Here is a 55,536-nt window from a genome sequence, read left to right on the forward strand (position 1 = left end):
GTCGTGCCACCGCCGGAGGAGAGCGTCATCGTGCGACGGCGCGTATCCCCGCCGTGAACGGCGAGGCTTTGCGCCTGCTCAACCTGTAACCTACTCAAACGCAAAAGCCAAAGAGCGTTAACCTCCACACCCAGAACAGCTACCAGAGACTCACTCATGGTCGAGGACAGGATCACCGACGGCACGCGAATCGCACAACTGCTCTCCTCCGAACTCGACGGTCGCGAAGACGGCGGACTCGAGTACCTCGCGGTCACAAATGCGGACAGAGATGTCGAGCCGACGGCGGATGGGGCGCGTGCGTACGATGTGACGATGACGAGGGCTGTGGATACCGACGCAGGCGAGAGCGATGATGACGACACCACACTACTCGCCCAGGTGTTCGTTCAGCCAGACCGTGCCCGTGTCGAGTTCACCGCTGGACAGGACGGTGCCGCTGAGGCGGCCGACGAGTCCGGTCTTCGCGCTCGGCCGAAGGCGACGAAACCGCCGCGAACGCTGGTATTTGTGGAGAGTGGAGCGGAGGTCAAGCGCGTGACGGATGTCGTACAGGTGGTTGTCCGTCACGAGCGGACAGGAGTGGAGTGACTGATTACGAAAGCGAAAGGTGAACGTACATCACAAATGGAACGGAGTACGGCCAACTACTGGCCGCGTGAGAGACGGATATTTTCGACACCGTTAATCCGCCAGGACCGAACCGTTCGTCTAGAATGGTTACCGAGGCAGCACTCTCTGTCGATTTTGCCGTTATTCTTCTGAGTGCGACGCTCGCCGGATTCGTCGCAAAGCAGACCGGGCAGCCGACGATTATCGCGTACATCCTCGCCGGCATCGTGATCGGACCGGCGGTCCCCGGTCTCTTCGAAATCGGCGAGCTGACCGAGTTACTCTCCGACCTCGGGCTGGCGTTCTTGCTGTTCTTGCTCGGGATCAAGATGCGCCTTGATGATATTCAGCACATCCTCTCGCCGATCGTTAAAATCGCGCTCCCACAGATGGCGGCGGTCTTTCTTGTCGGTATGGGTGTCGCATTAGCGCTGCCGCCGTTCGGTCTCCTTGAGGCGTTTCTAATTGGACTTGCGGTCATGTACAGTTCGACTGCAGTCGTCATCAAGATGCTCAACGACAAGGACGAGGCGACGTCTCTGCACGGCAAGATCGACGTCGGTGTGTTGCTTGTCCAGGACATCGTCGTCGTCATCATCCTCGCGGTGCTCGCGGCCGGGCGGCCGGACGACCTCGCTCAGGTCGCCACAACGCTCGTGGTCGTCCTCGTCCTCGTTGCCCTCATCACCGTCGCGGCAATCGTGGCCTCCCGGACCGCCCTGCCGGTCATTTTCCGCCGTATCGCGGACAACAAGGAGGTATTCTTCCTCGTCTCCATCTCGTGGGCGTTCCTCTTCGTGTTCGTCTCCGCCAATATCGACCTCTTTCTCGCACCGCTTGGGATCACGGCGTACCTCTCGATCGAGATGGGTGCGTTCTTGGCCGGGCTGGCTATCGCACAGCTCCCCTACAGCAAGGAGTTACAGGACCGCGTTAACCCGCTGACGGACCTGTTCATCATGGTGTTTTTCGTCTCGGTTGCACTCGATCTCGAGGCGTCACAGCTGTTTGCACACACTACAGAGGCAATCATCGCTGCGCTGGTGTTGATCCCAGCGAAGTTCCTGATCTTCTTCTACCTCCTCGATTGGCAGGGCTTTGGCTCCGAAACGACGTTCCTCGGCAGCATTACTATGATTCAAGTCAGCGAGTTCGGGATCATCGTCGCCGCCGCCGGGGTCCAGGGCGGATTCATCGAGCCGGAGGTGCTCGGCTTCATGACGCTGCTCGCGATCTTCACCATGGCTGTCTCGGTCTACTTCATCGAGTTCAGTCACCAACTGTTCGAGCGGTTCGAACCGACGATAACACGGGTGACCAGCAGTGGCACGTTCGAGGGTGGTAAACAGGAGTACCAGGATCATGCCGTCATTGTTGGCTACGACGATGTAACGAAAAACGCGCTTCCGCTCCTCGACGAACACTACGACGATGTCGTCGTTATCGATCGGACAGTCGATCACATCGAAGCCCTGGAAGAAGAAGGGTACGACGCCATCTACGGTGACTCGAGAAACACCACGATCAGAAAGAATGCGGCAATAAAGAAGGCAGCGTTCGTCCTCTCCTCGTCAGTTGAACCTGCGGTAAACAAGGCGTTGCTCAGAGACGCCGGCGAGAGCACGACCGTCTTCGCCGAAGCAGAACGGGTCGAGCACGCACGCGACCTCTACGACAGCGGTGCACACTGTGTGATTATGACGCCATACTTCGCAGCCGACAGATTTGCAGCGTACCTCCGGGCATACCTCGAGGAGGAACCGGTCCTCGAGGAGGCGATCGACGAGGACATCGAACTCCTCGAGAGTCCAGAGCCGTTCCCGAACACGTATGAACGGCTTGGAGGTGGTCTCGATGACTGACCTACTCACTGCGGTCTCGCTCATGTTCATCGTGATGGGGCCGCTCCTGTTGATCGCGAACCGGTTTGATCTCCCGACAGTACCGTTTTTCGTCCTCGCAGGGCTTCCGCTCGGGTTCGTCATCGACCTGGATCTCACGCTCGAACTCGCACAGTACGGGATCGCGTTGCTCGTGTTCTCCTTCGGGATCGGTATCGACGTCTCGGCCGTCCGGACGGTGATCGTTGACAGCGAAATCGCAGCGCTCGGTCAGATACTCGTCGTCGGCACGCTTGGAGCCTTGTTGGGAATCGCGTTCGGTGTCGCACCAACAGAAGCACTCTTCCTCGGCGTGGCGGCAGCGCTTTCGTCGACGATCGTTGGAACGGCGCTGTTGAACTCACGGCCCAACAACAACTTCGTTCGTGATCGTCTCTCCAGATCCATCCACTTCGTACAGGACTTGCTGGCTGTCCTGTTCTTGCTCCTGCTGGCTGCTGGCACGATTGCCCCTGGTCCCCTTGCAACAGTCGTCGGCTATGGCGTTGCCCTGCTCGTTGCTGCCATCCTTATCAACCAGTACCTGTTCGACCTCATCGGCCGACTCGCCGGGGACTCGAGTGAACTCATGATTCTTGGCGTGGTCTCGCTGCTCGTTCTGTTCGTCGGGGCGGCGGAACTCGCCGGCATCTCCATCGCGGTTGGGGCGTTTGCTGCCGGCCTCGCGGTCCGTCACGATCCCGTCGAGTATCTCGGACTGTTCAATGGACTCAAGTCGATTGAGGACTTCTTCGTCGCGATTTTCTTCGTGACCATCGGTGCGCTCGTCACCGTGCCGTTCATCGAGCTCGGCTGGATCCCGTCGGTCGAAAAGTTAGTTCTCGCGGGTGGTCTCGTCCTGTTGACGGCAGTTGTAAAACCCGCTGTGACGACGGCAATTCTCATCTATCAGGGGTACGAAGCCCGCTCGGCGACACTGACGAGTCTCAACACTGATCAGGTCAGCGAGTTCGCCCTGATTATCGCAATCGAGGCGCTGTTACTTGGGTACTTGACCCAGAACGTCTTCGATGTGATCATCTTTGCCGCGGCGGTGACGATGGTGACCTCGAGTCTGACCCAGCGTTACGACGAACAACTTTACAGAGCGCTGGCAGAGCGCGGACTCGTCGACAGCAGACATGGTAAGGTTGACGACTGGAGTACCGCTCCCGCGGAGATGTCGGGCCACGTCATCATCGTCGGCTACGGCCGACAGGGGCAGAGACTGGTCGAGACCTGCGAAGAACTCGGACAGCCATACGTCGTTATCGAGAACGATCCTGCTCGTAGAGAGACGGTCACGGATCAGTGTGCGGCTGTGGTCGTCGGTGATGCGATGGAACGGTACACCTGGGAGAAAGCGAACGTCGAGGAGGCACGAATCATCGTTTCGACTGCTGCCTCCGACGTAGTCTCACGACGGATTCTCTCGTTCGAGTTCGACACCGATGTGACGCTGCGGGCGAACAGTCGAACGACCGCGATGGAACTCCTCGATGCGGGTGCGCTGTACGTTACCCACCCAAAAATCCTCGCCGGGCAGCGACTCGTCCAGCAGATTCAGGCATTGATCGACGGCGACCTGACGCCGGCCGAACTGCGTGAGGAGCAGCAAAGCGAACTCGATACGCTGGCTGAACACTTGCCTCCGCATCTGCGCTGAGGGTGTTGTGTTGCGGATGGTGTGGCTGTGGTGCGATCGTAGACTGTAGAAGCGGTTGTCGGGTTCTGGTGCGATCGTAGACTGTAGAAGCGGTTGTCGGGTTCTGGTGCGATCGTAGACTGTAGAAGCGGTTGTGGGCCCCGGCATGGTTGTCGATTGTCGGAGCGGTCGTCCGACTCCGGAGTGGCCGTCAATTCCAAGAACGGTCGTGGGATTTGCGGACACAGTACCGAAGCCGTAACCGAAAGATCAGCACGCCTTTGTCCCTCCTCTGGCTAGGTGCGTCCGTGTTCGACTCTGCACAGGCGCTTCGGATCGGGCGCAACCTCGTCCTCTACGCCGGCGGGGTCGGCCTGCTCGTCGTCGGCGCTCTCGGGCTTGCTGCGGCGATCGACCTTACAGCCAGTATCGCGGCTGTGCTTTTCGTCGTCGGACTCGTGCTCGTGCTCATCGTTCACGAGTACTTTGGCGGTCCTGTTTGACTGAGAGCGAACCCGACTGTTGCCGTGATGGGGCCACAGCAAGCACGCCCACACGGGCACAAATACACACATACAGCCACAGCCATAGACACAGACACACTGTTCGCTGGCTAGACCCGCTCGTCTCGCGTTGCAAACCCGTACCGTTCGAGCGCCTGGAAGTACTCACGCTGTATCGACTCGAGCTCGGCCGCCGTCGTCTCCTCTGCAGCAAGGTCCTCGACGATCCCGACCAACTGGTCGCCCGCAAGGACGTTCGGAACGGCGACGTGTGTCGCACCGGACTCGAGTAGCTCCTGTGCATCGCGGGTCGATTCGGATCGCAGGATTGTGTCGGGGTCGGGGTCGGGGTCGGTGTGGGTGTGGGTGTCGAGACTGAGGTCAAGATTGAGAACCGTTTCGGACACCGGACGGTGGTCGACTGTCGAACAGATGAGGGTGGCGTCGGCTGCCTGTGCCTTCTCCCAGGTGTAGTCTGCGAGTGCGTCACCGAGAACGTAGTTTCGGCACTCCGTGTCGAGTTCGTCCCACAGGACAGGGTCGTTCTCGATGACAACGTATGGTGTTTCGGTCGTTTCGAGCACTTCGACGATCTGTCGACCGATGCGGCCGTAGCCGACGACGATGACGTGATCGTCGAGGTCGTCAACGCTGCTTTGTTCGTCGACCTTCCGGGTGCGCTGGCCCGCGAAGAGTCGGGCAACGACGGTGTTGTAGACGATGTCTTCGGTCCGTTGACCCAGGAACGATAACAGCATGGTCACTGCCGCAGCGAGGATGATGGCGTCGAACAAGGGATCGGTGATGGTCCCCATCTGCCACGCCTGAATCGCAATGATCAGGGCGAACTCACTGACCTGATTGAGACTCGAGCCTGCGAGGAACGCAGTCCGTGCGTCGTACCCCTCGTAGATGAACGAGAGAACGTGGACGATCGGGTTGACAAAGAGTACGAAGGCAGCGAGTGCAGTTCCGATGAGAAGGACGTCGAGTGACGGAATCGAGACCAGTGCGCCGACAGTGACGAAGAAGATCGCGACGAAGAAGTCCGTGATTGAACTGATGCCGTTTTGCACCTCGAGTGACTGCGTGCCGTCGCTTCGGATAGCGATCCCGGCAGCGAACGCGCCGACGACGATGGAGAGTCCGATGTACTCTGCGGCTGCGAGAAACGCAATCAGTATCGAGATGCTGCCGATAAGGATGAGTTCACCGTCGCCGGCTGCGAGCCGAACCAGCAATGGGAAGCCGTGCCGGTAGAGGAGCAGCCCGCCAACGACGAACAGCACGCCGTAGCCAATCTGTGCGGCAATTGCATCTGCCGTGACGACCTCGACGCTGAGTATCAACAGGAGGGTAATCGCGACCAGGTCGTCGACGAAGTGGATCGACGACGCCAGCCGGCCGTGGACGAGGTTCTGTCGGATCTCGGTCCCAAGCAGGACACCGCCCACCAGCGAGGAGCTGAGGACGACGGCCGACGCGAAGTAGACGGCGTTTCGAATCGGCTCTGTGAACTGAAAGAGATCGGCAAAGAGGTAGCCGATGCCGAACGCAATCGGGCCGACGACGAGTAGCTGTGTGGCAGCAGCCACCTCTGCATCCCGGAGCACGGTCTGGAAATCGCTGAAGTCGATTCGGATCGCGAACGCGAAGACGAGGAACGCGATACCCCACTGTGCGAGAACGATAATCTCCGCCTCCGTGACGAACCGCCCCGCAATCAGCCCCGCGATAATGTAGAACGGAATCGGCGAGAGATCGAACTGGTTCGCGATAAGGGCGAGTACGCCCGCCGTAACGAAGACGATCGCCAGCGCGATCATCAGTGTCTCAGTCATCGTGATCGCCCTCCGAGACTGGATCAACATCTCCATCTGTCTCGATGGAGACTTCGCCGCCAGGTCCTGTCTCGTGGTTCTCGAGACGCTTGCCTGCCTCCTCACGTTGGGTCATGACCCGGTCTTTATCCCGAGCGACCGCGTCGTCGAACGTATCGCGGTCAGTAACGTACAACCCGACGTACTCGCTCAGTTTTTCGGCTGCAAGGTGTGATGTCATGATGACGTAGGTTGCACCGCGATCGTAGAGTGCACGCGCGTCGCCGATTCGCTCGGCCTCGACGAAGACCGTCGCACCGTCGTCGGCCTCCTCGAGAAGGGCCTCATTAACCTCGCGCTCGACACTCGAGCTGAGCACGAACGCCGACCCCTTCAGGTTCGCCTCCTTGCGGACTTCCGTATGCCGGAAGTCACCGAAGACGTAGTCATACTGCCCCTCGTGCTCGAGTTCCTCGATATGGTCGGTCCGTCGATCGATGATGACGACATCGCCGTAGCGTTCCTCGAGAAGTGGTAACGCTCGCTCGGTAATCTCGTCGTAGCCGATCGCGATTGCGTGGTCGTCGTACGTCGTGAGTTCGGTCCCCGTCTTCTCGTCGGAGTCGAATCGGTCGAACCACGGTTCGAGACGCTCGTAGATCGCGTGGTTGTACGCGATCAGATACGTCGACACCCCCATCGTCAGCAGCGCCATCAGGCTCAGATAGCCCAGGATGTCGGGGCCGATGAGCTCCTGTTGAATCGCAAGTGCACCAACGATCAGCGAGAACTCACTGACCTGCACCATGTTGATCGAGCCGAGGAACGAGGTCTCGACATCGAACCCTTCCCGATCGATGAGGTAGAACATGATCCAGAAGTTGCCGACCATCAGGACGATCGAGGCGACGATTGCCTCCCACCAGTATGCAAGGAGACTCGAGAGGCCATCGATCTGCAGCCCGATCGTGGCGAAGAACACGAGGATAAAGAAGTCCGTAATCGGCGTGATGCGATCCTCGAGTTCCTTGCTGTAGGGCAGTTGCGCGATGCTGATGCCAGCGAGGAACGCGCCGACCTTCGGATCGAGGTTGGCTCCCTCGGCGATGGCGACGAACAGGAACGCCCAGGCGATGGCGACAATGAGGAATATGTCCTTGTTGTCCGCGATTCGTCTGAACAGTCCGGGAAGAATGTACCGCGAGGATGCAAGCGAGAAGACGCCGATGAACGACATCATCACGAGAATAACACCGAGCGTCTCTGCGATATCCGCTGCACCGCCGAGTTCGTCGGCGGTGAACAGTGCGAGGACGATGACGAGGTAGATGTCCTGCACGATGAGAACGCCGACGTCAATCTTGCCGGGCAGGCTCGTAATTTCGTCCTTATCAGAGAGAATTTTGACGATAATCGGCGTTGCACCGAACACCGTCGCGAGCGAGATGACGAGAATTTCGGTCGTTCCGAACCCAAGTGCCAGCGCCACCGCAAACGCAAGCGCCGTCTGGAGAACCGTCTGGCCGAACGCGACGTTCGTCACGGCTGGGAGGATTTCGCGAATATCCTCGAATCGCATCTTCAGTCCGAGCAGAAACAGCAGAAAGGCGAATCCGAGATTCCCCATCAGCTCGACCAGCCCCTCCTCGGTGACGACATCGAACACGACTGGCCCAAGAATAATGCCGGTGAGGATGTACGCGATAATCGTCGGCTGACCCAGCTGCCGTGCGATCAATCCGATGATCGTGGCAACGACAACGATGATCGCAAAGTCGGCCGCGAGGGCGATTTGACTCATCAGAGAAACAGCTCACGTTTGTGTTCTCGTGTCTGCCTCTTATGGGTTGGTTTCTCGGTCCATCTAGCGAGCTCTGAGTGTCGTCTCGGTCGCCGACTTCTCGTTGCACTCTCACTCTCTCGTCCGTTGACGAGCCCGCGCTTCGAACTCCTCGAGTGACAGCTCTTCTGCCAACAGCGCTGCGAGATCGTCTCCGACTCGTTCGGCCGCAATTGCATCCGGATAGATTACTCCCGTCGCACCCCGGTCGGCGAACTCGGCTGCGTCTTCGATGGCGTCGACGCGAACGAGTCGTGGGATGTCCGTCTCGAGTGCAACGACAGCGTCGGCCCGTGCGGGACGGGGGGTGAGCGCGACGACTAGCGCGGCGTCCGACAGTCGGGCTTGCTCCCAGACGTCGTCGTTCGATACGTCGCCATAGACGTAGTTGTCGCAGATCGACTCGAGTTCACCCAGCACGCTGGGGTCGTCCTCGATAACGAGGAAGGGATGGGCTTGTCCCCACTTGCTGTCAGCCGCGCGCTCGACGAGTTCTCGGCCACCGTACTCGAGATCGACGACGATGACGTGATCGGAGAGGTCGTCAGCGACGGACGAGTGGGACGTGACTGACTCGCCGAGCGCGCGAGCGAAGCCACGATCACGAAGCCACTGAGCGATCGATTCGGCGTGGCGGCCTGTGTACGTGGCGACGAGCATCGACACCACCGCAGCGAGGACGATGGCGTCGAAGACCGGCCGGGCGATCTGTTCTGCACCGAGTGCCTCAATCGCGATGAAGAGACTGAAGATGCTGACCTGATCGAGCGTGAGCGCAGTCAGCACGGCGGTCCGACCGTCGAAACCAGCGCGAACGAACAGCGCTGCGGCGAGTACTGGGTTGAGGACGAGAATCGCGACCAGTAACGTCAGCGTATAGCCCGCTGTCTCGAGTCCCGGTAGTGTCAACAACGCGCCGAGCGTGACGAAGAAGATCGGCGAGAAAAAGTCCTCGAGGTCGTCGACGGTGTCCACGAGTTCGAGCGAGTGTGGGTAGTCGTCGGCGACGGCGATGCCGGCGGCGAACGCGCCGACGACGATCGAGAGCGCTGCCGCCTCGGCGAGGGCGATGAAGCCGACAACGAAGGAGATGCCGACGAGCATCAGGATCTCGCTATCCCCCCGCAGGCGGGCGGTGAGGCGATGGAAGACGGTGTACCGGATGAGCAATGCGAGTGCGACGATGCCCGCAGCGACGGCGAACTGTTCCCAGGCCGGCGTCGCCGCGTAGACGACTGCACTGAGTGTGAGGACGGCGAGCACGCCAAGTACGTCCTCGGTGAAGTGCACCGACTCTGCCAGTCGCGCATAGGTCGGGCGCACTCCGGCTGTCGTATCGAGGTAGCTCGTCGCGACGAGTGACGAACTCAACGCTGCAGTGATGCCGAGGTAACTGGCGTTGATCGCATCGAGTCCGAGCGCGAGGCCGGCACCGAATCCCAGCCCGCCGACGACGGCCGCCTGAAGGACGCTGACGGCCACGCTGAGTCGCCCAGTCGACCGGACGAACTCGAGGTCGACGTGGACGCCGAACAGGAACACGAGGAAGGCGACGCCCCACTGTGCCAGATCGAGCAACTGCGTTTCGTCGATTACGACCCCGACGAAGATTCCGGCGAGCAGGTAGAACGGGATCACCGGGAGGTCCCACTGTGCGGCAAGCAGCAGGAAGACTGCTGCGACGCTGAAGATGAGCATCAGCGCGAAGAGTACCTCATACATCGGTCTCACCCTCGCCTCTTCTATCGCTATCTTCGCCACCAGCAGTCCTGTCGTCATCCGCACCGCCATCACCTGCCCTGCCACTGTTCACCTTCCCGTTGTCTTCGCCGCCATCCGCCCTGCCACTATCTCCCTCCCCATCGCACTCGCCACCATCCGCTCGAACCCCCTCACTCCGCGCTCGGGCCGTCACCGACGCCATTCGCTCTTCGAACGCCTCCCGGTCGTCGAGTAACTCGAGTAGCGTCGCGAGTTCGGTGCCGACGAGCTTGGTCTCGGCGACGACGTAGTCCGCACCGGCGTCACGCAGTGCCTGGGCATCCTCCTCGTCGGTCGCCAGTATGATCGAGAGCGTGTCAGTGTCGGCGGTTTCCTCAATCAGTCGGCGGTTGACGTCGGTTCGGTCTGCGACGCTCACGAGGACGGTGGCACCGCCGATGTTTGCTTCCTGTCGAATTTCGCCGTGTCTCGCGTTGCCGAAGATGAACGCGTACTCGGCCGCAGAGAGTTCGTCGACGTAGGCCGCGCCGTCTTCGATGACGACGACGTCGGTCACGTCGGCTGTGTCCGCGTCGGTGAGTACCTCGGCGAGTTCGGCGGTGAACCGACTGTACCCGACGAGCACCGCGTGATCATCGTGTTCGACGGGATCAACCGTGATCGTGTCCTCGCGCTCGAATCGCGAGAGGAATGGTTCGACTCGATCAAAGATTTCGCGGTTGTATCGCACGTAGTACGTCGAAATCGGCATCGTCACCAGCGCCATCAGGCTGAGAAAGCCGAGAATACCCTCCTCGACGAACCCCTCGTTGACTGCGAGCGCCCCAAGAACGACGGAGAACTCGCTCACCTGCAACATTGAGATCGTGCCCAGGAATGACGTTTCGATGTCGAAGCGCTGGCTGTAGAACAACCCGAAGACGATGCCGAAGTTGATCACGAGCAGCGCTGCACAGGCGAGTAATGCCTCTTGCCAGTAGGCGAGCAACTGACCGCGCTCCATCTGTAACGCGATGCTCGCGAAGAAGACGGCGATGAAGAAGTTCGTCGCCGGCCGCATTCGCTCTTTGAGCTCCGTGCTATAGGGAAGCTGTGCCAGCGAGAGGCCCGCGATGAACGCGCCCAACTCGACTGATAACTCGAGTGCCTCCGCGGCGAAGATGAAGACGAATGCCCAGGCGATGCCGACGGTGAACAGTGTGCTCTTGTTTGCGGCGCTCGCCCGCAACAGCGACGGGAGGACGTACTTGCTGGCCGCGTAGGCGACAAGGCCGATGGCGACCATCAGGATGAGCACCCGGCCGATGCTCGTGGCGATTTCGGCCGTGTCGTCGACGGTGCCGACGGCGAGAATCGCGAGCGCCAGCACGAGGTAGATGTCCTGGAAGATGAGGATGCCGACGTCTGCCTTACCGTACAGCGTCTTGAGGTCGCCCTTGTCGCCAAGTACCTTGACGATGATCGGCGTTGCGCCGAAGGTGGTGGCGAGTGCGAGCATTAGCGATTGAAAGAGTGTGAACCCGAGGGCGAGTGCGACTGCGGTCGAGGCGACCGCCTGCAACACCGCCTGGCCGACGGCGATCATGCCGACTGGGCGCATGATTTCTCGAATATCGTCGAATCGCATCTCGATGCCGAGCAGGAACAGCAGGAAGCCGAGGCCGAGTTCGGAGAGGATCTCGATGAGTTGGTCCTCGCCGACGATGCCGAGCCCGATTGGCCCGACGACGACACCGGTCAAAATGTACGCGACGATCGTCGGCTGGCCGGTCAGCCTGGCGACGTAGCTGAGAACGGCAGCAGCGACGATGAGCAATGCGAAGTCCGTCGCGAGTGCGATTCCACCGAGCGACATAATCAAGAGCTATAGTAGCCACTGCAAGTCACTGCGCACCTGATCGCCCGACAGCAGCGCGGTTCGGAGCGAGTGAACTGAGCGAGAACCGCGAACGTGCGATCAGTGTATAAATAGTTGCAGTTGTTTCTATAGTAGCAGCCGGCGGGTGCGATCGGACCACACCGAGTCCCACGACGGTTGCGACGGTCGAGCNTCGGAGCGAGTGAACTGAGCGAGAACCGCGAACGTGCGATCAGTGTATAAATAGTTGCAGTTGTTTCTATAGTAGCAGCCGGCGGGTGCGATCGGACCACACCGAGTCCCACGACGGTTGCGACGGTCGAGCACCTGGAACAAGCCTCTGTCGCTCCCAGCTACCTTGTCCCATCGGAAAAGCGTTCGCGCTGCACGCATGCGATGGCACATCCGGTCTATTCGCTCTTTCATCGTCGACGGAGAAACCAGACAGCAGCCAGCCTGCGGCTACTCGAGTAACCCTTCGACCAGCAGCTCTGCCGACGCGAGGTTGGTCGCAAGTGCAACGTCGTGGACGTCACAGATTCGCAGGAGCGCCGAGATGTCGGGCTCGTGGGGCTGGGCGCGAAGCGGGTCGCGCAGGAAGACGATGCCGTCGAGTTCGTCCGCGGCGACTTCGGCACCGATCATCAGGTCACCGCCGTAGGGGCCGGACTCTTTCCGCTCGATTTCGAGCTCGGTCTCCTCCTGGAGCCGTTTTCCGGTTGTCCCGGTCGCGACGAGGTCGCAGTCGGTGAGTGTCGACTCGTAGCGGGTGGCGAACTCGATCAGCGCGGCTTTCTTCTCGTCGTGAGCGATCAGTGCGAGACGACTCATACGCGGTCATCGACAGCCCGATGGGTAACTCCCCCACTCACATGTGAGTGGTCCGGACGGGTGTGCGTTCTCTACACGGATGTGGCTGATCTGGTGTGATATGTAGGGCTGGCGTGGCCGAACGCGGGAACGGCAACGGCGGAGGCGAACGTTTTTCCGCGCGGACTGTCGGACTTTCGCTATGCCAGCACCATCACCACCGTCATCGTCACCATCAACGCCAGCTGATGCGCCGTCCTCCCAGCCTGATGCTCACCACGTCGGTATCACCGTAGACGACCTCGACACCGTCCTCCCGTTCTACCGCGACACTCTCGGTCTCACAGTCGTCGACGAGTTCAGCGTCGCTGGCGACGCCCTCGCCACCGCAATCGATGTCGCAGACGCGAGCGGCACGTTCGTCCACCTCGAAGGCGAGCACGGCCACGGTTCCCACATCGAACTCGTCTCGTTCGAACCCGCCGCTCGCGATGCATCAGCTGCGGGACTCAATCAGCCCGGCGCGACACACATCGGCCTCCAGGTCGACGACCTCGACTCGTTCTACGCGAAGCTCGACGACGAGGTCACGACACTGAGCGAGCCGCGTACGACCGAAAGCGGGACGACGATTCTCTTCTTGCGTGATCCGGAGGGGAACCTCGTCGAGGTACTCGAGTCCTGAGCACCAACCGCCACCAAACACGGCCGCTGTCGAACTAGGAGTGAGGGCCAGACAAACAGAAGCTACTCGCGTGTGAACGTCGACCGGACCTGTTCGACATCCTTCTCGCAGTTGGGACAGGTTTCCTTCTCATCGGCGATGTAGACCGCCTTGCATGTCGAACACTGGAACAGGTTGCCGCTCGCTCCCGTCCTCGACTCGGCGGGCGACTCGGTTTCCGATGGCGATGTCTCGGCGGAGCCGGTTCCTCCGAGTAGTGACCCGAGTCCGAGACTGGTCCTGCTGTCAGCATCGGTCTGCGTCCCGCCCGTTCGCGTCGTGAGTTGCGTGCTGGTACTGGGGCTCGTCCCACGCCGAAGTGTCGACTGGACGTGGTCACGAACGCGACCGAACTGCAGGAACGGTTTCATCTTCCGGCGAATGTCCATACCCAAAATATGTGTAATCGTCCCGAAGTAGATGTGGTCTAAAATATTTGGTGGCCAACCGTGTGGGACAATCTCGCCACGCACACAGTTGATTCACCGGCCGTCGCGCTCGCTCGCCGTGCTCCGGGCGGATAGGAACCTTTTCGATCCTTGCGGCGGGAGTCGCGTGCATGAACTTCTTCGACCGCCTGCACGACCGCATCCGAACGGTCGACAGCGTCGTCAGCGTCGGCCTCGACCCCGACCCGTCTCGCATCCCAGACCACCTCACAGAGTACGACCTCCCGCGATGGGCGTTCAACCGCCGTATCATCGATGCAACCCACGAACACGCTGCCGTCTACAAACCGAACGCTGCCTTCTACGAGGACCCCGACGGGTGGGCTGCACTCGAGGAGACCATTGCCTACGCCCACGGCAAGAACGTCCCCGTCCTGCTCGACGCCAAACGCGCGGATATCGGGAACACGACCCGCCAGTACGCCCAGATTCTCGAGAAGGCCGACGCGATCACGGTCAACCCCTACATGGGACGGGACTCTCTGCAGCCCTTCCTCGCCGACGAGGAGTCGGGCGTCTTCATCCTCTGTCGCACGTCGAACCCTGGCGGTGCGGATATCCAGGATCTCGAACTCGAGTCCGGCGAACCAGTGTACGAGCGTGTCGCCGCGCTCGCGGATCTCTGGAACGAGAACGACAACGTCGGCCTCGTCGTCGGCGCGACGAAACCCGAGGAACTCGAGGAGCTCCGCGAACAGGTACCTGATCTGCCGTTCCTCGTCCCCGGTGTAGGCGCACAGGGCGGTGACGCCGAGGCGGCCGTCGAGTTCGGACTGGCAAACGGTGTCGGGCTGGTGAACTCCTCACGCGGCATTATCTTCGCGGGTGAACACGACGGCGAGGAGTTCGCCAAAGCGAGCGGCCAGGCGGCAAAGCGACTCAAGAAGCGGCTCAATCAGTACCGGGACTGAGTCAATCTCGGGTTCAGTCTTGGCTGCAACGTTCCACCCCACTAGCCGTTATCTGCCTGTACTGTGTCACTCGTTCTGAGTCGTACTCGAGTTCGGGTCCGGGTTCGAGTCTGCGTCCGATTCCACGCCACCACAGTCTGACTCGACGACTCGACCGATCACACGCCCGTCGCGTACTCGATCCGTAATCTCGACCACAACTTCGGCCTCGACCGGAACAGTGTCCGCCTCCGACTCCGCAGGCAATGTCTCAGCACTGATCTCCTCACGCGAAACAACGATCGGAAGCGGACTGGACTCGAGTGGATGTGCTGCGACGAACTCCCCATCGCGCTCCTCGAGAGTGACGCGGAACCGCTTGCCGACGCCGACGGCGGACTCGAGTTGGTTGCGGATCGAAGTCACAGTGTCTCAAAACCGGTGGATATCCACGTCGTCCGCGTTTGGATCTCGACCCGGTTCGGCCTGTGCTGCACAGTCGGCACAGAGGCCCTTCCCGCGCTCGTAGTGTTGCTCGCAGGCGAGCGTGCCGCAGTTGTCACAGCGCTCTTGTGCCGGACGCGTTTCGCAGATCTGGCAGAGGCCGCTGACGCTCATACGGGTTGTACGGACTCGAGCCTCTTGAAACCGGAGCCGGCGTCGTCCGCCCAATTGTGGTGATTGATACCTAGCGACGAGAAGGCTTTTGCCGTGTGGCCCGCTACCAGTTGCTATGAGCCGTGACCGGGCTCTTCTCGAGCGAGCCCTGGACCGTGGCGAACAGGATGGTGGCAGCGTCGAGTTCAAGGAACGACTCTCACGCGACGTTCATCTCGAGAGTGGGCGACGTGAGAGCCTGGCGGCCCAGCTTCGACATCGGCTGCTCTCCGGCGACGGAGAGGCGACGTACGTCGTCGGCGTGACGGACGACGGCGGACTCGCTGGCATCAACCCCGATACCTTCTCCGAGACGATGGATGTCCTCTCGTTGCTCGCCGAAGAGGCCGACGCACACATCGATGACGTCCAGACCTGGGGAGTCAACCAGGGCATCGTCGGCGTTGCGACGATCAACGAAGGTAGCGTCCTCGAGACGGACGACGAACACGTCGTCGTCGGCACCGCGGGGCACGTCGACCACGGCAAGAGTACGCTCGTGGGCTCACTCGTCACCGGGAACCCGGACGACGGTGACGGGGCGACGCGATCGTATCTCGACGTCCAGCCCCACGAAGTCGAGCGCGGGCTCTCGGCTGACCTCTCCTACGCGGTTTACGGCTTCGACGAGGATGGTCCCGTCCGCGTCCGCAACCCGAACCGGAAGGCAGANGTGTATAAGAGACAGCGTCGACACCGTGGGCCACGAACCGTGGCTCCGAACGACGATTCGCGGCCTCGTCGGGCAGAAACTCGACTACGGACTGCTGGTCGTCGCCGCCGATGATGGCCCGACCCGCACGACCCGCGAACATCTCGGCGTCCTGCTCGCGACCGAACTCCCGACGATCGTCGCGATCACAAAGACCGACGCCGTCAGCGAGGAGCGCGTCGAGGAAGTCGAACGCGAGGTCGAGGCTCTCCTCCGGGAGGTCGAGAAGTCGCCGCTTCGCGTTGCTCGCCACGGCGTCGACACTGCGATCGAGGAGATCGGCGAGCGCGTCGTTCCGATCGTCGAGACCAGCGCCATCACGATGGCGGGTCTCGACACGCTCGACGAACTCTTCGACCGACTCCCCAAGACCTCACAGGACACCGGCGAGTTCCGGATGTACGTCGACCGCAGCTACTCGGTGACCGGCGTCGGCGCAGTCGCCTCGGGAACTATCAAATCCGGCGAGGTTGAGGCCGGCGACGAACTCCTGATCGGTCCGATGCCGGACGGCCGCTTCCAGGAAGTCGAAGTCCGCTCGATCGAGATGCACTACCACCGGGTCGATCAGGCCCAGGCCGGCCGCATCGTCGGCATCGCGCTCAAAGGTATCAAGGAGAGCGCGATCGAACGCGGGATGGTTCTTCTGCCCCAGGACGCCGATCCGGACCCGGTCCGGGAGTTCGAGGCCGAAGTCATGGTGCTCAACCACCCAACCCGGATCGGCGACGGCTACGAACCCGTCGTCCACCTCGAGACGATCGGCGAGGCAGCCGCGTTCCACCCCGACGAAGGCCGGCTGCTGCCGGGCGATACAGGCGAAACTACCGTCCGATTCAAGTTCCGACCCTACCTCGTCGAGGAGGGCCAGAAGTTCGTCTTCCGCGAGGGCCGGAGTAAGGGCGTCGGGACGGTCACTGACGTCCAGCCACTCGAGTAGTACTGCTCGCACATATAACCCGAACCCGCCACCCGCACACCGCCGGAACCCGGTCACCACGGTCCCATCATTCTGTTCCGACACACTTTTCGACTAGCTGCCACCTCGTTCGGGCATGCTCCCTGACTCCCCGTCGGATCGCCTGTGGTGGGCGATCAGTGAATCGGTCGTCCTCTTTGGCATCTTCCTGTTCTGGGTCGCCGTCACAACTGTCATGACGATCGCGATCAGAATTGTCTTCCTTCCCGTGGAACTGCTCGACATCTCCATGCCATCCACGGCAACGTTCTTTCAGTCGCTAACTGGCTTCCGAAGTCTCGTCGTTCCACTGACGGTACTCACTGGATTACTTTACATCACCGTTCGCGGTGGAACACTGCTCATCGATTACTACGACGATCACGGCGGCCAGCACGACCGTCAGGGCTCTCGCGATTCTCACGATCAGCGCCCCCACCAGTCGAACTAATCGTCCCGGATCCGACCCACTCCCACCGGGTGATCACCGATCACCGACCCACCCAACGTCACCGCATCCGGATGCATGAAGAGAATCACGTCCTCCGGCATCGACACGTCCGTCCAGAGCTGGCGTTCGAGAAACGGCATCGACTCGACCGCGAGCTCATCGGCCAGCAGTCGGCGCTCGAGTACCCGCCGATTGTTCGGATGGAGGTAGAACTCGCAGGTGGTTGGATCAGTCCGGGACTCGAGTGCATTGAACAACTGCCGGCAGACGTCGATCACGTCGGGTGCGTCGACGGTGACGAGCGACGGCTCAGGGCCGTCTGTTCTCCCAGTCTCGCGGATTTCGTCGACGACGGACTGGAAGTTGATCGCGTGGTTGGTCATAGTGTGATCTGCGCATCAATCGAGTAAAGTCGGCCGATTCCTGGTTCCTGCTCCTGGCTCTGAAACGTCGATGCAACGCTAGCAAGTGACGGTGAATCCCGGACTTCAGACTTCGGACTTCAGACTTCGGACTCCGGACTCACCACGGCAGCGTCGCCAACTCTTCGAGCGAGCCCAGCGTGTGCGTGGGTTCGGGAGTCGGCTCCGGCGGCACGTCGCCGGTCGCTGGAATCCACACCGATCGGAGTCCAGCCGTCCGAGCGCCCGCGACGTCCGACGAGAGCGAGTTCCCGATGTAGACCGCGCGTTCCGGGGTGGACTCGAGTTGCTCCAATGCGAGGTCGAACGGTTCGGCCGCGGGTTTCGGCGCTGTGTCGTAGCCAGCGCAGACGACGGTCTCGAACCGGTCGTCGAGACCGATCGCCTCGAGTTTGGTTCGTTGCATTTTGGGTGGGCCGTTCGTGATCAGTCCGAGCCGGTACTCTCCAGCGAGCTGGTCGACGACCTGCCGTGCCCCTGGCAAGGGTTCGATGCGCTCCTGGTCGCGAAGTTCCTCGAACGCGTCCGCGACTGCCTCGCCCGCCGCGCGGTCGTGGCCCGAAGCGACGCTCAGGTCACCGAAACACTGCCGGCGGAGGTCGAGAATATCCGTACTGTCTGTGAGGTAGTCGCGGTAGCGGTCGTAGTACGCGCCGATGTCCCAGCACTGCGCGACGCCGGCGCGCTCAAACGCTGCGGAGAGCACCTCGTCGGCATCCTGGCTGTAGGTACACAGTGTGTCGTCAAGATCGAAGCAGACGACATCGGTGTCGATCGTCTCAGTCACAGTTGCTGGATTGTCGTCTCACCCGATAAAACGCGCTGTCTCCGATCGACTTCCACTTTCGCCCCCATCGCTATGGCGTGACGGCAGTCGCCTGGTACCTGCGTTTATCCTCGCTTGCAACCTGCTTTGCGAGTTCGAGCAGCACGGCCCACTCGAGTATCCGCCCCACGCGCTCCCGTTGCACCGGTCGGCGCGAGGCCGTGTCGACGCGTTCTGCGACGGTCGCCGCTGACAGCGGTTCGGCAGCAGCGCCGAGCACGTCGAGCACCGCCTGCACGCCGTGGACGCGCTCACGGAACGCCGTCTGGATCGCAGGGAACTCGAGTTCCTGCTCCGTCTGGTGATAGCCTTCCGTTCCGTCTGCGGCGAGTTCGAGCGCGCGAAGGAAGGTGAGCCAGGTTGCGGCGTCGTCGCGGTCTTGAATCTGGATCTGCGCCCCCGCGCTCTCGTCAGTTCGATCCAGCACCCGTGCACAACAGTCCGGCGTGTCTGCCGCCTCGGCCTCCGTGGCCGGAAGGGTGGCCCGAACTGTGGCGATGGACTCGAGTACGTCCTCGGAGTCGTGGGGTGGCTCTGGAATCGGTTTGAACGTGAGGGACATGTGCTGTTTCGTGTTGCTGGAGCAGGTTCAGTGAAGTCTGGTCGTGTCCGTGCACGTGGCTGCTCAGAGGTCGAACGACTCGGCAACGAGTTCCTCGTCGCGCTCGCCGTGAACGTAGGTTGGACCCCCGAGCACGTCGATGGTCACCGTCGCGGGTGCGAACAGATCCGAAGGGACCTCCTCGAAGTCCCAGTCGAGATCGTCGAAGATATCACCGAACGGCCGGCCGTGCTCGTCGGCGGCCGTCGACGGCACTGAATCGAAGATGTCTGCGTCCTCGCGAACGGTGATGTGCGCCGAGCCGCCGTAGGCGATTGCATCATTCGTGCGCGCGATGGCCGTCCGCTCGTCCTCCGGCACTGGTGCAACCGGCGCGCGGCCCGTTGCCGAGACGATATCGCGCAGGTCGTAGCCCAGTTCGGCGAGGCGGAATGTCGCGAGCTCGGCCGCGCGTGCGGCGTTCGTGATACTGCCGGCGAGGCTGGCTGTCGGGTAGGCAAGCAGGAAGACGCTGCTCGTCTCGACTTCCGCGAGCTCGGCGACCTGCTCGGCTGCGGACTCGGTTGGGTAGTCTTCGGTCTCGACGGCGAGCGCTGTCAGGTCGAACGCGTCCGTGTAGCCGACGCGGCGGAACTCCTCCTCTTCGGCGACGAGCGCCCGTGCAGGCCCGCTGCCGAGCCCCTCGAAGTCCTCGGTGATGAGCTCCCAGCCGGCTTTCTGCGAACAGAGCAACGAGAGTGCCGGCTGATCGGTCGCGAGCTCGACGTACGGTATCGTCGCGCCACCGAGTTCGCCCAGTTCGTAACTCGGTGTCGCAAGCCCCGCCGTCTGAATCTCCGTCAGCAACAGTCCTGCCTCGATCCCACCGTCGAACTCGAGTCCGAAGTCGAGCACGGTCGACTCGGTGTCGAGATCGTAGCCGCCGATGTTGAGTTCCTCGGCGTACTCGAGGGCTTCGTCGACCAACTCGATCGCCATTCGGTTAAGACTCTCCATGGATTACGCTTCAGCGTCCGGCATAAAACAGTTTGCCAGTTCCAGTCTGACTCGCGTCAGACGCTCGGTGCGGATGGAGCCGGTCGTCCCATCGCAGTGAAGTAGCGATCAGACCGCTGGCTCGTAGCCAGCGTCGGCGATGGTGTCCGCGATCGCCGACTCGTCGATGGCCGCGTCGTCGTGTTCGACGCGAACCTCATCTGCATCGTGGTTTGCCGTCACGGACGAAACGCCCTCGAGCGACTCGACAGCGTCGATAACGTTTGATTCGCAGCCCCCGCAGGACATACCGGTTACCTCGAGTGTCGTCTGTTCCATACGCGCCGTTTGTGCCAGCTCTGGTTGAACCTTGCGCTCACAGCGGTGGTTCTCTCAGTTGTTGGGTCTACTCGTCCCTGTTTGTCGGCTCTCGTCCCAACTCGGCCGCGACGGCATCGACCTTTTCGGCGGCAGAAACCTCGCGCGTGCGCTTGTCATCTATTTTCAGCACGGTGCTCACACGATCACCGTCGACAGCATCGTGTGCTGCCTGTGCAGCGGCAAAGAGCTCGTCCGTGCTCTCGGCTTCGATCACGGTCCCCATCGGGTTCGTCTCGTACTCGACGTCGTAGTCCTCTAGGGCGTCGACTGCTTTCGCGATCTCCGCGGACATGCTGTCTTCGATCACCGGTGCGACGCTCAGGAGTGCGATGACGGTCATAGTCGTCGTGTCGACCTCACGACCGGTGTCATCCTAAAACCGTCCCCTTCGAACCATGTGGTCACTCACGAGTCTGACTCTGGTTTGCCCGTGACTTTCGGCTTCAAAAACGCACCAGAATACCGCCCACGACTCAGAGACGCGTTAGCGTTGTGGCTGTGGTCGTGGCCGGCCCGCACTCGCCTCCGAGGGCGGGTAGATAATCACGTCACCGTTCGCGTACACGTACACCTCGTGGTCGAGTGCCATGAACGCGACGTGCCCGCCGGATCGCTCGGTGCCATCAGCCTTCGACGCGAACAGCCGGTTGAGCGCGTCTGGATCGACGCTATCGTACAGGGAGAACTCCCCCTGGGAGACGTCGGTGTCCGCAATCGACGAGAGCGCGTGGACGATCGTCGTCGTAATTAACGCGGTCCCGTCGGGGTCGTGCTGGAAGACGTACCGGTCGTTCGTCTGGTCGTACTGGTGGTCGGCCGCGCCGTCTGCGGGTGAGCATTCCGTTTGCATAGGAGAAGTGGTGCGGTCGTCTATACCCTCGTATCCCGTTCTGGCATAAAACTCACTCGGTCGTGATATCGGTTAGCATTCCTGACGAAATGCGTTTCTGACTGGTTGACGTCCGTGGTTCTCTCGTCAGGAGCAGGTGTTGCTGGCCGCACCGTACTCGAGTCGGAACCGGACTGAACAGAGAGCAGAAACAGAACTTACGGCGGATTTAGATGGAGTGCGCTCCGACTGTGTTTGTGAAGCTTGTTGCAGAACACTGTGCTGGTTGGGATTTGAACAACACGAAAACGGTTCTCCTCACTTCGTTGTGCGGGTTGTGACTTCTCTCGTTCAAATCCAAGAATAGCTTCTCTTAACGGGTACTCACACTACTACGCAGTGCTTGTGATGTTGTGTTCGGAGAAATGCGCTGGCTGGGATTTGAACCCAGGTTGTGACCATGGCAAGGTCACGTGATACCACTACACTACCAGCGCCCTGCTGCACTTACATCTACTACCGGATGGATGTATAAGGGTTGCGAATCGATCCGGTAGTGGGTGATGAGTACATACAGCGTAGGTGTGGGTTCTGAGGTGAGCGAAGTAGCTCGTGTCTCACGATCTGGCTCAGATGACAGGCATGCCGATTTTAACGTCGTCAGAACGTTTCGTTTGAATATAGGGGTTCACAACCTGCTGGGTTCAACCGGTGCGTGAGTCTACGGTACCGCCCCAACGTTAGTTTAGGTATTCGTTCACAAACAGCATGAGGGAATGACACAGTAGTCGGCTCTGGGTTGCTCACGAGTGGCCGTAGCCGCCTTCGTCGACTGGTCCGCTGAACACTGAATACAGCATTACGAAGTAACCTACCACGATCGGAAGGATCGTCACGGCGAAAAGGGTATTGAGTTCGAGTGCCAGCGGGGAGACGACGGCGTCGTCGATCAACAGACCTGCGGCGGGATCGACGGCCGGCACCATCGTCCACGCCAGGTAGCCGACGACGGTAACTGTGATAGCTGCACTCACGGCGGCCCAGACGTAGTGCCGTCGGGTTTGAATTGCGATTGCTCCGACGGTACCGAGTAAGAGCGTCACGCTGATCGCGATGAGCGACGCGGTCGTCGACGGGAACGGACCCTGTCCGGGCTCGAACACGGCGACGAACGCTACTGTGACGACGATAAGAAGAACGGTTCCAGCGAGCGCCCATCGTCCTTGACGGCGCATTCTCGCCTGCAACTCGCCGCGAGCCTTGACTCCCATGAAGGCGCTCCCGAGCAGTAGTGATAGGACGACAACGAGCGTACCGACCGCAAGCGCCGGCACCGTGACTGTGGATTCGAGACCGAACCGCCAGTTGGCGGCGAACATACCGATCAGAAACGGCGCAAGGAGGCTCCCGCCGACGAAGAGACCGTCACAGGTTCGTTGCCATTGCTTGTCATCTCGCTCGTCTCTCAGCTTTGAGCCGACGGCCCGACAGATCAACGCTGCAAGGAGGGCGAACACGAGAAGGTAGTGTCTCGAAAGGAGGTTCGCATAGACGACCGGGAAACCGGCGAACAGGACGGTACCAAACAACACCAGCCAGACCTCGTTGGCCTTCCAGACTGGACCGAACGCGGCGAGCATGACCTCGCGGTGGTCTGGGGTTGCCCGCGCGTATAACATTCCAATACCGAAGTCAAAGCCGTCGAGTAGAAGGTAGGTTCCAAACGAAAAGAATACGAGGGCGAACCAGAACAGTGGGAGCCATTCAACGACGTACGCTTCCGGGGAGAGGAATTCGAGCGGCTTATTCATCGGTGACACCCTCTGATTTTGCTGGGTCTGAGCCAGTGTTCGGCTTCGTTGTTGAGTCCGATTTTGCTATTGGCTCCGACTCTAACTCAGATTCTGACTCTGGTTTCGAGTCGCCGTTCCCATCGCTCTTGCGTTCAGTGTTCTCGCGTTCGGTCTGGCGTTCGTCGCGCATGAACCGGGCGACAATGTAGCCAAACAGAACCAGGACAGCGAGATAGCCAACCCCAATTCCGAACAGCGACAGTGTCATTTCAGTCGAGGAGAGGCCGACAGTTGCGCCGTCGCTCGTTTGCAGGACATCTTGAATGAGCCATGGTTGCCGACCGATCTCGGTGACGTACCAGCCGGTAATGAGTGCGACAAAGCCGAGTGGGGATGAGGCCATTAGCGCCTTCAGGTACCGCTCATCTGTGAACAGGTCACCTCGCCACAGCCGGTAGACGCCCCAACACCCAAGGGCGACAAACCAGAACCCGAGTCCAACCATAATCCGGAACGACCAGAAGACGAACGCCACCGGTGGTGACTCGTAATCAAAGTCATTCAGGCCGGTCACCTCGGCGAACGGATCGCCCCCGCTAGCGAGAAACGATGCCATGTACGGAATGCTAATCGTAAACAGGTTCTCGGCCCGTGGATCGGTGAACGCGGACGGATCGGTGGGGATTGCGATAATATGAAGGTCCGCACCCTCAGCACTCTCGTACTGGGCTTCCATCGCCGCAAACTTGTGGGGCTGGGTGTCGTACACGTGGCGGGCATAGAGGTCGCCGTGAATCACTTGAAACACTGATGTCACGAGCAGGACGACGACGGCTACTCGGAGTGCGGTCTGCCACGTTTGGCTGTCACGGTTGCGCCAGACGAAGTACGCGGCAATCCCGGCGATCAGCAGCGTTACTGAGATCAGCGCGGCGTTCTGCATGTGGACGTACATCCAGGGTAACCGGGGATTCAGAAAGGCCGCCAGTGGATCGACGAGCTGTGTCACTTCCATCCCGTTACGTTCAACCAGTTCGTAGCCCCGTGGCGTCTGCATCCAGGAGTTGACCACAAGGATCCAAAATGCTGAGATCCACGCCCCAAGCGTTACGAACACTGCTGACAGCGCGTAGAATCGATCGGAGACACGTTTGCGCCCGAACAGCAATACGCCGAGGAAAACCGCTTCGAGGAAGAACGCCATCTTAGCCTCGAAGGATAGTGGTCCACCAATCATCTCACCGGCGATGGTCGAGAACGTCGCGAAGTTTGTTCCGAACATGAATCCAAGCGGAATACCGGTAGCGGTCCCCATTACGAACCCGACGCCGAACACTTTCGTGAAGAAGGCTCTGAGCCGGGTGTAACGCTCCTCACCGGTCCGGATTTCCTGGACAACGAAGTAGACGAGGAATGGTCCAAGACCGACCGAGAGCGAGGCGAAGATAATGTGAATTGTTAACGCCACAGCGAACTGGATCCGGCCGCCGATGACGGGGTCGATCATCGGACCACCGCCGCTTGAGCAACCCGACAGAACTCGATGGTCAGTGTCCTGCGGAGCCGTACTGTTGGCGCTATCGGGGCCATAATTAGTGGCCTACTCCCGAATACAAATGTTGCCTGGTATAGTCACCGAAATTGAAATATTCTTCCCTTGACTAGTCAACTACCGCGAACGGTACTCCTTAAGTCCGTTTCCTCCTGATCAGTTATGGTGTGAAATAGTACGAATTTTGGCCTGTGAGGGGTTCACAGCCGCAATCGAATCCGCTATTCTTTTAAGACCCTGAGCGCAACACATCGCTACAGTCTAGTGACGCGGTGCCGAAGCGTCACGGCATGACCGTCAGCGTACTCGTGCCGTCGTCGCTCACTCGGGAGGCCGAGGACAAACGCGAGGCAACTCGCAAGCTCGGATACGTCGCCCGCGCGGCGACAATCTTCCGTGTTGACCGCCTCATCGTCTACCCAGACCGGGCAGGCGACACGGGGCGATTCGGCGACGAATTCGTAAGCACCGTCTTGCGATACGCCGCAACGCCCCCCTACCTCCGCAACGAGGCATGGGGGATGCGCGACGAACTGGAGTATGTGGGCGTACTGCCCCCGCTCCGCGCCACGTCACAGACCGGCTCCGAATCAGACGGTTCGGGGTCGTTAAGACAAGGGATCGTGACCGAGGTCGGACCTGATCAACGCGTGCGGGTCAATTGCGGCTTGCAACACCCGATCTCCCTCAACGTACCGCCGAAAATGGCGGTCTCCGTGGGAGAGCGCGTGACTATCAGGATCTCTTCGCGACGACCGGTCCGGGCGAAACTCGTCGACGAGCCCCTCCCGGGGCTTACCGTCGAGCGGACGGACCTTCAGGCGGCTCTCAGCCGTGAGGACGCCGGCGTTCGAATTGCGGCTTCCCGATTCGGTGCAGAACTCACCGTCGGGCGGCTCGGAACGCTGGCCGGACACACAGAACGCGATACTACCCGCGACGGATACACAATCGCGTTCGGTGCGCCCGAAAGAGGGCTGCCTGCCATCCTCGAACTCGAGGATACCACCGTCGAGTCGTTGTCGGCATGGCCATCGTGGCTTGCCGAGGACGAAGACGGAGTCGAACCCACATCGGCAGCCGGCGACGACGATACTGTCGCTGCAGAGACCGATGCAGCCGATCCAGGAGGGTTCGACCTCTGGCTGAACACGGTTCCAGACCAGGGAAGCGACGTCGTGCGAACGGAAGAAGCTCTGTTCGCCACGCTCGCTCCCCTCTCACTCAGAGAGTGATAGAATGCCACAACCAAACGCACCACGCAAAGGCTCACTCGGGTTCGGCCCACGACAGCGCGCCTCCTCGGAGGTTCCGCGCTTTAACTCGTGGCCGGACGACGACGGACAGCCGACGCTCCAGGGCTTCGCGGGCTACAAGGCCGGCATGACCCACGTTGTGATGGTCGACGACAAGTCGAACTCGCCGACCGAGGGAATGGAACAGACCGTTCCCGTCACGATCGTGGAGACGCCGCCAATGCGCGCCGTCGCCCTGCGTGCGTACGAAGACACGCCATACGGTAAGCAACCGGTCACCGAAGTCTGGACCGACGAGTTCGTTCCTGAACTCGACCGCGTCCTCGACCTTCCCGGTGACGACTATGACACCGACGCTGCCGCGGACGAGCTCCGCGGACTCCTCGAGGAGGGACGCGTCGACGACGTTCGCGTCATCACGCATACGGTTCCGGGGGACGTTCCCTCGATGCCGAAGAAGAAACCGGACGTGATGGAGACGCGCGTCGGCGGCGGCTCTGTTGAGGAGCGCGTCGACTACGCCCTCGAACTGGTCGAGGAAGACGGTGGCGAGCACGTCATGAACGACGTGTTCCGCGCCGGCGAGTACGTCGACGCCAGCGGTGTCACCAAAGGAAAGGGGACCCAGGGTCCCGTCAAACGCTGGGGCGTCCAGAAGCGCAAGGGCAAGCACGCCCGGCAGGGATGGCGCCGCCGCATTGGCAACCTTGGCCCCTGGAACCCGTCCCGAGTCCGGTCGACGGTCCCACAGCAGGGACAGACCGGCTACCACCAGCGGACGGAACTGAACAAGCGCCTCGTCGACATCGGCGACGGTGCCGACGCGACGGTCGACGGCGGCTTCGTCAACTACGGCGAAGTCGACGGACCGCACGTGCTGATCAAGGGCTCGCTCCCCGGGCCGAACAAGCGCCTCGTGCGCTTCCGCCCGGCGATCCGACCTGGAGACCAGCCACGCCTCGATCCCGAGGTTCGCTACGTCTCCACCGCATCTAACCAGGGATAACACATGGAAGCAACAGTACGAGACCTGGACGGCTCCGACGCGGGTTCGGTCGACCTCCCGGCGGTCTTCGACACGCAGTACCGCCCGGACCTGATCGCCCGCGCCGTTCGCGTCGCCCAGGCAAACCGCAAACAGGACTACGGTGCCGACGAGTTCGCCGGCAAGCGAACGCCGGCCGAATCGTTCGGCAGCGGCCGCGGCATGGCCCACGTCCCACGACAGGACGGACGCGCACGACGTGTCCCGCAGGCTGTCAAGGGTCGTAAGGCACACCCGCCGAAGGCCGAGAAGGACTGGTCTGAATCGATCAACACGAAAGAGAAGAAACTGGCCGTTCGCAGCGCTATCGCTGCGACGACCGACGCCGAAATCGTCGCCGAGCGCGGTCACGCGTTCGATGACGACGCCGAGATTCCGGTCGTCGTCTCCGACGAGTTCGAAGACCTCCACAAGACGCAGGAGGTTGTCGAGTTCCTCGAGGCAGCAGGCCTCGACGCCGACATCGAGCGCGCAGACGAAGGTCGAAGCGTCCGCGCCGGACAGGGGAAAGCCCGTGGCCGGAAGTACAAGACGCCGACGTCGATCCTCTTCGTCACGTCGAGCGAGACCGGCCCGTCCCGTGCGGCCCGGAACCTCGCTGGCGCAGACGTCGCGACGGCCGCCGAGGTCAACGCGGAAGATCTCGCACCTGGCGCACAGCCAGGTCGACTGACCGTCTGGACCGAAAGCGCACTCGAGGAGGTGGCAGACCGATGAGCACACTGATCGAACACCCGCTCGTGACGGAGAAGGCGATGAACGACATGGACTTCGAGAACAAGCTCCAGTTTGTCGTCAACCCCGACGCCACCAAGCCCGAGATCCGCGACGAAGTCGAAGAGCGCTTCGAGGTCTCGGTCACGGACATTAACACACAGGTAACGATGAAGGGCAAGAAAAAGGCAATCGTCAAACTCGCCGAGGATGACGACGCCCAGGAAGTCGCCTCGCGAATTGGGGTGTTCTAACAATGGGACGCCGCATTCTCGGACAACGACGTGGTCGCGGTACCCCAACGTTCCGTGCCCCGTCGCACCGATACAAGGCGAAGCTCGACCACAAGAAAGAGGAAGACGACGACGTGATTCGCGGGACTGTCGTGGACATCGAACACGACCCCGCCCGCTCTGCACCCGTCGCCGCCGTCGAGTTCGAAGACGGCGACCAGCGGCTCGTGCTCGCCCCCGAGGGTATCTCGGCTGGCGAGGAGCTGCAGGTTGGTGTTTCGGCCGAGATCAAGGCTGGTAACACGCTCCCACTCGCAGAGATTCCGGAGGGTGTCCCGGTCTGTAACGTCGAGGCCAACCCGGGCGACGGCGGTAAGTTCGCCCGTTCGTCGGGTGTCAACGCGGACCTGATCACCCACGACCGCAACGCTGCGGTCATCCAGCTCCCAAGCGGCGAGGTCAAGCGCCTCGATCCGCAGTGTCGTGCAACCATCGGCGTCGTCGCCGGTGGCGGTCGCACGGAGAAGCCGATGGTCAAGGCAGGGAACAAGTACCACAAAATGAAGGCCCGAGGCACGAAGTGGCCTCGCGTCCGTGGTGTTGCGATGAACGCCGTCGACCACCCATTCGGTGGTGGCGGCCGCCAGCACCCCGGCAAACCGAAGTCCGTCTCGCGGGATGCCCCGCCAGGACGGAAGGTCGGTGACATCTCCTCGCGCCGTACCGGACGAGGTGGAAACAAATGAGTCAGGAGTACCGAACCGGCCGTGAGGGTGAGGAGTTCACCTACCGCGGTCACACGCTCGACGAGCTGCAGGATCTGGAGCTCGAAGAGGTTGCGGAACTGCTGCCCGCACGCAAGCGGCGAAGTATCACGCGCGGTCTCTCTGTCGAGAAGCAGAAGCTGCTGGAGAAGGCCCGCGGTAAAGACGAGCAGGAGACGGCAAACGCGCCGATCCGAACGCACCTGCGCGACATGCCGGTGCTGCCGGAGTTCGTCGGGCTGACCTTCGAGGTCTACAACGGCCAGTCCTTCGAGCGCGTTCGCGTCGAGCCCGAGATGATCGGACACTATCTCGGCGAGTTCCAGCTCACCCGAAATTCCGTCGAACACGGACAGGCAGGGATTGGTGCAACTCGCTCGTCGAAGTTCGTCCCACTGAAGTGATCCACGCATGGGAATCAACTACTCAGTCGACGCGGACCCGAACACGACCGCGAAAGCGATGCTTCGGGAGCGTCACATGAGCCACAAGCACAGCAAGGAGATCGCCCGCGAACTCAAGGGCCGAACCGTCGGCAACGCGCAGGCGTACCTCCAGGACGTCATCGACGAGAAGCAGTCGGTACCGTTCAAGTCGCACAACACTGGTGCCGGCCACCGATCTGACATCGAAGGCTGGGACGCGGGTAAGTACCCAGAGAAGGCCTCGGAGGCCTTCCTCGACCTGCTCGAGAACGTTGCAGCCAACGCCGACAGCCAGGGATTCGACGGTGAATCCATGGAGATCGCACACGTCGCCGCCCACAAGGTCGGCGAATCGGTCGGTCGCAAGCCCCGTGCGATGGGGCGTGCCTCGGCGTGGAACACGCCGCAGGTCGACGTCGAGATCGTCGTCGAAGATGTCGACGAGACTGCCGAGGATACTGAGGACGCGGAGGGTGACAACTAATGGCTGACGAACACCAGTTCATCGAAAACGGCCTGCAGCGGTCCCAGATTGACGAGTTCTTCCAGGAAGAACTCGGCCGCGCTGGCTACGGTGGCATGGACGTCGCCAAGACGCCGATGGGAACCCAGATCGTCCTCAAGGCAGAGAAGCCCGGGATGGTCATCGGCAAAGGTGGCGAGAACATCCGGAAAGTGACGACCGCACTCGAGGAGAAGTTCAATCTCGAGGACCCACAGATCGACGTGCAGGAGGTCGACGAACCTGACCTGAACGCACGCATCGTTGCGGACCGTCTCGCGAACGCACTCGAGCGCGGTTGGTACTTCCGAAAGGCCGGTCACACGACGATCGACCGGATCATGGAAGCCGGTGCGCTCGGCGCAGAGATCGTCCTCTCCGGAAAGGTCACGGGTGCACGCTCGCGCGTGGAGAAGTTCAACCGTGGCTACATCAAGCACAACGGCGAGCCTGCAGAGGAAATCGTCGACGAGGGCCAGGGAACGGCCGTCATGAAGCTTGGTACGATCGGTGTTACGGTGAAGATTATCCCGCCGAACGCCGAGCTGCCAGACGATTTCCAGATTCACGAGGACATGGATCCGGAAGAGCTCGTCCCCGAAGCCGTCGAGGCCAACGAGGCCGAAGGTGTCGAGGAGCTTCTCGAGGGCGAACCCGAGGAGGCCGAGGCAGCCGACGATGGCGTCGAAGCTGCAGCCGACGAGACTGTCGAGACCGCAGCGGACGACGAAGCGGAACTCGACGAGGAAGTCGTCGAAGAAGTCATCGAAGAGGAAGTTGCGGCTGACGATGACGACTCCGATGCAGATGACGACGCCGACGCTGACGCCGATGCTGACGCTGACGACGAAGACCTCGAGGAACTCGAGGAGGACGTCGAAGCAGAGGCTGAGGAACTTGTCGAGGAGATGGAAGCGGACGCTGACGCCGACGCCGACGCTGACGCTGACGACGAGGGAGGTGACGCCTGATGGCAATTCTCCACGTCGAAGAAATCCGCGACATGACGCCAGCCGAACGCGAGGAGGAACTCGAGGAACTCGAGACGGAACTGCTGAACCAGAAGTCCGTCCTCGCCGCCGGTGGTGCGCCGGAGAATCCTGGCCGAATCGGTGAACTCGGTCGGACGATCGCGCGGATCAAGACGGTCCAGCGTGAAGAGGGCGATCTCGAATGAGATCGAGTATCCGAACGGGCGCAGCCCGTGAGGAAGGCGACCTCGACGACGAATAACAGAGAGAGATTACAATGGCACTGACACCCGAGACACTGCCGCGACACGAACTCAACGGACTGCCGGTCCGCGTCGTCGAGAGTGACGACGACGCCCGCGAGGGACTCGAGGGGCGGGTCGTCATCGAGACGACCAACACCCTCTCGATAGAAGTTCGACGCAACGGCGAGTCTCGGGTCGTCATGGTGCCAAAGTCGGGCTCGGTATTCGAGTTCGCGATCACAGATGAAGCCGCCGACTCCGGGAAGGAGTCGGGGACCACGTCCAAACTGGCCGACACTCAACCTGCGGAGACCGAGCAATCGGATGTCGCAGACCGAGCTGGCGAGGGCGTGGCCTACGTTACGGTCGATGGATCGCGGCTGCTCTCACGACCCGCCCGACGCACGGAAACAAGTGGTGACTCACCATGGCAATAGGACTAGACGTTGAAACCCCTCCGGAACCAGCAAACCCGGAGGAATACGACTACGAGAAGTGTCCGTTCTACGGCGAGCTCTCCGTTCGAGGTCAGATCCTCGAAGGACAGGTCGTCTCGACGGACATGGACAAGACCGTAGTCGTCGAACGAGAGTACGATGTAGCGGTTCCGAAGTACGACCGCTACATGAAGCGACGCTCGCGCATTCCGGCACACGTGCCAGGCGTGCTCGAGCCGCTCTCGGTCGGTGACACGGTCAAGATCGCAGAGACCCGACCACTGTCGAAGACGAAATCGCACGTGGTCGTCGAAGTAACTCAGGAAGCGACTGCCGAGGACGTGGCAGCGCTGACCGGCGAGAGCGAGCCGGACCCACAGCTGTCCGCCGATGATCTCGGCGGTGAGGACGCTGAGGACGAAGGTGATGCCTGATGGAGGCAATGAAAGCCGACGTCACCCAGGGACTCAAGAAGGGCTCGCTCGTGACGTGTGCCGACAACACCGGCGCACGTGAGCTGAAGGTCATCAGCGTCTCGGGCTACCACGGCACCAAGAACCGCCAGCCGAAGGCGGGACTCGGTGACAAGGTTACGGTCTCCGTGACCAAGGGTACCCCAGAGATGCGCCGCCAGGTTCTCGAGGCCGTCATCGTCCGCCAGCGGAAATCGATCCGCCGACCGGACGGCACGCGCCTGAAGTTCGAGGACAACGCGGCGGTCATCATCGACGAGAACGAAGAGCCCCGCGGTACGGAGATCAAGGGGCCGATCGCCCGCGAAGTCGCAGAGCGCTTCGGAGCAATCGCATCTACCGCGACGATGATCGTCTAAGAATAGTTATGAGCAAACAACCACACAAACAGCGAACCCAGACGGAGCGTGCGCCGCTGCACAAGCGACAGAAGCAGCTTCACGCGACGCTCTCCGACGAACTCCGCGAGGAGTACGACACTCGTCGAACCCGCGTCAACGCGGGGGACATGGTCGAGGTTATGCGCGGTGACCACGCTGGCGAGGAAGGTGAAGTGCTTCGAGCGATCCTCGAAGACGGCACCATCCACGTCGAGGAGGTCACGGTCGAGACGGCAGACGGCGAAGAGGTGCCACGGCCGCTCGACCCATCGAACGTTCGCATCACCGAACTCGACCTCGAAGACGAGCGTCGTGAAGCACGCCTCGAAGGCGATGCAGACGACGCAGAAGGTGATAGTGAATGACGAAACACCAGAAACGACTGTCAGTACCGAAGTCCTGGCCGGTCGAGCGCAAGACTGACGTCTTCACGGTCAAGGCCGGCGCTGGTCCCCACGGCGAAGAGGGTGTTCCCCTCGTCGTCCTCCTGCGGGACGTACTCGGCTACGTGGACTCGAAGAAGGAAGCCCGATACGCGCTGTCCGAGGATTCGATCCTCGTCAACGGCGAACCGATCAACGACGAACAGCGTCCGATCGGTATCTTCGACATCATTGCGTTCCCCGGTCGCGAGGAGTTCTATCGTGTCTTCCCCGACGAGGGAGGCCGCCTCGCACTGACCGAGATCGACGCCGAATCGGCAGACAGCCGCCTCGGCAAGATCGCGGGCAAGCAGCAGATCCCGGGTGGCGACACTCAGCTGACGCTGCACGACGGAACGAACGTCCTCATCGACGAGGACGACTACAGTGCCAAGGACTCGATCGTCGTCGACAACGACGACAAGTCGATTGCTGCCCACTTCCCGTACGAAGAGGGCGCGCTCGTGACGGCCGTCCGTGGCAACCACGGCGGCAAGATCGGCGAGATCGCAGAGATCGAGGTCACCCAGAGCAGCGGTTCGAACATCGTCACCGTAGAAACGGACGACGGTGCGTTCGAGACCGTCGAGGAGTACGTCGTTGTCATCGACGAGAACTTCACGGGTGATGATGAATGAGCGAAGCCGACAGCGGATTCCACGAGATGCGCGAACCGCGCGTCGAGAAGGTCGTCGTCCACATGGGCGTCGGTCAGGGTGGTCGCGAACTCGGCAAGGCAGAAGACATCATCGAAGAAGTCACCGAACAGCAGAGTGTCCGCACGCAGGCAAAGCGGACCGAGCCTGACTTCGGTATCCGTCAGGGCGACCCGATCGGTACGAAGGTCACCCTTCGGGGGACCGACGCGTACGACTTCCTCGAGAAGGCACTGCCGCTCGCGACACTGTCCGCGACGCAGTTCGATGATACGGGCAACTTCAGCTTCGGCGTCGAGGAACACACCGAGTTCCCGAGCCAGGAGTACGACCCAAACGTCGGGATCTACGGCATGGACGTTACCGTCAACCTGGTCCGCCCAGGCTACCGCGTCGCCAAGCGCGACAAGGCAAGCCGTTCGATCCCGTCGGGTCACCGACTCACCCCCGAGGACGCAATTGCGTTCCTCGAGGCGAACTTCGACGTAGACGTCTCCACGGAGGACGACGATGAGTGAAAGCGAACAGGGACCGGAAACCGAATCGGAAGCGACTGACGCAGGCGACCGCACCGGAGAGCACGCCGCAAAGCGCACCGGACAGGAAGCGGCCTGTCAGCGCTGTGGCCGCAAACAGGGGCTTGTCGGCAAGTACGACATCAACCTCTGTCGCCAGTGCTTCCGCGAGATCGCCCGCGACATGGGATTCAAGAAGTATCGATAATATGACTGGAAACGATCCACTCAGCAACGCGCTCTCGGGACTCGACAACGCCGAGAGCGTGGGGCATCTCACCCACGAGGTAACACCCGCCTCGAACGAGATCGGCAGCGTACTCGAGGTCTTCTACGACCGCGGGTACATCGACGGCTTCGAGTACGTCGACGACGGTAAAGCCGGTCAGTTCGAGGTCGAACTGAAAGGAGCGATCAACGAGTGTGGCCCCGTCAAGCCCCGCTACAGCGCCGGTGCCGAAGACTTCGAGAAATGGGAGAAGCGATTCCTCCCGGCTCGAGACTTCGGTGCGCTGGTCGTCACGACGAGTGACGGCATCATGAGCCACTACCAGGCTCGCGAGAAGGGGATCGGCGGCCAGGTGATCGCATACGTCTACTAACCATGCGAGTTGAACTGGACATCCCCGACAACGTAACCGTCGAGATCGACCACCTCGACGTCACCGTCGACGGACCGGAAGGCAGCGTTACCCGCCGCCTCTGGTACCCCGACGTGACCGTCGATGTGGAGGACGACACCGTGGTCATCGAAAGCGACGCCGAGGACGCGAAAACGAACGCGACCGTCGGCACCTTCGAGAGCCACATTTCGAACGCCTTCCACGGCGTGACCACCGGCTGGGAGTACAAGATGGAAGTCTTCTACTCTCACTTCCCGATGCAGGTCCGCGCCGAAGGCGACGAAGTCGTCATCGAGAACTTCCTCGGCGAAAAGGCAGCGCGACGTACGACTATCCACGGTGACACCAACGTCTCCGTCGACGACGAACGCCTCGTCCTCTCCGGTCCGAACAAGGAGGACGTCGGCCAGACGGCGGCAGACATTGAGCAATTGACGAAAGTCAAGGGCAAGGACACCCGCGTCTTCCAGGACGGGGTCTACATCACCGAAAAACCCGCCGCAGGAGGTGCCTGATAGATGGCAGACGAAGACGATAGCCCACAGGAACTCGAGGACATCAGCGGCGTCGGTGCCAGCAAGGCAGATGCCCTTCGTGAGGCCGGCTTCGAGTCCATTGAGGACGTCAAGGAAGCCGACCAGGACGAACTGGCAGAAGCCGACGGCGTCGGCAACGCGCTTGCAGCGCGTATCAAGGCTGACGTCGGCGATCTCGAGGTCTCCGAGGAGACCGAGGCCGAGATCGAAGACGAAGGCGTCGACGAAGCTGATGAGGAAGTCGACGAAGATATCGAAACCGAACTGCAGGCTCGCGGCCTGACCGAGAAGACGCCGGAGCTTTCCGACGAGGAGGCACGGCTACTCCAGCGCCGCAAGAGCGAAGGCAAGCCGCAGTTCAACCGACAGGACTACCACAAGAAAAAGCGCACGCCGGAATCCTGGCGTCGCCCACGCGGCCAGCTCTCGAAGCAGCGCAAGGGCGTCAAGGGCAAGGGCCCAACGGTCCAGGCCGGCTACCGCACCCCAGAACCCGTTCGGGGCAAGCACCCGAGCGGCTTCGAGGAAGTCTACGTCGAGAACGTCGACGACCTCGAAGGAGTCGACGGCGACACGGAAGCAGCCCGTATCTCCTCCTCCGTTGGCGCACGCAAGCGCGAGCACATCGAGGAAGTCGCCGAGGACCAGGGCGTTCGCGTCCTGAACCCAACGTACGAAGAGGTCGAGGTGGAATCCGATGACTGATCTGTCCGCACAGAAACGACTCGCAGCCGACGTCCTCGACGTTGGTAAGAATCGTGTCTGGTTCGACCCTGAGTCTCAGGCTGACATCGCTGAAGCGATCACCCGTGACGAGATCCGCGAACTCGTCCAGGACGGTCGCATTCAGGCGAAAGACGCCAAGGGCAATTCCCGCGGCCGCGCACGTGAGCGCAACGCAAAGCGTGCCTACGGCCACAAGAAGGGGCCCGGAAAGCGCCGCGGCAAGAAGGGCGCACGCCAGAACGAGAAAGACGACTGGCAGAACAAGATCCGCGCACAGCGACGGAAACTGCGCGAACTCCGCGACAAGGGCGAACTGACGCCCACGCAGTACCGCGAGCTCTACAAGAAAGCTGGCGGTGGGGAGTTCCGCAGCGTCCGGTACCTGTTGAACTACATCGACGAAAACTACGGTGACCAATAATGGCGACAGGACCACGATACAAAGTGCCGATGCGGCGTCGCCGTGAGGTCCGGACGGACTACCACCAGAGGTTGCGCCTGCTGAAATCGGGTAAGCCCCGCCTCGTTGCCCGCAAGAGCAACAAGCACACTACGGCGCAGCTGATCGTTCCCGGACCTCAGGGGGACGAGACGCTCGCAAGCGCACACTCGAGTGATCTCGAGGAGTACGGCTGGGACGCACCCACGAGTAACATTTCCGCGGCGTACCTGACCGGCCTGCTGGCCGGCCAGCGCGCCGTCGAGAACGGTGTCGAGGAGGCAGTCCTCGACATCGGCCTCAACACGGCAACACCCGGTAACAAGGTGTTCGCAGTGCAGGAAGGCGCAATCGACGCTGGTCTCGAGATCCCGCACAACGACAGCGTGCTCGCAGACTGGTCGCGTACCCGTGGCGAGCATATCGCCGAGTACGCAGCACAGCTCGATGAGCCGCTGTACAGCGGTGACTTCGACGCAACAGAACTGCCAGAACACTTCGACGAGGTACGAGAGGCGATTCTCGAATGAGCAACTACAACGACAGCGGATGGGAACCCGTTACCCGTCTCGGTCGGATGGTTCAGGAGGGCGAAATCGACACGATGGAGGCCGCCCTCAACTCCGGACTCCCGCTCAAGGAGCCCGAACTCGTCGACCAGCTCCTCCCCGGACTGGACGACGAAGTGCTGGACATCAACATGGTCCAGCGCATGACCGACTCCGGACGACGCGTGAAGTTCCGCTGTGTCGTCGCCGTCGGCAACCGCGATGGCTACGTCGGCTACGCGGAAGGCCGAGACGACCAGGTCGGGTCTGCCATCCAGAAGGCAATCGGTATCGCGAAGCTGAACATAATCAAGGTCCCGCGTGGCTCCGGTTCGTGGGAGGACCGTTCGGACCGTCCACACTCGATGACCCGCCAGACAACCGGCAAGGCCGGCTCCGTCGAGGTCGAGGTCATCCCAGCCCCCGAAGGGCTCGGACTCGCTGCGAGTGACACGGTTCACGCCGTCCTCGAACTCGCCGGCATCGAAAACGCCTGGACCAAGAGTCACGGCAACACCCGCACGACTGTGAACCTCGCGAAGGCGACGTTCAACGCACTCGAGAACGCCTCGCAGTCGCGCCAGCCACAGATTCGCGGTGCCGCTGACAGTGACAGCGACGAAGCCGAGGTGGCTGACCAATGAAGGCCGTCGTTCAGGTTCGCGGTGAGGTAAACCGCAATCAGGATATCCAGGATACCCTGGAGATGCTCAATATCCACGAGAACAACCACTGCGCGCTCGTTCCCGAGACCGATGCCTACGTCGGCATGGTCAACAAGGTCAACGACTTCGTTGCCCACGGGGAGCCTGACGCCGAGGTACTCGAGACGCTGCTCGCCAAGCGAGCGGAGCCACTCGAGGGACGCCAGTCTGACGTGGACGAGGCGTGGCTCGCCGAGAACACCGACTACGACGAGTTCGGTGCGCTCGCTGAGGCGCTCCTCGAGGAGGAGACGACGCTTCGCGAGCAGGGACTGTCGCCGACGCTGCGACTGCACCCGCCGCGTGGCGGTCACGACGGGATCAAGAAGCCGACCGCAGAGGGCGGTCAACTCGGAAAGCATACAACCGAGGAAATTAACGTCCTGTTAGAATCGATGCGATAACAATGACGAGCAAAAAACGACGCCAGCGTGGATCGCGGACCCACAGCGGTGGCTCTCACAAGAATCGACGTGGAGCCGGTCACCGTGGTGGACGCGGACGCGCCGGGCGAAGCAAACACGAGTTCCACAACTACGAACCGAAGGGAAAACACGGCTTCAAGCGACCACAGGGGATCCGCGAGAACGTCGCGGAGATCGACATCCAGAAGCTGGATGAGGATGCGATCCTCTACGTCGCCGAGGACGAAGCCGAAGAGACTGACGACGGCTACCGACTCGATGCACGCGATATCGTCGAGGATGGTCACGAGGTTGACGTTGTCAAGGTGCTTGGCTCCGGACAGGTCCGGAACGCACTCGAAGTGACGGCTGACGCCTTCTCCGATGCGGCCCGCGAGAAGATCGAGGCTGCCGATGGCGAAGCCGTCCTTTCCGAGCGTGCACAGGAAGCGGCTGAAGCCGAGGCGGAAGCTGACGCCGACTCTGAAGACGCCGACACCGAACAGGACGAGGAGTAACACATGGGATGGAAGGAAGCCGCTGAACCGGTCTTAACGCGGATGCCCGCAGTGCGCCGTCCGGAGGGGCACGTCCCCTTCAAGCGCAAGCTGGCGTGGACGGCCGGCATCCTGATGTTGTACTTCTTCCTGACGAACATCACCCTGCTCGGAATTGAAGCCGGGCAGGCAGACGACCTCTTCGGGGAGTTCCGTGCCGTCCTCGCGGGCGAGCACATGTCCCTGCTGCAGGTCGGTATCGGACCGATCGTCACGGCAAGCATCGTCTTGCAGTTGCTCGGTGGAGCGAACCTGCTGGGTCTCGACACGGACGACCCGCGTGATCAGGTCCTCTACCAGGGACTGCAGAAACTGCTCGTCATCGTGATGACGGCGCTGACTGCGCTTCCGATGGTGTTCGCCGGCGGCTTCCTGCCAGCTCAGCAGTCGCTCACGCTCGGCGGATTCACCTTCGATCACACTCAGATCCAGCTGCTGATGTTCACCCAGATCTTCATCGGTGGCGTCCTCATCCTCTACATGGACGAGGTCGTCAGCAAATGGGGCGTCGGCAGCGGTATCGGGCTGTTCATCATCGCCGGCGTGAGCCAGCGTCTCGTGACCGGGTTCATCCAACCCACCGAGGGTGGGTTCTTCTACAACTGGTACCTGATCCTCACGGGCCAGATGGAGATCGGTTCGTTGGTCTCTGGTGACGGATTGTCCACCCTGTTGATGGGTGACGGCGGGCAGATCATCGCGCTACTGACGACGCTGCTGATCTTCGCAATCGTCGTCTACGCGGAGTCCGTGCGAGTGGAGATCCCACTCAGCCACGCCCGCGTGAAGGGTGCTCGCGGTCGCTTCCCAGTGAAGCTCATCTACGCGAGCGTCCTGCCGATGATCCTCGTCCGGGCGCTGCAGGCCAACATCCAGTTCATGGGTCGGATCCTCAACAGCCAGACCGGTGACCAGACCGTCATCTCGCTCTTCGGCCGAGAGCTGCCGTGGCTGGGAGCCTACTCGGACGGCCAGCCCACCGGTGGATTCTTCTACTACACGGCACCGATCTACGAGCCCGACGACTGGATGTGGTGGACCGGTGAAATTGCCCAGGAAGCCTGGATGGTGATGATCCGCATCGGCGTCGACCTGACGTTCATGGTCATCGGCGGTGCCATCTTCGCCATCTTCTGGGTCGAAACCACCAACATGGGCCCCGAAGCGACCGCCCAGCAGATCCAGAACTCCGGCATGCAGATTCCCGGCTTCCGACAGAACGTCGGCGTCATTGAGAAGGTCATGGAGCGGTACATCCCGCAGGTGACTGTCATCGGTGGCGCACTCGTCGGCCTGCTCGCCGTCTGGGCGAACATGCTCGGCACGATCGGTGCGGTTACCGGAACCGGCCTGCTGCTGGCCGTCTCCATCACCTACAAGCTCTACGAGGAAATCGCCGAAGAGCAGATGATGGAGATGCATCCGATGATGCGCGAAATGTTCGGCAAAGAGTAGACTGCCCTACGCAGTCTCGCCGTCTTGTGGTCTTGCGGTCTTGTATTCTTCTATCGCCATTGTACCGAGCAGCATCGGCGGATATATCGGGTTTGGCCTTGAGACGATTCACTGCCCGATTTTATGACAGTCGTAGACGCATACATACACTTCCGTTCACACCTACATTCTCCGTGTCTCGTGCTGTGAGAACCGTCTCACTACACCCAATGTTCCCCTCTCTTCAGTAGAACGGCGGCCCACTGCCCCTGTAACACCTCAGATCTGTGCTGGCTGTGCTACCTCGCGTACGAAAACCACCATGGTCGGCGGATCCATTCCAGTTCCGTCCTGTGTCGTCCCTCCCATCGGGAGCACTCAGTCGTGGATCTCTCTGTGCAGCGCTACTCGAGTCACGAAGCGACACGAGGGCTGTTCGCAGGATGGAGTAGTGGTGCAGGGGGTGTGGTCTAGGCGATACAAAGGGACACGGGAACCTGTGCGGTGGCGGTGTACAATAATGGCTACAATGTCGAAAAAGTGGTCTGGTAGTGCCTGCTCAGTCGTCGGCTGCGGCCGGTGACGACGTGGGCGTCGAATCAGCGGTGAGCAAGGAGACGATGAGCATCGCACCGATCGTCACTGGCCACGGCGTGATCGGGTCGAGTTCCGGGAGCAGGTAGAGACTGCCAATCGAGCTGGTAAGTCCGACGAGGAGTCCGGTGAGTACCGCTTCGGGTGTCGTTCGCTCCCAGAAGAGGATGAACAACAGTGGGATGCCAAACGTCACGCCGAGCCCGACGTAGGCAAACTCGATAATTTCGAAGATCGTTCCGGGGCGTGTGTAGGCAATGACGACGCCCAGCGCGACGACGACGCCGACGACGGCGCGGCCGAGGACGATGAGTTCGTGTTCGCTTGCGTCTGGGTTGATCGCCGACTCGTAGAATCGCGTCACGTCTGCCGAGGTGACAAGCAGCATCGAGTCCGACGTCGAGAGGATCGCGGAGACAATCGCGGCGAGCAAGATGCCAGCGATCAGCGTTGGGAACAGATCGACGATCGCCATCATCGCAACGTTCTCTGCCTCGGCTGGATCGAGGCCCTCGTAGAGGACACGACCCGCTGCACCGATGAACAGCGGGACAGTGAGCCGTAGTGACTGGAACGTGACCGTGATGACCGAGGCTGCGCTCACGATCCGCTCGGAGTCGATCGCCTGGAATCGCATCAGCGACTGGGGTTGTCCGATCGTCCCCAGGGCGAAGGAGATCCAGGCCAGCGTGGCGACGAGCAGCGCCGTGCCGGCTTCGCCAGCGGTCATCGAGAGCAGCGAGGCATCGGTTGCTGTCACTTCGGCAACGAAGGCGTTCCAGCCTCCAATTTCCAGAACCATGAGAACTGGGAGCGTAACGGCGGCTACGAAGATCAACACGCCCTGAAACACGTCGGTCCAGATGGAGGCGTTGAACCCGCCGAGAACAGTGTATATCCCGACGATAAGGCCACCAACCAGAACAGCCCAGGTGTAATCGATGCCGATCCCGGTATCCATTGCCTCACCGACGGCGATGATCTGTGAACCCACGTACGAGACCATGAACACGACGACAGCGATCGTCGCGACGAGTCTGATCAGCGACCCCAGTCGCTCGCCTTCGAAGTAGACGGCGATGTGGTCGACGATGGTGAGACTTCCCAACTCTTCGGATTGTCGGCGGAACGGTGAGGCAACGTAGCGGTACATGAACGCAATGACGATGATCATCGTCACGGAGAACCAGAGACCGCTGAGCCCCGTCGTGTACCCAATGCCGACCCAGGCGAAGAACGTCCAGCCACTGGCGACCGACGCGACGTCTGAGATTGCCATAGGCCATACGCCGACCTCTCTCCCTCCGAGCATGTAATCAGAGAGACGTTTCGTCTCTGTAGTCGCGAAGAAGTAGCCCCCGATTAGTAGCAGTACCAGCAGGTAAATTGCGAAGATAAGTTGTATCGAGAACATTTACCGCCTCCCCAGAATCGTCACGTGGCCGTCGCCACGGCGCTTGTCAACCCGATACAGGAGATACATTGCAACCGGCAGTAACGCCATCACTGCGACAGCGAGTACTGTTCCGGTCGGTAAGCCAGTTCCAAACATGTGTGTTTGTGGTGTTCATACATTCCTCTTGAACGTTTCTGCTCCCCCGACCGTTGCCGAGCCGTTCAGTCACGACTCTCCACTCTCGTCCATCTCCACAGCGATCTCCCCTCCCTCACTATCCCACTCCCCCACTCCATGGAGAACCGTCTCTTGGTCGACAATCGGAAGCGACTCGAGTTCCTGCCCGGGCGACTCCCGGTCAACCGTAGGGGGGAGGTCGAGATCGGCGACGTGAACGTAGGTTTGACTTGGTTGGTCTTCGACCGCCGTTCCGCCCGGAACGAGTTCGGCAGGTCCAACCTGATCGACCAATGCACCGAGGTCTGCAACCGTTGCGCCACTACTGATTCGGACAGTGTCATCGCCCAACTCGATGCTCGTTCGGGTAAGATCGAGGTTCCACTCTTCGAGAAGCGCCGTGAACTGCGATCCAGTTGATCCACTGAGCGGATCGGGGCCGAGCGACTCGGTGATGAAGCCGAGGGTTCGGTCTGCGACTGTCGACTGCAGGAGTTCGAATTCGCCGTGCAGGTCGAGTTCCCCGTCGACGTCCGTTGCAGTGAGTGAGAACGAAACTGCGGCAGGCTCTTCGAACCCGCGATCCGTCCGCTCCTCGACGTACTCACTCCAGTTGTCGGTCGTGCCCGTCACTGTTGTGTCGATCGTCGCCCATGGGGTGTCTGTTGCGGTCTGCCCTGGATCCTGATCGGCGTCTCGCTCGTCGGTGATATCGATCGATGCGTTCCACTCGGTTGTTGTCCGGAGGTTCGCTGCGGCCTGTGCGTCCAGCGTTTTCTCCACGCGCTCATCGGCGGTCAGGTTCGCCGCTGACGTGTCGTCTGTCGCGTTCGCGGTCGTTTCTCTTTCACCCACTCCTTCATCCTCAACCTCTCCCATGTTCTCTCCTCCCGGAACAGTCACACCCGCCAGCGCCCGCGCCGTCTCCTCGTAGTTCCCGACCGTAATCTCCCACTCGACCGCTGTCCGTGTCTCCGTCTCCGTTTGCGTCGTCGCTCGCGACACTGCAACCGTCTCGAGGTCAAGCGTCGTCACCGCGCTCGCGATCTCGGATGCATCCTGTGCGGACACCTGGGAGTGCTCCGCCAGTTCGCTCGCCAACATCGCCTCGATTCCCGCATCGATCCCCGTGTACGTCACGACGTACTCGAGTTCGAGTCGTGCTGTTTCGCCCTCGCTTTCGTCCCCACCCGTCTCCACGATTTCGTACTCGTGGTGGTTGAGTTCGACCTGGCTTTCGCCGTCGAACGCTGCGGCGATGGCGTCGTACTCCGCTTCGAGCGCGTTCGAGAGTGCTGTTCGATCGGAGAGGAAATCCGCATCTACGTCTTCGTCAGTCGTGTCGACGTACTCGAGTTGGCTGACGGAGAGCCGGTACCCGTCGGAGAGGCCGTCATCGGCGAGCGTGAGATCGGTGGTGGCTGCGGGTGTCGTGTTTCCGCCAGGCGTTGCACTCGGGACTGTTCCCTCCGGCGCTCGTTCGTGAACGACGGCCCACTGCCCGCTCGTAGTAACAGTTTCGGGCGTTGTTTCCATCATCCCGCTCGTCTCCGCGGACATCGGCGGCTCCGAAACGGACTGTACCGGCGTTCCGTCCCGTGCTCGTGTTGTCTCCGTCGACCCCGCGCCTACCGGTCCCGGTACGTCGGTGATCGGCATCGTACTCGAGAGCGAGGCGTCGAATTCGTTCGCGTCCGGAGAGTATTCGCCGTCGACATCGAGTGTCAGTTCAGCCCTGCTGGTGGGTTGGGCGAACAATTGGTCAAGACTCTGATCGAAATCGAACGATTCCAGTGCGGTCGTCTCCGTCGGCTCCGCATTGCCGGCGGTATCGGCGCTCTCGCCCCCTGGATCGAGTTCGCTTGCGGTCCCACCTGACAGGCCCCGCAATAGCTCTGTAAGCTGTTGTGTGACGTCCGCACCGAGTTGGGTTGCTCCACCGGCCGAATCGGATTCGTAGACGAGCACGGCGCTGTCATCGGCCAGGAGGTAGAGCTCGTTCGCTTGACCCATGTCGTCGGCAGCCGCTTCCGGGGAGTCATACTCGATCATGTTCGGCGGCGTATCCGCGGTGAGCAGCGATTCTGCCGGGTTTTCGCCGTAGGCGTAAGTGAACCCGAGGCTTAGGACGGCGACAACAGCGAGAACGACGATGCCGACGCCGACGAGGAGTTCCCGTCGGCTCACCGAGCCGCGATCGTTGCGCTGGAATCGCCGTCGTGTCATATACTGCAGTTCTGACCCGGACGTTATAAAAATACGATATTACATGTGACAGTTCGCGGTTGTGACTGACACGCTTGGTTTTGGGTTGTCTGAGAGCACGTGGGTACGCTGGCGCTATCACAGTCCAAGCAGTGCAACTGGATACACGAAAAGGACGCGCAAAACGCGGACGCGGGAAGGAAAAGAACTGGAAGTGGATGTGGAAGTGAAAAGGGAACCGAGAATCAAGAACCGAACCGTCTAGTTGTCAACCGATACTATGCTGGTGCCGATTACTGAATGGAGTATCCCGCTGCGATCGTGAGCAGGAACACCATGAACACGGCGGTTGCCATCATATACGTGATCGACCGCGGTTCCTCGATCAGGTGCTGGTAGTATGCTGCAATCAGTCCGATCTTGGCGACCGCGAGTAGGATCGTCCCTCCGATCGCGACCGAGTACGCAAAGTCGAACTCGAAGAAGACGAACTTCCCCGTACCCAGTACCAACAGCAGGACGTAAATGATGGTGTACGTTCGAAGGTCAGCCATTAGGGTAGAATTGTGAGCGTCGGTTACTTATACCTTCCTCATGCGGCCCGTCGCACCGGTGTGGTGGCGATTATGTTCGCGCACAGTCGGCGTCGTCGCTCACTGGTTGTGGTGACAAATCAAGACGCAAAATTGGAACCCTGTGTAGCGAAACAGCGCTACATCAGGTAGAACAGTGGGAACAGCAGGACCCACACGATGTCGACGAAGTGCCAGTAGAGCCCGAAGAACTCCACCGGACGGTGATCCTCCAGATACGCATCGACGCTGATGATCCGGTAGATCATGAACACGGCGATGAACAGCCCGAGGATCACGTGAAGTGCGTGCATGCCGGTCGTGACGTAGTAGATCGAGTACTCGAGGCCGTACCACCAGTACTCGCCGTCAGCGAACTTCACGCTGTACTCGTAGGCCTTCACACCCATGAACGTCAGTCCGAGCAGGAGCGTCGCCGTCATGGCACCGAGCAGCCCCTTCTTGTTCTTCCGTTCGGCCATCACGAGCGCGAGGATGACCGTGAAGCTCGAGGTGAGCAGCACGTAGGTGTTGAGCAGACCTGGCCAGGAGGCAAAGGGCACGGTCGTCCACTCGTGCCAGCCCATGTGGATACGCATGAAGATGTACGCACCGATGATGGCACCGAAGACGACGACGTCAGATGCCAGGAACACCCAGACACCGAACTTGGTGTTGCCGACACCGCCGAACGGCCAGCGCTCTGCGATGTTCATCTCCGGCACTTCGAAGTCCTCCATGCCGAATTTGTACAGCGTCACACCCATGATACCGATCCCGAGCACCGTCAGAATCGGATACAGCATGCTCGGTTCGGGTACGGTAGTAAGTCCCTCGGGCGGGTTTGGCGTTCCTTCGGCGAAGTCGACAATGTAGGGCGTCAGCCCTGACAGGCCGAGGAAGAACACGAACGTCCCGACACCGATACCGAACGGCCAAATGCTGGCGTGGTCGGCGTGTTCCTCTTCGTGCTCTATTGTGGCCTCGGCTTGGTTACCCTGTCCGTGTGCCACCCCGCCGTCCGTCGCAGCCGGCGAATCCTCGACGAACTCGAGTCGGCCACTGGCGTAGCTCGGTCGCCCGTCCCAGTTCTCGAGCGGCGGTGGGGATGGAACTGCCCACTCGGCCGTTCGGGAGAACTCCCACGGGTTGTCGGGAGCGTCGGGACCGGAGACCCAGCTCTTTGCGAACGTCAGGATCATGATCAGGAACGATAGACCGAGGATGAACGCCCCGACGGTCGCAACCCGGTGGTAGATCTGGGCACCCTCGGCGAAGTGGAAGACACGTCGTGGCGTCTCCCAGGCGAGGAACATCGGGAAGTACAGCATGTTGAACCCGATGAAGTAGACCGCGAAGTTGAGCTTGCCCAGCGTTTCGGAGTACATCTTTCCGGTGATCTTTGGCCACCAGTAGTAGAGGCCGGCGACCAGTGCGGTCACACCGGAGACCATCACGTAGTGGAAGTGTGCGACGACCCAGTAGGTGCCACGGAACTCGTAGTCCAGCACGACGGCACCGAGGAAGACCCCGGTAATACCGCCGAGGATGAACAGCACGAGCGCACCGAGGCTGAACAGGAACGGGGTCGTGAATCGCACGCGTCCCTTGACCATCGTGTAGATCAACGCGAAGACCATCAGGTCGAACGGGAGCGAGATCCCGATGGTCGTCGCCATCATCAGTGTCTTGATCTCCAGGTTGATAGTCGTCAGGAACATGTGGTGCATCCAGACGAGGAACGACTGGACGGCCACGAGGACCATCGCGATGATGACCCACTTGCGGCCGACGAGGCGTCGTCCGGTGAACGTCTGGAACGTCTCGAACATAATCCCCAGTGCGGGGAAGAAGACGATGTACACCTCTGGGTGACCGAAGAACCAGAACAGGTGTGCCCACAGCAGGCTCGACCCCTGATCTGTCGCGAAGTACTGCGTCAGTAAGACACGGTCACTCACCAGCAACAGCAGTGCAGCGAGCAGCGCTGCGAACGCGAACAGCATCATCCAGACGGTCAGGAGCCACGACCAGGTGAACATCGGCATGTTCCAGAGGCCGAGCCCCTCCGCACGGGAGCGATGAATCGTTACGAGGAAGTTCACCGTCCCGATCGTGATCGAAATCACGAACAGCATCAGCCCGAGGATGACGGCGTTGCCACCCGTCGTCGCTTCCATCGCGGGTGTATACGTCGGCACGTTCAGTGGCGCGTACATCGTCCACCCGCCGGCGAAGGTGCCCTGCTGGAAGAACGAGATGATCAGCAGTACGCCCGAGAACAGGTAGAACCAGTAACTCAGGGCGTTCATCCGCGGGAACGCGAGGTCCTTGGCACCGATCTGCAGCGGCACGAGGTAGTTCGCGAATCCGGAGGCGATCGGTGAGAGGAACCAGAACACCATCAACAGCCCGTGTGTGGTGACTGCCTGGTTGAACTCGTTCCCGGTCAGGATACCGACCCCGCCCGGCTCCCAGAGTTGGATACGGAAGATAAGCGCCATCGCACCGCCGAGCAGGAGGAAGAAGATGGCAGTGGCGATGTAGAGGATCCCGACGTCTTTGTGATTCGTCGTGACGAGCCAGCGCTTGACCGTCGTCATTGGTGGGAGATCAGCCATTATTCGTCACCTCCCTCCTCGGCGTCGTTATCGGTTTCGTCGCTGTCACCGTCGTCGTTCGTTTCTTCCTCTTCTTCGTCAGCTTCCTCATCCTCATCATCAGTTTCGTCGTCTTCAGCTCCCAGTTCGACCGTGTAGGTCTCGTCAGTTGGGCCGGTGAAGTCGACACTCTCCTCGATCGTCTCGAACTCGTCGTCAGTCGAGGTGATGGTCAGTTCGTACGGTCCACCCTGTTCGATCTCGCCGATCGTGATGGAGCCGTTCTCGAACTCATCGTCAGCGTACGTGAAGCTGAGGTCCTCCTCGAACTGGTCGTTCTCCTCGTGGACGAGCTCGAGTTCGAAGCCGTCAGTGACGCGCTCTTCGTTCTCGTCTTCGAGTGTGATCTCCATCGTGAGCTGTTCGTCAACCCACTGTTCGAACTCTTCTTCAGAGAGAACCTCCACGTCGGAGGTCATCCCGGAGTGACCAAAGCCACACAGCTCGAAGCACTCGACCATGTAGTCACCATCTTCTTCGGCGACGAACCAGGTTTCGTCAGTCTCGCCCGGAATCGCGTCAGCCTTTACGCGAAGCTCTGAGATTCCGAACGTGTGCCAGACATCCCGTGCTGTCACCTCTGTCCAGATCGGTGTATCAGCAGGGACGACCAGACCATGATCAGTGTCGGATGTTTCAATACCGTTCTCGTATGTGAAGTCCCAGCCGAAGGCCCAGCCTTCGACCTCGACCTCGAGTGCCTCTTCGTCAGGGGTGTCCGGTCCATCCTCGACGACGAGGAGCATCCCGTAGGACCAAACAACCAGCGAAATGACGATGATGGCACTTAGTCCGAACGAGAGGAATAGCTTCTTACCGCCCTGTCCGCCTGTCGGAAGTTCTCCGAGCGTTGGCAGATCCTCGTCGGCCTTCGAGTCGCCGTTATCACGATACTTGTACGCGTTGTACAGGGTATACGCGACCACGACGACACCGACGAGCGTCCCGAGGCCGAGGAACACGAGGAAAATCTCCTCGAAGATATCGACTCGGGTCTGCACCTGCATCGGAGTCATGTATGCGTTGAAGATCGTATTCACCTCTGTTGGAGCCGCCTATATGTCGGACGGTGGTTTCCGGGACCACTTATCTATTTGGAAACGGGCCGACGCGCTCGGTTTTGCCAAATGCTGTCCGTCGACGAATCACGTCAGCGTAGTGGGCCCGTCGACATGGTCCTCGGGTTGCCTGTTGGAGTCTGTCCTCTTCTTTCTATCGTTGCCAGAGCCCGATTTTCATTAGAAACCCAGAGTGTCCACACGCCACAGCGCAACGAACGCGAACAGGTTCGGCATGCCCGGATCAGTTTGCGGTCGTATCCATATCGCTCCCCCCGTCTCATTGTTTATTCACGCTCGCGCGCGAACCACTACAAATACGAGAACGAGAATCTCGTATTTCTCGTATACGAGAGAGGAAATCACCAGAGAACTGCACGACCACACACCACGGTAACTGCCCCAATCCCAAACTCCCGAGGCACTCGGGCTGCTCCGCCTGTAGACGCCCCAGCAACCGCTTGTTCCACGAGCCACCAGAACCTGTCGTCACTACGCAACCACAACCATGCCCCAAACCTATCTCAGGTTATTGATCTGAGCGGAACTCTCTATACTGTTGCTCTCCAAGCACCACACATGCCAGAGGATGTCCTCTTTAAATTCGAACAACAGTTGAGCCGTGACGAGATCGCTGACTACCTGCACGCCGCAGCCGACAATCTAGAACAGGGTGACGATATCACTCTCTCGGCAGGCTCGGATTCCGTCACTATGTCACCACCTGCAAATCCAACGTTCGAGATCAAGGCCGAACACGAGTACTCGAACGAATCCGACCCCGGCGAACTCAGCATCGAGTTCGAACTCGAGTGGAAAAAGGGAGCAGACACTGACGACTCGACGGATGGTTCGTTGCAGATCGAGTGATCTGAGACTGAAATCCGTCTACAGAACAGCTGCCTACCAGATACAGATTGCTGCCTACCGAGAATACTGCACCGTCTAACTACCAACTCGGCTCAGATCAGAGTTTGACGACCCACACCCGAAACGACGACGGTAACCCATACACCGTCTGAAAGACAGCGTCGATGAACTGCCCGATCCGGTTCGGGTCTGCTTTTGCGCTGACGTGGACGTTGACGCCGTCAGCATCTTCGGGTCGGGTAATCTCCTCGATCTTGAACACCGGAAAGTCGTTCAACAGTTGTTTCAGCCGGTCAAGTTCCTGGTCAGTGCAATCGAGGTTGATCGTGCCGTCGCCGAACTGCAGCCACGGAACACCAAGTGACGGGTCGAGATCTACTTCCAGGTTCTCCTCGTCCTCTTTTTCACTTCCATTCTCATCCTCACCCTCACCCACACCCTCACTCCCCGCCCTGCTTCCGTCATCGTCACCAGCATCGTCGCTCTCGAGTGCCGTCTCAGTATCAGTCGTACTCGAGTCGAACACGCTTTCATCCGCTTCGAACGTGACGAACCCGCTCGCACGCGTTCGGTGTGCCGTGATAGCGTCGACGTACAGCTTCCGACGTGCTGCGGGCGCTTCGGCATCGAATCTGGTCATACAGCAGTAGATGTGCCCGTTTCTTTAAGCCTTTATGCGCTGGGGCTGAACGAGCAGATATGGCACAGCCACGAATCTTGATTCTCGGGGCTCCCGGGGCAGGCAAAGGGACACAGAGTGCAAATATCACCGACGAATTCGACGTCGAACACGTCACGACCGGTGATGCGCTCCGTTCGAACAAGCAGATGGATATCTCCGAGATGGACACGGAGTACGACACCCCTGGCGAGTACATGGATCAGGGCGAACTCGTCCCCAACGAGGTCGTCAACGCCATCGTCGACGAGGCGCTCTCGCAAGCCGACGGCTTCGTCCTCGATGGCTACCCGCGAAATCTGGAGCAGGCAGAGGAACTCGAGGACATGACTGATCTCGACGTTGTGCTCTACCTGGACGTTAGCGAGGAGGAACTCGTCCACCGTCTTACCGGTCGTCGAATGGATCCCGAGACTGGTGAAATCTACCACGTCGAGTATAATCCGCCGGAGGATTCTGAAATCGAGGACCGCCTCGAACAGCGCGAGGACGACACCGAGGAGACCGTTCGTGAACGGCTCCGCGTGTACCGAGAGAACACGGAACCAGTTGTGGAGTACTACGACGACCAGGGGACACTCGAGCGCGTCGACGGCGAACAGGCACCTGACGAGGTCTGGGAGTCGGCCAAAGAAACGATCGAATCGGCAACGTAGACGAACTACGCACTATCTCCCGCGATTGTCGATGTTTACTTCGTGATGAGCGACGTTGAGATAGGTTAGCTGCGGCGGCAGTGAGTAGGTTTCTGGGTACAGGTCGATGTCGTTGTTCTCGAGCTCGTCGTCGTACTCGAAGTTGACTGAGGCGGAGTGGACGTTTGCCGACGATGCAATGAGTGCACCAGTGAAGTCGACGTTCGACTGCATGCAGACCTGCTCTGAACACTGTCCCTGGTGGAACACCTCGTTCTCCGTATCGCCCCAGGGTTCATCACGCGGTGCATAGATTGTTCCGTGGAAGGAAGACTTCCCTGGCCCAATGCCAACGTGAGTATCCGAAGTCCCGTACAACTGCAACTGACCTGCGTTCCCGTCCGTTACGGAAATGTTTCCGCCTTCGATATCGAAATGGCCCGTCGTATACATTCGCAGTTCGTGATCCGTGCCGCCGGGGTCCGCCACAAGCTCTCCTTCGATACTCGTATTTCCATCGGCGATGATTGTCGTATTCCCGGCTGACGTATCGACGACCAGTTCGTCTTCACTGTCGATCGTAATTTCGTCCTCGAAGTACGTCTTGTTGCCGGCGATGGTTCCGTCTGTCGTCGGAAGTGAATCGTCGTCTTCGTGGTCGTCGATCATCTCCTCGATAATGGGATCAAGTTCGGGCATCGCCCCCTCTCTGACTGTTCCATCTTCGACATCTGCGTTATCGAAGTCGTCGAAGTTTTCGGAGACGACGATACCGTCCTCGAACGCTTCGTCGACGCTCAGGTAGCCCACCTGAACTTCGACGGTCTGGGTATCGTGATCGATGTTTCGGACGACCGTGTCGCCTGCCTGTTGCTCGAAGTACGACTCCCAGCCGCGATAGTACTCGCTCTGAACGGTGATCGTGACACTCTCGTTCTCTACGACAGACGATTCGCGAAACGTTTCCGTCTCCTCGTGGCTGATACCGACGCTCCCGGTACCGAGGTCCTGTTCGCCGCTTACCGTCACCACCGGCAATGTCAGCGTCTCAGTGGTCCGCTCGTAGTAGATCGGCGGAGAGGAGAGGACTCGCGTTTCGTTGCCAGTTTCGCGGAAGACGCTTCCCGCCTGATATGCCAGGATAGTCCCGTCCTCACCCTCGTATTCGATCGTTCCGATGGTGAGATTGATATCGTCGTCGAGTGCATCCGAGGAGACGGTGATGTTCCCAGTCTCTTTCTTTACGATTGCACCGTCGTTACCGACCTCGAGATCCATCGACTGCAGTACATCAGCATTTGATGAGGCGGTACTCATCTGCTGGCTCAGTTCGACGAACGCGGTTTCGACGCGCTCCTGCTCGGAACTCTGCTCGAGACTGGTAACAGTCTCGCCGGCGACGAGAAAGAGACCCGTACTAACTGTTGCAACCATCCCGATCAATATCACAAACCCAAGCATAGCGGACTGTGCCCGTGATGACTGCTGGAATTGAGCACCCACACTCTGTCTAACCATAGCATTCTCGCTTATTCGTCAGTACATGAATCGCGTCGTTCGATCACACTATTCAGAACAGTTTAGATTCGTTTTTCGATACTCATTTGAATCGGTAAGACCGCAATTTTGCTGTCGCTCGTGGCCGATACTCGAGTGCGCGCTTTTGAACGATCGCAGTTCTCACGAAAACACGGTTCTGTACCACGAAACCTGCGTTGGCGGTTTTCAACGGGAATCAGCTGGACGGAACGAGTATTGCCAGACGGTTACGGAAGCGAAATCAGACGAGAAACGAACTGGAGAGGTGAGACGATTACGAGTCGACAGCGACGTTGTGTTTTACAACGTTCAGATACGTAATCTGTGGTGGGAGTTGTCCACCGTTCTCCATCCGCGGCTCGAAGTCCGTGAGATCGCTATCGTGCCAGATCTCGCTGTTTCCGCCGCTAATATCGACAGTTCCAGTGACAACTGAACCATAGATATCTGCGGTCCCGCCACCGCCATCGGATTTGACAGTCCCACCTGGTGCGTAAATGATTCCCTCGTAGTGATCGTTTCCACCGAGTTGCATCTCGAAGTCGCTGGTGCCGTAGACTTGGAGATATCTGGCGTGCAGGTTCGATTCGTCGGGTTCACTTCCCTGACCTGCTCCCGGACTGTACGCAGACTCACCAACGTACATATCAGCGTTCAAATCGAAGCTACCGTTGGTGTAGAACTGTACTTCGCCCGCAGTTTCTTCCCATCCATCGACCCGAATCTCATCATAAATCTCGAGATTCCCGTCTACGACAACTGTAATATTCCCGTTGGACACGTCAAACTCGTTTACATCGTATGATGTGGTATCGAAGCTGTCGCCCACATAGTACTTACCTGCTGTAATCTGTTGTGAATCCGTGGGGAGTTCGTCGTACTCGGTCTCTGCGTTCTTGACCATCGACTCGATCTCGCTATCGATCGGATCGATGTCTACCTCGTCGCCGTACATCTTATTACCGTGTATTCCAGCGTTGGGGTTGTTCGGTTCGGCTGGTTTCTCGTCCGAGACAACTGTGTTTTCGAAAACAGCCTCGATGCCAGTGTAGCCTAATTTGACCGTGACGTAGCCATGCGTTTCGTTAATCGCTGCCGATTCTGTGATGGCATTTTCACCTGCTTGTCGCTCGAAGTAGTCTTCCCACCCTTTGTAGTATTGGCTCGTGATATTGATTGTCACGACATCGTTCTCGATAACGTCACTATCACTGATCAGTGTCGTTCCATCATGATCTAACTGCATACTCCCGGAGTCGAGTACTCCCTCGTCGTCGAGTTCGACAACTGGGAACGTGAGTGTTTGATCTTCGAAGTGTACCGGTGGTGCAGACACTACTCGAGTTTGGTCCATCGTCTCTCGGAACACACCACCTGCCTGATAGGCTATTCGATCGCCGTTTTCTCCCTCATACTCGATTGCACCGATTGAGATGTTTTCATCGAACGACGAGCCGTATATGTGGATCTTGCCGGTGTCTTTCAGCACCATCGCACCGTTCTCACCGGCCTCGATATCCATCGACTGGGTGATGTCACTGTTCATCGCAGTCGAGGACAGTTGTTGGCTCATCTCGACGAACGCTTGCTCGACGCGCTCTGTCTCTGCTTGCTGTTCTGCCCCCGTTATCGTCTCGCCGGCAACGAGCAAGACACCGACACTAACTGCTGCGACCATCCCGACCAACAGGACGAAGCCAAGCAGTGCCGACTGCCCGCGCTGCGAGACAGCGCCCCACCTGCAGCAGTCTCGTCCGATCATTGTCCACTGCATTGACTATCAGTATAATAAAACGTTCGCATAGTAGGACTCAATTATAATTCTACTGTCAGCTGTGGGGGGTGTTCCGGGTCGGACGGTCGAAGATAAACACTTGTATACCGAACCTGCCCTAGCCCTAGCATACCCAGATGACACGGACAGCCGAAAAGATCAATTCACTCGTTCGGGAGGACTCCTCGATGACCGACGCACTCGAGTCCATCCGGGCGACAGCCGACGAAAACGGCGGCGAAGTCCAGTGGGGCGACGTCAGCGACGACTTGACGAGCGGCCAGTGGGGTCGACTGATCGAGAAAGGCGTATTGGTCGACGGCAACGAGGGCTTCGAAATCGCCGACCGCGAAGCCTACGATGAGGCGCTCGACGGCGACGGAAGCGGTTCGGCCTTCCCCGACGCAGATGTTGATATCGACGCGGAAGCATCCAAGTGGTCCCAGTGGGACAAACTCGCCGGGGTTGGCTCGCTTTTGTTGATGTTCGGCTACTGGCTCGACCCCGTTCGGGACACAGTTGGCGGGACGCTCAATCTCCTGCTCGGTCCGCTCGACGCCGCATTGCCGTTCTACGCTGTCATCCTCTCTGTTGCACTCCTGACGGGGCTCTACTCCACGCTCTTGCAGGCGAACCTGATGAACCCCGAGGTGCTCGGCAAGTACCAAAAGCGGATGAAAGCGATGCAGGACAAACAGCAGGATGTCCGCGACCGCAAGAAGGAAGCCGAAGAACGCGGCGCGAGCGAGGCTGAACTCGAGCAACTCGAGAACGAACTTGAGCAGGTCCGCGAAGAGCAGATGGAAGCGATGGCCGAGAACATGGGGATGTTCAAAGAGCAGATCCGCCCGATGGTCTGGATCATGCTATTTACCATTCCCATCTTCCTGTGGATGTACTGGAAGATTCACGATGGAAACGTCGCCGGTGCCGAGTGGACGGTCGTGATGCCAATCGTTGGTGTCGTTGACTGGACCGACGGTGTCATCGGCCCGATGCCGGCCTGGATTCTCTGGTACTTCCTGTGCTCGATGGGCTTTACCCAGCTGCTCCGGAAGTCGCTAAATATCGACATGACGCCGTCGACTACCTAACACGGAAACGCAATCGCCTCCGTCGGGTATCGATCGTCTGTCGTTTGTCGTCTGTCGTCCGCCGTCCGCTTCTTGTGTACACCCGTCTTTCACCCTTCGTGATACTCTCCACACGGCTGTACCGATCGTTCTCTGCCACCACCGTCGCCGCTACTGCCATCTCGAGACTTCCGTTTCCTCACTCTCACTCCACCGATTCAAAACCCATTTTACCCGGCACGGCACAGATTACATATGTTACTGACCGTCTCTGGCCCGCCAGGCAGCGGGAAGAGCACGACCGCTGAATTGCTCGCTGACGCGTTTGATCTCGACCACATCAGCGGCGGCGACATCTTCCGCCAGCTCGCAGACGAACGCGGCTACACCCCACTCGAGTTTAACAAACTCGCAGAGGAGAACG

At 60.2% G+C, this 55,536-nt stretch carries 62 protein-coding genes, 1 tRNA gene and 1 pseudogene (1 of these 64 only partly in view); 37 read left to right on the plus strand and 27 right to left on the minus strand.

Features of this window, described 5'->3' with window-relative positions:
* The first annotated feature begins 156 nt into the window (after window positions 1-156).
* The 4 genes from C482_RS12335 to C482_RS12350 all read left to right on the plus strand — a co-directional run bounded on the left by C482_RS12335 (window position 157) and on the right by C482_RS12350 (window position 4,640).
* Window positions 157-591, plus strand: a complete 435-nt coding sequence (locus tag C482_RS12335) for a hypothetical protein (RefSeq protein ID WP_006167957.1) — start codon at window positions 157-159, stop codon at window positions 589-591.
* A gap of 125 nt (window positions 592-716) precedes the next feature.
* Window positions 717-2,474: a cation:proton antiporter gene (locus C482_RS12340; protein ID WP_006167958.1), complete on the plus strand. Its 1,758-nt coding sequence runs from the start codon at window positions 717-719 to the stop codon at window positions 2,472-2,474.
* Window positions 2,467-4,158, plus strand: a complete 1,692-nt coding sequence (locus C482_RS12345) for a cation:proton antiporter (protein WP_049896701.1) — start codon at window positions 2,467-2,469, stop codon at window positions 4,156-4,158. Before C482_RS12340 ends, C482_RS12345 begins: the two co-directional genes overlap by 8 nt.
* Window positions 4,159-4,445: 287 nt before the next feature.
* Window positions 4,446-4,640, plus strand: a complete 195-nt coding sequence (locus C482_RS12350) for a hypothetical protein (protein WP_006167960.1) — start codon at window positions 4,446-4,448, stop codon at window positions 4,638-4,640.
* A gap of 110 nt (window positions 4,641-4,750) precedes the next feature.
* Here C482_RS12350 and C482_RS12355 read toward each other — a convergent pair whose 3' ends face one another.
* The 5 genes from C482_RS12355 to C482_RS12375 form a co-directional block, all read right to left on the minus strand.
* Window positions 4,751-6,481: a cation:proton antiporter gene (locus C482_RS12355; RefSeq protein ID WP_006167961.1), complete on the minus strand. Its 1,731-nt coding sequence runs from the start codon at window positions 6,479-6,481 to the stop codon at window positions 4,751-4,753.
* Window positions 6,474-8,261, minus strand: a complete 1,788-nt coding sequence (locus C482_RS12360) for a cation:proton antiporter (RefSeq protein ID WP_006167962.1) — start codon at window positions 8,259-8,261, stop codon at window positions 6,474-6,476. The genes C482_RS12355 and C482_RS12360 overlap by 8 nt, the downstream gene beginning before the upstream one ends.
* A gap of 111 nt (window positions 8,262-8,372) precedes the next feature.
* Complete coding sequence (locus tag C482_RS12365) at window positions 8,373-10,022, minus strand: cation:proton antiporter (protein WP_006167963.1); 1,650 nt, start codon at window positions 10,020-10,022, stop codon at window positions 8,373-8,375.
* Window positions 10,015-11,877, minus strand: a complete 1,863-nt coding sequence (locus tag C482_RS12370; RefSeq protein WP_006167964.1) for a cation:proton antiporter — start codon at window positions 11,875-11,877, stop codon at window positions 10,015-10,017. Before C482_RS12370 ends, C482_RS12365 begins: the two co-directional genes overlap by 8 nt.
* A 465-nt stretch (window positions 11,878-12,342) precedes the next feature.
* Window positions 12,343-12,711, minus strand: coding sequence for a methylglyoxal synthase (locus C482_RS12375; protein ID WP_006167965.1), 369 nt, complete (start codon window positions 12,709-12,711; stop codon window positions 12,343-12,345).
* Window positions 12,712-12,892: 181 nt separating this feature from the next.
* On the opposite strand from C482_RS12375, the gene C482_RS12380 reads away from it, so the two are divergent.
* Window positions 12,893-13,375: a VOC family protein gene (locus C482_RS12380; protein ID WP_006167966.1), complete on the plus strand. Its 483-nt coding sequence runs from the start codon at window positions 12,893-12,895 to the stop codon at window positions 13,373-13,375.
* 62 nt (window positions 13,376-13,437) lie between these two features.
* Here the strand turns inward: C482_RS12380 and C482_RS12385 are convergent, their stop codons facing one another.
* The gene (locus C482_RS12385) at window positions 13,438-13,803 is read right to left on the minus strand and encodes a hypothetical protein (protein WP_006167967.1); all 366 of its coding nucleotides are present in this window, start codon (window positions 13,801-13,803) and stop codon (window positions 13,438-13,440) included.
* A gap of 170 nt (window positions 13,804-13,973) precedes the next feature.
* Here C482_RS12385 and pyrF point away from each other — a divergent pair, with 170 nt between their 5' ends.
* Window positions 13,974-14,774 carry an orotidine-5'-phosphate decarboxylase gene (gene pyrF / locus C482_RS12390; protein WP_006167968.1) on the plus strand — a complete coding sequence of 267 codons (801 nt, stop codon included), beginning with the start codon at window positions 13,974-13,976 and terminating at the stop codon, window positions 14,772-14,774.
* A gap of 66 nt (window positions 14,775-14,840) precedes the next feature.
* Here pyrF and C482_RS12395 read toward each other — a convergent pair whose 3' ends face one another.
* The gene (locus C482_RS12395) at window positions 14,841-15,179 is read right to left on the minus strand and encodes a hypothetical protein (RefSeq protein WP_006167969.1); all 339 of its coding nucleotides are present in this window, start codon (window positions 15,177-15,179) and stop codon (window positions 14,841-14,843) included.
* 6 nt (window positions 15,180-15,185) lie between these two features.
* A complete protein-coding gene (locus C482_RS12400) occupies window positions 15,186-15,371 on the minus strand; it encodes a hypothetical protein (protein WP_006167970.1) in 186 nt (61 codons plus the stop codon).
* Between the two features lie 115 nt (window positions 15,372-15,486).
* Here C482_RS12400 and C482_RS12405 point away from each other — a divergent pair.
* Window positions 15,487-17,062: pseudogene (locus C482_RS12405) on the plus strand (GTPBP1 family GTP-binding protein).
* Between the two features lie 115 nt (window positions 17,063-17,177).
* Window positions 17,178-17,531: a hypothetical protein gene (locus C482_RS12410; RefSeq protein ID WP_006167971.1), complete on the plus strand. Its 354-nt coding sequence runs from the start codon at window positions 17,178-17,180 to the stop codon at window positions 17,529-17,531.
* Here C482_RS12410 and C482_RS12415 read toward each other — a convergent pair.
* From C482_RS12415 to C482_RS12460, 10 genes are all read right to left on the minus strand, one after another.
* Window positions 17,528-17,914, minus strand: coding sequence for a hypothetical protein (locus C482_RS12415; RefSeq protein WP_006167972.1), 387 nt, complete (start codon window positions 17,912-17,914; stop codon window positions 17,528-17,530). The two genes, C482_RS12410 and C482_RS12415, sit on opposite strands and share 4 nt — an antisense overlap.
* A 139-nt stretch (window positions 17,915-18,053) precedes the next feature.
* Window positions 18,054-18,740: an HAD family hydrolase gene (locus C482_RS12420; protein WP_006167973.1), complete on the minus strand. Its 687-nt coding sequence runs from the start codon at window positions 18,738-18,740 to the stop codon at window positions 18,054-18,056.
* 70 nt (window positions 18,741-18,810) lie between these two features.
* Window positions 18,811-19,341 (minus strand): hypothetical protein, encoded by a 531-nt coding sequence (locus C482_RS12425; protein ID WP_006167974.1) that lies wholly within the window; start codon window positions 19,339-19,341, stop codon window positions 18,811-18,813.
* Window positions 19,342-19,404: 63 nt separating this feature from the next.
* Window positions 19,405-20,337: a methenyltetrahydromethanopterin cyclohydrolase gene (gene mch / locus C482_RS12430; RefSeq protein ID WP_006167975.1), complete on the minus strand. Its 933-nt coding sequence runs from the start codon at window positions 20,335-20,337 to the stop codon at window positions 19,405-19,407.
* 108 nt (window positions 20,338-20,445) lie between these two features.
* Window positions 20,446-20,655 (minus strand): heavy-metal-associated domain-containing protein, encoded by a 210-nt coding sequence (locus C482_RS12435; protein WP_006167976.1) that lies wholly within the window; start codon window positions 20,653-20,655, stop codon window positions 20,446-20,448.
* 67 nt (window positions 20,656-20,722) lie between these two features.
* Window positions 20,723-21,037, minus strand: a complete 315-nt coding sequence (locus C482_RS12440) for an MTH1187 family thiamine-binding protein (protein ID WP_006167977.1) — start codon at window positions 21,035-21,037, stop codon at window positions 20,723-20,725.
* Between the two features lie 144 nt (window positions 21,038-21,181).
* Window positions 21,182-21,547: a HalOD1 output domain-containing protein gene (locus C482_RS12445; RefSeq protein WP_006167978.1), complete on the minus strand. Its 366-nt coding sequence runs from the start codon at window positions 21,545-21,547 to the stop codon at window positions 21,182-21,184.
* Between the two features lie 405 nt (window positions 21,548-21,952).
* Window positions 21,953-22,023, minus strand: a tRNA-Gly gene (locus C482_RS12450).
* A 306-nt stretch (window positions 22,024-22,329) separates the two neighbouring features.
* Window positions 22,330-23,337: a cytochrome d ubiquinol oxidase subunit II gene (locus C482_RS12455; protein ID WP_006167979.1), complete on the minus strand. Its 1,008-nt coding sequence runs from the start codon at window positions 23,335-23,337 to the stop codon at window positions 22,330-22,332.
* Entirely contained in the window at window positions 23,330-24,826 is a 1,497-nt protein-coding gene (locus C482_RS12460; protein ID WP_006167980.1) for a cytochrome ubiquinol oxidase subunit I, read from the minus strand. The genes C482_RS12455 and C482_RS12460 overlap by 8 nt, the downstream gene beginning before the upstream one ends.
* A gap of 335 nt (window positions 24,827-25,161) precedes the next feature.
* Between C482_RS12460 and C482_RS12465 the strand changes: the two genes are divergently transcribed.
* The 25 genes from C482_RS12465 to secY all read left to right on the plus strand — a co-directional run bounded on the left by C482_RS12465 (window position 25,162) and on the right by secY (window position 39,901).
* A complete protein-coding gene (locus tag C482_RS12465) occupies window positions 25,162-26,106 on the plus strand; it encodes a putative RNA uridine N3 methyltransferase (RefSeq protein WP_006167981.1) in 945 nt (314 codons plus the stop codon).
* 4 nt (window positions 26,107-26,110) lie between these two features.
* Window positions 26,111-27,133: a 50S ribosomal protein L3 gene (locus C482_RS12470; RefSeq protein WP_004213651.1), complete on the plus strand. Its 1,023-nt coding sequence runs from the start codon at window positions 26,111-26,113 to the stop codon at window positions 27,131-27,133.
* 3 nt (window positions 27,134-27,136) lie between these two features.
* Entirely contained in the window at window positions 27,137-27,889 is a 753-nt protein-coding gene (gene rpl4p, locus C482_RS12475; protein WP_006167982.1) for a 50S ribosomal protein L4, read from the plus strand.
* On the plus strand, window positions 27,886-28,140 hold the full coding sequence (locus C482_RS12480; protein WP_004213654.1) for a 50S ribosomal protein L23: 255 nt from the start codon (window positions 27,886-27,888) through the stop codon (window positions 28,138-28,140). The genes rpl4p and C482_RS12480 overlap by 4 nt, the downstream gene beginning before the upstream one ends.
* Window positions 28,141-28,142: 2 nt before the next feature.
* The gene (locus tag C482_RS12485; RefSeq protein ID WP_006167983.1) at window positions 28,143-28,865 is read left to right on the plus strand and encodes a 50S ribosomal protein L2; all 723 of its coding nucleotides are present in this window, start codon (window positions 28,143-28,145) and stop codon (window positions 28,863-28,865) included.
* Entirely contained in the window at window positions 28,862-29,287 is a 426-nt protein-coding gene (locus C482_RS12490; protein WP_006167984.1) for a 30S ribosomal protein S19, read from the plus strand. Before C482_RS12485 ends, C482_RS12490 begins: the two co-directional genes overlap by 4 nt.
* A 7-nt stretch (window positions 29,288-29,294) precedes the next feature.
* A complete protein-coding gene (locus C482_RS12495; RefSeq protein WP_006167985.1) occupies window positions 29,295-29,792 on the plus strand; it encodes a 50S ribosomal protein L22 in 498 nt (165 codons plus the stop codon).
* A complete protein-coding gene (locus tag C482_RS12500; RefSeq protein WP_006167986.1) occupies window positions 29,792-30,781 on the plus strand; it encodes a 30S ribosomal protein S3 in 990 nt (329 codons plus the stop codon). The genes C482_RS12495 and C482_RS12500 overlap by 1 nt, the downstream gene beginning before the upstream one ends.
* Window positions 30,781-30,987: a 50S ribosomal protein L29 gene (gene rpmC / locus C482_RS12505; RefSeq protein ID WP_006167987.1), complete on the plus strand. Its 207-nt coding sequence runs from the start codon at window positions 30,781-30,783 to the stop codon at window positions 30,985-30,987. Before C482_RS12500 ends, rpmC begins: the two co-directional genes overlap by 1 nt.
* Before the next feature lie 71 nt (window positions 30,988-31,058).
* On the plus strand, window positions 31,059-31,463 hold the full coding sequence (locus tag C482_RS12510) for a ribonuclease P protein component 1 (RefSeq protein ID WP_006167988.1): 405 nt from the start codon (window positions 31,059-31,061) through the stop codon (window positions 31,461-31,463).
* Window positions 31,454-31,897, plus strand: coding sequence for a 30S ribosomal protein S17 (locus tag C482_RS12515; RefSeq protein ID WP_004213667.1), 444 nt, complete (start codon window positions 31,454-31,456; stop codon window positions 31,895-31,897). Before C482_RS12510 ends, C482_RS12515 begins: the two co-directional genes overlap by 10 nt.
* Window positions 31,897-32,295, plus strand: a complete 399-nt coding sequence (locus tag C482_RS12520) for a 50S ribosomal protein L14 (protein ID WP_004213668.1) — start codon at window positions 31,897-31,899, stop codon at window positions 32,293-32,295. The genes C482_RS12515 and C482_RS12520 overlap by 1 nt, the downstream gene beginning before the upstream one ends.
* A gap of 8 nt (window positions 32,296-32,303) precedes the next feature.
* On the plus strand, window positions 32,304-32,681 hold the full coding sequence (gene rplX, locus C482_RS12525; RefSeq protein WP_004213670.1) for a 50S ribosomal protein L24: 378 nt from the start codon (window positions 32,304-32,306) through the stop codon (window positions 32,679-32,681).
* Window positions 32,678-33,376: a 30S ribosomal protein S4e gene (locus C482_RS12530; RefSeq protein ID WP_006167989.1), complete on the plus strand. Its 699-nt coding sequence runs from the start codon at window positions 32,678-32,680 to the stop codon at window positions 33,374-33,376. Before rplX ends, C482_RS12530 begins: the two co-directional genes overlap by 4 nt.
* Window positions 33,373-33,912 (plus strand): 50S ribosomal protein L5, encoded by a 540-nt coding sequence (locus C482_RS12535; protein WP_006167990.1) that lies wholly within the window; start codon window positions 33,373-33,375, stop codon window positions 33,910-33,912. The genes C482_RS12530 and C482_RS12535 overlap by 4 nt, the downstream gene beginning before the upstream one ends.
* Entirely contained in the window at window positions 33,905-34,117 is a 213-nt protein-coding gene (locus C482_RS12540; protein ID WP_004213682.1) for a 30S ribosomal protein S14, read from the plus strand. The genes C482_RS12535 and C482_RS12540 overlap by 8 nt, the downstream gene beginning before the upstream one ends.
* A 1-nt stretch (window position 34,118) precedes the next feature.
* Window positions 34,119-34,511 (plus strand): 30S ribosomal protein S8, encoded by a 393-nt coding sequence (locus tag C482_RS12545; RefSeq protein ID WP_006167991.1) that lies wholly within the window; start codon window positions 34,119-34,121, stop codon window positions 34,509-34,511.
* Window positions 34,512-34,513: 2 nt separating this feature from the next.
* Entirely contained in the window at window positions 34,514-35,047 is a 534-nt protein-coding gene (locus tag C482_RS12550; RefSeq protein ID WP_006167992.1) for a 50S ribosomal protein L6, read from the plus strand.
* A gap of 3 nt (window positions 35,048-35,050) precedes the next feature.
* Window positions 35,051-35,773 (plus strand): 50S ribosomal protein L32e, encoded by a 723-nt coding sequence (locus C482_RS12555; RefSeq protein ID WP_006167993.1) that lies wholly within the window; start codon window positions 35,051-35,053, stop codon window positions 35,771-35,773.
* On the plus strand, window positions 35,766-36,215 hold the full coding sequence (locus C482_RS12560) for a 50S ribosomal protein L19e (RefSeq protein ID WP_006167994.1): 450 nt from the start codon (window positions 35,766-35,768) through the stop codon (window positions 36,213-36,215). Before C482_RS12555 ends, C482_RS12560 begins: the two co-directional genes overlap by 8 nt.
* Window positions 36,215-36,763, plus strand: coding sequence for a 50S ribosomal protein L18 (locus C482_RS12565; RefSeq protein ID WP_006167995.1), 549 nt, complete (start codon window positions 36,215-36,217; stop codon window positions 36,761-36,763). The genes C482_RS12560 and C482_RS12565 overlap by 1 nt, the downstream gene beginning before the upstream one ends.
* Window positions 36,760-37,425 (plus strand): 30S ribosomal protein S5, encoded by a 666-nt coding sequence (locus C482_RS12570; protein WP_006167996.1) that lies wholly within the window; start codon window positions 36,760-36,762, stop codon window positions 37,423-37,425. The genes C482_RS12565 and C482_RS12570 overlap by 4 nt, the downstream gene beginning before the upstream one ends.
* Entirely contained in the window at window positions 37,422-37,889 is a 468-nt protein-coding gene (gene rpmD, locus C482_RS12575) for a 50S ribosomal protein L30 (protein WP_006167997.1), read from the plus strand. Before C482_RS12570 ends, rpmD begins: the two co-directional genes overlap by 4 nt.
* 2 nt (window positions 37,890-37,891) lie before the next feature.
* A complete protein-coding gene (locus tag C482_RS12580; protein WP_006167998.1) occupies window positions 37,892-38,407 on the plus strand; it encodes an uL15m family ribosomal protein in 516 nt (171 codons plus the stop codon).
* A gap of 3 nt (window positions 38,408-38,410) precedes the next feature.
* Entirely contained in the window at window positions 38,411-39,901 is a 1,491-nt protein-coding gene (gene secY / locus C482_RS12585) for a preprotein translocase subunit SecY (protein ID WP_006167999.1), read from the plus strand.
* Window positions 39,902-40,439: 538 nt separating this feature from the next.
* Here secY and C482_RS12590 read toward each other — a convergent pair.
* From C482_RS12590 to coxB, 6 genes are all read right to left on the minus strand, one after another.
* Complete coding sequence (locus C482_RS12590) at window positions 40,440-41,888, minus strand: sodium/proline symporter (RefSeq protein ID WP_006168000.1); 1,449 nt, start codon at window positions 41,886-41,888, stop codon at window positions 40,440-40,442.
* Window positions 41,889-42,026, minus strand: coding sequence for a hypothetical protein (locus C482_RS21825; RefSeq protein ID WP_006168001.1), 138 nt, complete (start codon window positions 42,024-42,026; stop codon window positions 41,889-41,891). It abuts the gene before it with no gap.
* Window positions 42,027-42,095: 69 nt separating this feature from the next.
* A complete protein-coding gene (locus tag C482_RS12595) occupies window positions 42,096-44,273 on the minus strand; it encodes a hypothetical protein (protein WP_006168002.1) in 2,178 nt (725 codons plus the stop codon).
* Between the two features lie 272 nt (window positions 44,274-44,545).
* Complete coding sequence (locus C482_RS12600; RefSeq protein ID WP_006168003.1) at window positions 44,546-44,806, minus strand: cytochrome C oxidase subunit IV family protein; 261 nt, start codon at window positions 44,804-44,806, stop codon at window positions 44,546-44,548.
* Between the two features lie 158 nt (window positions 44,807-44,964).
* Entirely contained in the window at window positions 44,965-47,445 is a 2,481-nt protein-coding gene (locus C482_RS12605; protein ID WP_006168004.1) for a cbb3-type cytochrome c oxidase subunit I, read from the minus strand.
* Window positions 47,445-48,491: a cytochrome c oxidase subunit II gene (gene coxB / locus C482_RS12610; protein WP_006168005.1), complete on the minus strand. Its 1,047-nt coding sequence runs from the start codon at window positions 48,489-48,491 to the stop codon at window positions 47,445-47,447. The genes C482_RS12605 and coxB overlap by 1 nt, the downstream gene beginning before the upstream one ends.
* Window positions 48,492-49,121: 630 nt before the next feature.
* Here coxB and C482_RS12615 point away from each other — a divergent pair.
* Window positions 49,122-49,412: an amphi-Trp domain-containing protein gene (locus tag C482_RS12615; protein ID WP_006168006.1), complete on the plus strand. Its 291-nt coding sequence runs from the start codon at window positions 49,122-49,124 to the stop codon at window positions 49,410-49,412.
* A 97-nt stretch (window positions 49,413-49,509) separates the two neighbouring features.
* On the opposite strand, the gene C482_RS12620 is transcribed toward C482_RS12615, so the two are convergent.
* On the minus strand, window positions 49,510-50,052 hold the full coding sequence (locus C482_RS12620) for a hypothetical protein (RefSeq protein ID WP_006168007.1): 543 nt from the start codon (window positions 50,050-50,052) through the stop codon (window positions 49,510-49,512).
* A 59-nt stretch (window positions 50,053-50,111) separates the two neighbouring features.
* On the opposite strand from C482_RS12620, the gene C482_RS12625 reads away from it, so the two are divergent.
* Window positions 50,112-50,747: an adenylate kinase gene (locus tag C482_RS12625; protein ID WP_006168008.1), complete on the plus strand. Its 636-nt coding sequence runs from the start codon at window positions 50,112-50,114 to the stop codon at window positions 50,745-50,747.
* Between the two features lie 12 nt (window positions 50,748-50,759).
* Here C482_RS12625 and C482_RS12630 read toward each other — a convergent pair whose 3' ends face one another.
* Both C482_RS12630 and C482_RS12635 read right to left on the minus strand, forming a co-directional pair.
* The gene (locus tag C482_RS12630) at window positions 50,760-52,244 is read right to left on the minus strand and encodes a DUF7289 family protein (RefSeq protein ID WP_449406374.1); all 1,485 of its coding nucleotides are present in this window, start codon (window positions 52,242-52,244) and stop codon (window positions 50,760-50,762) included.
* Between the two features lie 295 nt (window positions 52,245-52,539).
* The gene (locus tag C482_RS12635; protein WP_049896692.1) at window positions 52,540-54,027 is read right to left on the minus strand and encodes a DUF7289 family protein; all 1,488 of its coding nucleotides are present in this window, start codon (window positions 54,025-54,027) and stop codon (window positions 52,540-52,542) included.
* A 149-nt stretch (window positions 54,028-54,176) separates the two neighbouring features.
* On the opposite strand from C482_RS12635, the gene C482_RS12640 reads away from it, so the two are divergent.
* Window positions 54,177-55,133: a DUF106 domain-containing protein gene (locus tag C482_RS12640; RefSeq protein WP_006168011.1), complete on the plus strand. Its 957-nt coding sequence runs from the start codon at window positions 54,177-54,179 to the stop codon at window positions 55,131-55,133.
* A gap of 234 nt (window positions 55,134-55,367) precedes the next feature.
* A protein-coding gene (cmk, locus tag C482_RS12645) for a (d)CMP kinase (protein WP_006168012.1) crosses the window boundary here: on the plus strand, window positions 55,368-55,536 show its beginning. It continues 407 nt past the right edge of the window; 169 of the gene's 576 nt are visible here — the first part of the coding sequence; its start codon is at window positions 55,368-55,370; the stop codon falls past the right edge of the window.

Source organism: Natrialba chahannaoensis JCM 10990, assembly GCF_000337135.1.
GTDB lineage: Archaea > Halobacteriota > Halobacteria > Halobacteriales > Natrialbaceae > Natrialba > Natrialba chahannaoensis.

Excerpts from the sequence above, each read along its gene's own strand:
- C482_RS12335 (WP_006167957.1), top strand. The coding sequence starts at position 157 with ATGGTCGAGGACAGGATCACCGACGGCACGCGAATCGCACAACTGCTC.
- C482_RS12340 (WP_006167958.1), top strand. The coding sequence starts at position 717 with ATGGTTACCGAGGCAGCACTCTCTGTCGATTTTGCCGTTATTCTTCTG.
- C482_RS12345 (WP_049896701.1), top strand. The coding sequence starts at position 2,467 with ATGACTGACCTACTCACTGCGGTCTCGCTCATGTTCATCGTGATGGGG.
- C482_RS12355 (WP_006167961.1), bottom strand. The coding sequence starts at position 6,481 with ATGACTGAGACACTGATGATCGCGCTGGCGATCGTCTTCGTTACGGCG.
- C482_RS12360 (WP_006167962.1), bottom strand. The coding sequence starts at position 8,261 with ATGAGTCAAATCGCCCTCGCGGCCGACTTTGCGATCATCGTTGTCGTT.
- C482_RS12365 (WP_006167963.1), bottom strand. The coding sequence starts at position 10,022 with ATGTATGAGGTACTCTTCGCGCTGATGCTCATCTTCAGCGTCGCAGCA.
- C482_RS12370 (WP_006167964.1), bottom strand. The coding sequence starts at position 11,877 with ATGTCGCTCGGTGGAATCGCACTCGCGACGGACTTCGCATTGCTCATC.
- C482_RS12375 (WP_006167965.1), bottom strand. The coding sequence starts at position 12,711 with ATGAGTCGTCTCGCACTGATCGCTCACGACGAGAAGAAAGCCGCGCTG.
- C482_RS12380 (WP_006167966.1), top strand. The coding sequence starts at position 12,893 with ATGCCAGCACCATCACCACCGTCATCGTCACCATCAACGCCAGCTGAT.
- C482_RS12385 (WP_006167967.1), bottom strand. The coding sequence starts at position 13,803 with ATGGACATTCGCCGGAAGATGAAACCGTTCCTGCAGTTCGGTCGCGTT.
- pyrF (WP_006167968.1), top strand. The coding sequence starts at position 13,974 with ATGAACTTCTTCGACCGCCTGCACGACCGCATCCGAACGGTCGACAGC.
- C482_RS12400 (WP_006167970.1), bottom strand. The coding sequence starts at position 15,371 with ATGAGCGTCAGCGGCCTCTGCCAGATCTGCGAAACGCGTCCGGCACAA.
- C482_RS12410 (WP_006167971.1), top strand. The coding sequence starts at position 17,178 with ATGCTCCCTGACTCCCCGTCGGATCGCCTGTGGTGGGCGATCAGTGAA.
- C482_RS12415 (WP_006167972.1), bottom strand. The coding sequence starts at position 17,914 with ATGACCAACCACGCGATCAACTTCCAGTCCGTCGTCGACGAAATCCGC.
- C482_RS12425 (WP_006167974.1), bottom strand. The coding sequence starts at position 19,341 with ATGTCCCTCACGTTCAAACCGATTCCAGAGCCACCCCACGACTCCGAG.
- mch (WP_006167975.1), bottom strand. The coding sequence starts at position 20,337 with ATGGAGAGTCTTAACCGAATGGCGATCGAGTTGGTCGACGAAGCCCTC.
- C482_RS12435 (WP_006167976.1), bottom strand. The coding sequence starts at position 20,655 with ATGGAACAGACGACACTCGAGGTAACCGGTATGTCCTGCGGGGGCTGC.
- C482_RS12440 (WP_006167977.1), bottom strand. The coding sequence starts at position 21,037 with ATGACCGTCATCGCACTCCTGAGCGTCGCACCGGTGATCGAAGACAGC.
- C482_RS12445 (WP_006167978.1), bottom strand. The coding sequence starts at position 21,547 with ATGCAAACGGAATGCTCACCCGCAGACGGCGCGGCCGACCACCAGTAC.
- C482_RS12455 (WP_006167979.1), bottom strand. The coding sequence starts at position 23,337 with ATGAATAAGCCGCTCGAATTCCTCTCCCCGGAAGCGTACGTCGTTGAA.
- C482_RS12460 (WP_006167980.1), bottom strand. The coding sequence starts at position 24,826 with ATGATCGACCCCGTCATCGGCGGCCGGATCCAGTTCGCTGTGGCGTTA.
- C482_RS12465 (WP_006167981.1), top strand. The coding sequence starts at position 25,162 with ATGACCGTCAGCGTACTCGTGCCGTCGTCGCTCACTCGGGAGGCCGAG.
- C482_RS12470 (WP_004213651.1), top strand. The coding sequence starts at position 26,111 with ATGCCACAACCAAACGCACCACGCAAAGGCTCACTCGGGTTCGGCCCA.
- rpl4p (WP_006167982.1), top strand. The coding sequence starts at position 27,137 with ATGGAAGCAACAGTACGAGACCTGGACGGCTCCGACGCGGGTTCGGTC.
- C482_RS12480 (WP_004213654.1), top strand. The coding sequence starts at position 27,886 with ATGAGCACACTGATCGAACACCCGCTCGTGACGGAGAAGGCGATGAAC.
- C482_RS12485 (WP_006167983.1), top strand. The coding sequence starts at position 28,143 with ATGGGACGCCGCATTCTCGGACAACGACGTGGTCGCGGTACCCCAACG.
- C482_RS12490 (WP_006167984.1), top strand. The coding sequence starts at position 28,862 with ATGAGTCAGGAGTACCGAACCGGCCGTGAGGGTGAGGAGTTCACCTAC.
- C482_RS12495 (WP_006167985.1), top strand. The coding sequence starts at position 29,295 with ATGGGAATCAACTACTCAGTCGACGCGGACCCGAACACGACCGCGAAA.
- C482_RS12500 (WP_006167986.1), top strand. The coding sequence starts at position 29,792 with ATGGCTGACGAACACCAGTTCATCGAAAACGGCCTGCAGCGGTCCCAG.
- rpmC (WP_006167987.1), top strand. The coding sequence starts at position 30,781 with ATGGCAATTCTCCACGTCGAAGAAATCCGCGACATGACGCCAGCCGAA.
- C482_RS12510 (WP_006167988.1), top strand. The coding sequence starts at position 31,059 with ATGGCACTGACACCCGAGACACTGCCGCGACACGAACTCAACGGACTG.
- C482_RS12515 (WP_004213667.1), top strand. The coding sequence starts at position 31,454 with ATGGCAATAGGACTAGACGTTGAAACCCCTCCGGAACCAGCAAACCCG.
- C482_RS12520 (WP_004213668.1), top strand. The coding sequence starts at position 31,897 with ATGGAGGCAATGAAAGCCGACGTCACCCAGGGACTCAAGAAGGGCTCG.
- rplX (WP_004213670.1), top strand. The coding sequence starts at position 32,304 with ATGAGCAAACAACCACACAAACAGCGAACCCAGACGGAGCGTGCGCCG.
- C482_RS12530 (WP_006167989.1), top strand. The coding sequence starts at position 32,678 with ATGACGAAACACCAGAAACGACTGTCAGTACCGAAGTCCTGGCCGGTC.
- C482_RS12535 (WP_006167990.1), top strand. The coding sequence starts at position 33,373 with ATGAGCGAAGCCGACAGCGGATTCCACGAGATGCGCGAACCGCGCGTC.
- C482_RS12540 (WP_004213682.1), top strand. The coding sequence starts at position 33,905 with ATGAGTGAAAGCGAACAGGGACCGGAAACCGAATCGGAAGCGACTGAC.
- C482_RS12545 (WP_006167991.1), top strand. The coding sequence starts at position 34,119 with ATGACTGGAAACGATCCACTCAGCAACGCGCTCTCGGGACTCGACAAC.
- C482_RS12550 (WP_006167992.1), top strand. The coding sequence starts at position 34,514 with ATGCGAGTTGAACTGGACATCCCCGACAACGTAACCGTCGAGATCGAC.
- C482_RS12555 (WP_006167993.1), top strand. The coding sequence starts at position 35,051 with ATGGCAGACGAAGACGATAGCCCACAGGAACTCGAGGACATCAGCGGC.
- C482_RS12560 (WP_006167994.1), top strand. The coding sequence starts at position 35,766 with ATGACTGATCTGTCCGCACAGAAACGACTCGCAGCCGACGTCCTCGAC.
- C482_RS12565 (WP_006167995.1), top strand. The coding sequence starts at position 36,215 with ATGGCGACAGGACCACGATACAAAGTGCCGATGCGGCGTCGCCGTGAG.
- C482_RS12570 (WP_006167996.1), top strand. The coding sequence starts at position 36,760 with ATGAGCAACTACAACGACAGCGGATGGGAACCCGTTACCCGTCTCGGT.
- rpmD (WP_006167997.1), top strand. The coding sequence starts at position 37,422 with ATGAAGGCCGTCGTTCAGGTTCGCGGTGAGGTAAACCGCAATCAGGAT.
- C482_RS12580 (WP_006167998.1), top strand. The coding sequence starts at position 37,892 with ATGACGAGCAAAAAACGACGCCAGCGTGGATCGCGGACCCACAGCGGT.
- secY (WP_006167999.1), top strand. The coding sequence starts at position 38,411 with ATGGGATGGAAGGAAGCCGCTGAACCGGTCTTAACGCGGATGCCCGCA.
- C482_RS12590 (WP_006168000.1), bottom strand. The coding sequence starts at position 41,888 with ATGTTCTCGATACAACTTATCTTCGCAATTTACCTGCTGGTACTGCTA.
- C482_RS21825 (WP_006168001.1), bottom strand. The coding sequence starts at position 42,026 with ATGTTTGGAACTGGCTTACCGACCGGAACAGTACTCGCTGTCGCAGTG.
- C482_RS12595 (WP_006168002.1), bottom strand. The coding sequence starts at position 44,273 with ATGACACGACGGCGATTCCAGCGCAACGATCGCGGCTCGGTGAGCCGA.
- C482_RS12600 (WP_006168003.1), bottom strand. The coding sequence starts at position 44,806 with ATGGCTGACCTTCGAACGTACACCATCATTTACGTCCTGCTGTTGGTA.
- C482_RS12605 (WP_006168004.1), bottom strand. The coding sequence starts at position 47,445 with ATGGCTGATCTCCCACCAATGACGACGGTCAAGCGCTGGCTCGTCACG.
- coxB (WP_006168005.1), bottom strand. The coding sequence starts at position 48,491 with ATGCAGGTGCAGACCCGAGTCGATATCTTCGAGGAGATTTTCCTCGTG.
- C482_RS12615 (WP_006168006.1), top strand. The coding sequence starts at position 49,122 with ATGCCAGAGGATGTCCTCTTTAAATTCGAACAACAGTTGAGCCGTGAC.
- C482_RS12620 (WP_006168007.1), bottom strand. The coding sequence starts at position 50,052 with ATGACCAGATTCGATGCCGAAGCGCCCGCAGCACGTCGGAAGCTGTAC.
- C482_RS12625 (WP_006168008.1), top strand. The coding sequence starts at position 50,112 with ATGGCACAGCCACGAATCTTGATTCTCGGGGCTCCCGGGGCAGGCAAA.
- C482_RS12630 (WP_449406374.1), bottom strand. The coding sequence starts at position 52,244 with ATGGTTAGACAGAGTGTGGGTGCTCAATTCCAGCAGTCATCACGGGCA.
- C482_RS12635 (WP_049896692.1), bottom strand. The coding sequence starts at position 54,027 with ATGATCGGACGAGACTGCTGCAGGTGGGGCGCTGTCTCGCAGCGCGGG.
- C482_RS12640 (WP_006168011.1), top strand. The coding sequence starts at position 54,177 with ATGACACGGACAGCCGAAAAGATCAATTCACTCGTTCGGGAGGACTCC.